At 70.4% G+C, this 57,671-nt stretch carries 36 protein-coding genes and 2 pseudogenes (2 of these 38 running past the window's edge); 31 read left to right on the forward strand and 7 right to left on the reverse strand.

Annotated features, from left to right (window positions below):
* The 10 genes from RZR99_RS02520 to RZR99_RS02565 form a co-directional block, all read left to right on the forward strand.
* On the forward strand, positions 1–571 hold the end of the coding sequence (locus RZR99_RS02520) for a PrkA family serine protein kinase (protein WP_323118163.1). The gene continues 1,352 nt to the left of window position 1, outside the view; only the last 571 of its 1,923 coding nucleotides appear in the window; its start codon lies off the left edge, out of view; its stop codon occupies positions 569–571.
* A 125-nt stretch (positions 572–696) separates the two neighbouring features.
* Entirely contained in the window at positions 697–1,962 is a 1,266-nt protein-coding gene (locus RZR99_RS02525) for a YeaH/YhbH family protein (RefSeq protein WP_323118164.1), read from the forward strand.
* 5 nt (positions 1,963–1,967) lie between these two features.
* Complete coding sequence (locus RZR99_RS02530; RefSeq protein ID WP_323118165.1) at positions 1,968–3,650, forward strand: SpoVR family protein; 1,683 nt, start codon at positions 1,968–1,970, stop codon at positions 3,648–3,650.
* A gap of 254 nt (positions 3,651–3,904) precedes the next feature.
* Positions 3,905–5,209, forward strand: coding sequence for an MFS family transporter (locus RZR99_RS02535; RefSeq protein WP_323118166.1), 1,305 nt, complete (start codon positions 3,905–3,907; stop codon positions 5,207–5,209).
* Between the two features lie 200 nt (positions 5,210–5,409).
* The gene (locus RZR99_RS02540) at positions 5,410–6,441 is read left to right on the forward strand and encodes an ABC transporter substrate-binding protein (RefSeq protein WP_323118167.1); all 1,032 of its coding nucleotides are present in this window, start codon (positions 5,410–5,412) and stop codon (positions 6,439–6,441) included.
* Positions 6,442–6,629: 188 nt separating this feature from the next.
* On the forward strand, positions 6,630–7,466 hold the full coding sequence (locus RZR99_RS02545) for an ABC transporter ATP-binding protein (protein ID WP_323118168.1): 837 nt from the start codon (positions 6,630–6,632) through the stop codon (positions 7,464–7,466).
* Positions 7,463–8,344 carry an ABC transporter permease gene (locus RZR99_RS02550; RefSeq protein ID WP_323118169.1) on the forward strand — a complete coding sequence of 294 codons (882 nt, stop codon included), beginning with the start codon at positions 7,463–7,465 and terminating at the stop codon, positions 8,342–8,344. The genes RZR99_RS02545 and RZR99_RS02550 overlap by 4 nt, the downstream gene beginning before the upstream one ends.
* Before the next feature lie 181 nt (positions 8,345–8,525).
* Complete coding sequence (locus RZR99_RS02555) at positions 8,526–9,341, forward strand: ABC transporter substrate-binding protein (RefSeq protein ID WP_323118170.1); 816 nt, start codon at positions 8,526–8,528, stop codon at positions 9,339–9,341.
* A 109-nt stretch (positions 9,342–9,450) separates the two neighbouring features.
* A complete protein-coding gene (locus RZR99_RS02560) occupies positions 9,451–10,176 on the forward strand; it encodes an amino acid ABC transporter permease (RefSeq protein ID WP_323118171.1) in 726 nt (241 codons plus the stop codon).
* A 2-nt stretch (positions 10,177–10,178) separates the two neighbouring features.
* A complete protein-coding gene (locus tag RZR99_RS02565; RefSeq protein ID WP_323118172.1) occupies positions 10,179–10,919 on the forward strand; it encodes an amino acid ABC transporter permease in 741 nt (246 codons plus the stop codon).
* A gap of 114 nt (positions 10,920–11,033) precedes the next feature.
* Here RZR99_RS02565 and RZR99_RS02570 read toward each other — a convergent pair whose 3' ends face one another.
* From RZR99_RS02570 to RZR99_RS02585, 4 genes are all read right to left on the reverse strand, one after another.
* Entirely contained in the window at positions 11,034–11,687 is a 654-nt protein-coding gene (locus tag RZR99_RS02570; RefSeq protein ID WP_323118173.1) for a phosphoribosyltransferase, read from the reverse strand.
* 134 nt (positions 11,688–11,821) lie between these two features.
* Positions 11,822–12,580: a YoaK family protein gene (locus tag RZR99_RS02575; RefSeq protein WP_323118174.1), complete on the reverse strand. Its 759-nt coding sequence runs from the start codon at positions 12,578–12,580 to the stop codon at positions 11,822–11,824.
* Positions 12,581–12,713: 133 nt separating this feature from the next.
* Positions 12,714–13,982 carry a M23 family metallopeptidase gene (locus tag RZR99_RS02580; RefSeq protein ID WP_407655393.1) on the reverse strand — a complete coding sequence of 423 codons (1,269 nt, stop codon included), beginning with the start codon at positions 13,980–13,982 and terminating at the stop codon, positions 12,714–12,716.
* A 313-nt stretch (positions 13,983–14,295) separates the two neighbouring features.
* Positions 14,296–14,931, reverse strand: coding sequence for a TetR family transcriptional regulator (locus RZR99_RS02585; protein ID WP_323118175.1), 636 nt, complete (start codon positions 14,929–14,931; stop codon positions 14,296–14,298).
* Positions 14,932–15,085: 154 nt separating this feature from the next.
* Between RZR99_RS02585 and RZR99_RS02590 the strand changes: the two genes are divergently transcribed.
* The 9 genes from RZR99_RS02590 (at position 15,086) to RZR99_RS02630 (ending at position 27,618) form a co-directional block, all read left to right on the forward strand.
* Complete coding sequence (locus tag RZR99_RS02590) at positions 15,086–16,279, forward strand: MexX/AxyX family multidrug efflux RND transporter periplasmic adaptor subunit (protein WP_323118176.1); 1,194 nt, start codon at positions 15,086–15,088, stop codon at positions 16,277–16,279.
* A gap of 13 nt (positions 16,280–16,292) precedes the next feature.
* On the forward strand, positions 16,293–19,427 hold the full coding sequence (locus RZR99_RS02595) for a multidrug efflux RND transporter permease subunit (protein ID WP_323118177.1): 3,135 nt from the start codon (positions 16,293–16,295) through the stop codon (positions 19,425–19,427).
* Positions 19,427–20,911, forward strand: a complete 1,485-nt coding sequence (locus RZR99_RS02600; RefSeq protein ID WP_323118178.1) for an efflux transporter outer membrane subunit — start codon at positions 19,427–19,429, stop codon at positions 20,909–20,911. The genes RZR99_RS02595 and RZR99_RS02600 overlap by 1 nt, the downstream gene beginning before the upstream one ends.
* 124 nt (positions 20,912–21,035) lie before the next feature.
* Positions 21,036–21,932, forward strand: coding sequence for an alpha/beta hydrolase (locus RZR99_RS02605; RefSeq protein WP_323118179.1), 897 nt, complete (start codon positions 21,036–21,038; stop codon positions 21,930–21,932).
* A gap of 333 nt (positions 21,933–22,265) precedes the next feature.
* On the forward strand, positions 22,266–22,514 hold the full coding sequence (locus tag RZR99_RS02610; protein WP_323118180.1) for a hypothetical protein: 249 nt from the start codon (positions 22,266–22,268) through the stop codon (positions 22,512–22,514).
* A gap of 242 nt (positions 22,515–22,756) precedes the next feature.
* Complete coding sequence (locus RZR99_RS02615) at positions 22,757–23,269, forward strand: fimbrial protein (protein ID WP_323118181.1); 513 nt, start codon at positions 22,757–22,759, stop codon at positions 23,267–23,269.
* An 84-nt stretch (positions 23,270–23,353) separates the two neighbouring features.
* A complete protein-coding gene (locus RZR99_RS02620) occupies positions 23,354–25,825 on the forward strand; it encodes a fimbria/pilus outer membrane usher protein (protein ID WP_323118182.1) in 2,472 nt (823 codons plus the stop codon).
* A 27-nt stretch (positions 25,826–25,852) separates the two neighbouring features.
* Positions 25,853–26,593, forward strand: a complete 741-nt coding sequence (locus tag RZR99_RS02625) for a fimbrial biogenesis chaperone (RefSeq protein ID WP_323118326.1) — start codon at positions 25,853–25,855, stop codon at positions 26,591–26,593.
* Positions 26,590–27,618, forward strand: a complete 1,029-nt coding sequence (locus tag RZR99_RS02630; protein ID WP_323118183.1) for a fimbrial protein — start codon at positions 26,590–26,592, stop codon at positions 27,616–27,618. The genes RZR99_RS02625 and RZR99_RS02630 overlap by 4 nt, the downstream gene beginning before the upstream one ends.
* Before the next feature lie 296 nt (positions 27,619–27,914).
* On the opposite strand, the gene RZR99_RS02635 is transcribed toward RZR99_RS02630, so the two are convergent.
* Positions 27,915–28,901 (reverse strand): S1/P1 nuclease, encoded by a 987-nt coding sequence (locus RZR99_RS02635; RefSeq protein WP_323118184.1) that lies wholly within the window; start codon positions 28,899–28,901, stop codon positions 27,915–27,917.
* A 587-nt stretch (positions 28,902–29,488) separates the two neighbouring features.
* On the opposite strand from RZR99_RS02635, the gene RZR99_RS02640 reads away from it, so the two are divergent.
* The 7 genes from RZR99_RS02640 (at position 29,489) to RZR99_RS02670 (ending at position 36,406) form a co-directional block, all read left to right on the forward strand.
* Positions 29,489–30,172 (forward strand): RNA polymerase factor sigma-70, encoded by a 684-nt coding sequence (locus RZR99_RS02640; RefSeq protein ID WP_323118185.1) that lies wholly within the window; start codon positions 29,489–29,491, stop codon positions 30,170–30,172.
* Positions 30,173–30,280: 108 nt separating this feature from the next.
* Positions 30,281–30,535 carry an MbtH family protein gene (locus RZR99_RS02645; protein ID WP_323118186.1) on the forward strand — a complete coding sequence of 85 codons (255 nt, stop codon included), beginning with the start codon at positions 30,281–30,283 and terminating at the stop codon, positions 30,533–30,535.
* A 54-nt stretch (positions 30,536–30,589) separates the two neighbouring features.
* The gene (locus RZR99_RS02650; RefSeq protein WP_323118187.1) at positions 30,590–31,606 is read left to right on the forward strand and encodes a TauD/TfdA family dioxygenase; all 1,017 of its coding nucleotides are present in this window, start codon (positions 30,590–30,592) and stop codon (positions 31,604–31,606) included.
* 9 nt (positions 31,607–31,615) lie between these two features.
* Positions 31,616–32,455 (forward strand): ABC transporter ATP-binding protein, encoded by an 840-nt coding sequence (locus RZR99_RS02655; RefSeq protein WP_323118327.1) that lies wholly within the window; start codon positions 31,616–31,618, stop codon positions 32,453–32,455.
* On the forward strand, positions 32,452–34,560 hold the full coding sequence (fhuB, locus tag RZR99_RS02660; protein ID WP_323118188.1) for a Fe(3+)-hydroxamate ABC transporter permease FhuB: 2,109 nt from the start codon (positions 32,452–32,454) through the stop codon (positions 34,558–34,560). The genes RZR99_RS02655 and fhuB overlap by 4 nt, the downstream gene beginning before the upstream one ends.
* Positions 34,557–35,366, forward strand: a complete 810-nt coding sequence (fhuF, locus tag RZR99_RS02665; protein WP_323118189.1) for a siderophore-iron reductase FhuF — start codon at positions 34,557–34,559, stop codon at positions 35,364–35,366. The genes fhuB and fhuF overlap by 4 nt, the downstream gene beginning before the upstream one ends.
* A 53-nt stretch (positions 35,367–35,419) precedes the next feature.
* Positions 35,420–36,406 carry an ABC transporter substrate-binding protein gene (locus RZR99_RS02670; RefSeq protein ID WP_323118328.1) on the forward strand — a complete coding sequence of 329 codons (987 nt, stop codon included), beginning with the start codon at positions 35,420–35,422 and terminating at the stop codon, positions 36,404–36,406.
* Positions 36,407–36,437: 31 nt separating this feature from the next.
* Here the strand turns inward: RZR99_RS02670 and RZR99_RS33270 are convergent.
* Positions 36,438–36,809: pseudogene (locus RZR99_RS33270) on the reverse strand (SDR family oxidoreductase); the annotation flags it as partial.
* 121 nt (positions 36,810–36,930) lie between these two features.
* The gene (locus tag RZR99_RS02675) at positions 36,931–38,679 is read right to left on the reverse strand and encodes a cyclic peptide export ABC transporter (RefSeq protein ID WP_323118190.1); all 1,749 of its coding nucleotides are present in this window, start codon (positions 38,677–38,679) and stop codon (positions 36,931–36,933) included.
* A 224-nt stretch (positions 38,680–38,903) separates the two neighbouring features.
* Here RZR99_RS02675 and RZR99_RS02680 point away from each other — a divergent pair, with 224 nt between their 5' ends.
* The 5 genes and pseudogenes from RZR99_RS02680 to RZR99_RS02700 form a co-directional block, all read left to right on the forward strand.
* Positions 38,904–48,605 carry a non-ribosomal peptide synthetase gene (locus RZR99_RS02680; RefSeq protein ID WP_323118191.1) on the forward strand — a complete coding sequence of 3,234 codons (9,702 nt, stop codon included), beginning with the start codon at positions 38,904–38,906 and terminating at the stop codon, positions 48,603–48,605.
* Between the two features lie 10 nt (positions 48,606–48,615).
* A pseudogene (locus tag RZR99_RS02685) lies at positions 48,616–53,758 on the forward strand (amino acid adenylation domain-containing protein).
* On the forward strand, positions 53,748–54,791 hold the full coding sequence (locus tag RZR99_RS02690; protein WP_323118192.1) for a GNAT family N-acetyltransferase: 1,044 nt from the start codon (positions 53,748–53,750) through the stop codon (positions 54,789–54,791). Before RZR99_RS02685 ends, RZR99_RS02690 begins: the two are co-directional and overlap by 11 nt.
* A gap of 32 nt (positions 54,792–54,823) precedes the next feature.
* Positions 54,824–56,203, forward strand: coding sequence for a lysine N(6)-hydroxylase/L-ornithine N(5)-oxygenase family protein (locus tag RZR99_RS02695; protein WP_323118193.1), 1,380 nt, complete (start codon positions 54,824–54,826; stop codon positions 56,201–56,203).
* Positions 56,204–56,252: 49 nt separating this feature from the next.
* Positions 56,253–57,671, forward strand: the 5' portion of a protein-coding gene (locus RZR99_RS02700; RefSeq protein ID WP_323118194.1) for a TonB-dependent siderophore receptor. Its footprint extends 804 nt past the window's final position; the window shows 1,419 of its 2,223 coding nt (coding positions 1–1,419); its start codon is at positions 56,253–56,255; its stop codon lies beyond the right edge, outside the window.

Genomic DNA, 57,671 nt, shown 5'->3' on the forward strand with positions numbered 1-57,671 from the left:
ACGCGAGCAGTTCCCGCCCGAGATCGAACAGAAGTACCTGTCGTTCGTGAAGGACGTGCTGGCGTCGCGCTACGCGGAATTCATCGGCAAGGAGATCCAGACCGCGTACCTGGAATCGTATTCGGAGTACGGGCAGAACATCTTCGACCGCTACGTCACGTACGCCGATTTCTGGATCCAGGATCAGGAGTTCCGCGATCACGATACCGGCGAGAGCTTCGATCGCGCATCGCTCAACGCCGAACTGGAGAAGATCGAGAAGCCCGCCGGCATCAGCAACCCGAAGGATTTCCGCAACGAGATCGTGAATTTCGTGTTGCGCGCGCGGGCGGCCAACGCCGGGAAGAATCCGGCGTGGGTGAGCTACGAGAAGCTGCGGGTCGTGATCGAGAAGAAGATGTTCTCGAATACCGAAGAACTGTTGCCGGTCATTTCGTTCAACGCGAAGGGCTCGGCGGAGGAGCAACGCAAGCATGAGGACTTTGTGAACCGGATGGTCGCGAAGGGCTATACGCCGAAGCAGGTGCGGCTCCTGTGCGACTGGTATCTGCGCGTGCGCAAGTCGTCATGACCCGCACGCTGCAATGCCCGCGCGGCGGCGCCGCGCGGGCACCCTGCGAGGCGCCGCCCGCATGACGAGTCAACGCATGTGCGGCGCGCGTCCCGGCATATGGACATTCGAGCGGGAGACCGGGAGTGCTTCATCAAATCATCGACCGCAGGCTGGCCGGCAAGAATAAGAGCATTGCAAACCGCGAACGCTTCCTGCGTCGCGTCAAGAACTATATTCGTCGCGCGGTTTCGGACGCCGTGCGCGACCGCAGCATCAAGGACATTCAGAGTACGCAGAGCATCACCATTCCCCGCAAGGACATCGCGGAGCCGTCGTTCCGGCATGGCCCGGGCGGGCGGCGCGAAATCGTCCACCCCGGCAATTCCGACTACATCCGCGGCGACAAGATCCCGCGTCCGCCCGGCGGATCGGGCGGCGGCGGCAGCCAGGCGAGCAACGAAGGCGAAGGGCAGGACGACTTCGTGTTCGAGCTGAGCCGCGAAGAGTTCATGCAGTACTTCTTCGACGATCTGGAGCTGCCGCGCCTCGTCAAGACCCACCTGCTGACGGTGCCGAGCTGGAAGAGCGTGCGCGCGGGCTGGGCGGCGGAAGGCACGCCGAACAACATCGACGTCGTGCGCTCGCTGCGCAGCGCGCTCGGCCGGCGCATCGCGCTCGGCTCGCCGCTCGTCAACGCGCTGCGCGAACTCGAGGCGAAGCTCGAAGCGCTCGAGAACGATCCGGCCGACCGCCGCGAAGAGATCGAGGCGCTCGAGGCGGAAATCCATCACCTGAGGGGACGCATCTGGCGGATTCCGTTCATCGATCCGTTCGATCTGCGCTACATCAACCGCGTGAAGCAGCCGCAACCGTCGAGCCAGGCGGTGATGTTCTGCCTGATGGACGTGTCCGGCTCGATGGACGAACAGCGCAAGGATCTGTCGAAGCGCTTCTTCATCCTGCTGTACCTGTTCCTGAAACGCAACTACGAGCGGATCGAGGTGGTGTTCATCCGTCACCACACGCGGGCCGAGGAGGTCGACGAGGACACGTTCTTTCATTCGACCGAAAGCGGCGGCACGGTGGTGTCGAGCGCGCTCGAACTGATGCGCAAGGTGATGGACGAGCGCTACTCGCCGACCGAATGGAACATCTACGGCGCGCAGGCGTCCGACGGCGACAACTGGACCGACGATTCGCCGAAGTGCCGCAAGATCCTGGAAGAGGATATCCTCACCAAGACGCGCTACTTCGCTTACATCCAGGTGACGCAGGAAGAGCAGAACCTGTGGCTGGAATACGCGCAACTGGCGTTGTCGCAACCGCATCTCGCGATGAAGAAGGTGGAATCGGCGGCCGACATCTATCCCGTGTTTCGCGAATTGTTCGAAAAGCACGTGGAGACGTAACGCCTATGACCACCCGGCATCTGCATAACGAAGCGCGCGGGTACCAACCGCGCCGCCAGGGCGCCGACGCATCGGAGCCGGCCGCCGGCGAAGCCGGCGGTCCGTCGGCCGACGCGCCCGCGCCGCCCCCAGAAGCGCCCGCGAGCGGGCCGAAGGAAGCGCGCATGAACGTTGCCGACCGCAAACCGCTGCCGTGTCCGTCCGACTGGACGTTCGAACTGATCGAGGAATACGACACCCACATCGCGCAAGTCGCGGAGCAGTACGAGCTCGACATCTACCCGATCCAGCTCGAACTGATCAGCGCCGAGCAGATGATGGACGCGTATGCGTCGGTCGGGATGCCCGTCAACTATCGCCACTGGTCGTTCGGCAAGCATTTCCTGTCCACCGAGAAGAGCTACCGGCGCGGGCAGATGGGGCTCGCGTACGAGATCGTCATCAACTCGAATCCGTGCATCGCGTACCTGATGGAAGAGAACACGATGACGATGCAGGCGCTCGTCATCGCGCACGCGGCGTACGGCCACAATTCGTTCTTCAAGGGCAACTACCTGTTTCGGCTGTGGACCGACGCGCATGCGATCGTCGACTACCTGGTCTATGCGAAGAACTACGTCGCCGAATGCGAGGAGCGTCACGGGCTCGACCGGGTCGAGGAACTGCTCGATTCGTGCCACGCGCTGATGAACTACGGCGTCGACCGCTACAAGCGCCCGCAAAAGCCGTCGCTGTCGAAGGAAGCGGCGCTGCGGCGCGAGCGCGAGGCGTACCTGCAGTCGCAGGTCAACGAGCTGTGGCGCACGCTGCCGGGCAAGAAGCTGGAGCTGGCGGAGGAACTGGACGGCCGCTATCCGCCGGAGCCGCAGGAGAACCTGCTGTACTTCGCGGAGAAGAACGCGCCGCTGCTCGAGCCGTGGGAGCGCGAGGTGATCCGCATCGTGCGCAAGATCGGCCAGTATTTCTACCCGCAGCGCCAGACCCAGGTGATGAACGAGGGTTGGGCGACGTTCTGGCATTACACGCTGCTCAACACGCTGTACAACCAGGGCAAGCTGGAAGACGGCTTCATGATGGAGTTCCTCCATTCGCACAGCAACGTGATCTACCAGCCGCCCGTCACGAAGCCGTACTACAGCGGCATCAACCCGTATGCGCTCGGCTTCTCGATGATGAGCGACATCCGCCGGATCTGCGAGGCGCCGACGGAGGAGGACCGCCGCTGGTTCCCCGAACTGGCGGGCAGCCCGTGGCTGCCGGCGCTGCATTACGCGATGCGCAACTTCAAGGACGAAAGCTTCATCGCGCAGTATCTGTCGCCGAGCCTGATTCGCGAAATGCGGCTCTTCTCGGTGCTGGACGACGACATGCGCGATTCGCTCGAAGTCTCGGCGATCCATGACGACAGCGGCTACCAGTCCGTGCGCCAGTCGCTGTCCCGCCAGTACGACATCCACCACCGCGAGCCGAACATCCAGGTGTGGGCGGTCAACACGCGGGGCGACCGCAGCCTGACCCTGCGCCATTTCATGACCGACAACCGGCATCTGTCGAACGACAGCGAGGAAGTCCTGAAGCACATGGCCCGGCTGTGGCAGTTCGACGTGTTCCTGGAGAGCGTCGACGAGACCGGCACGGTGCGCAAGCGCTACGAATGCCGCTATACCGCGCCCGAAGTCCGGCTCTGACGCGGTGACGGTCGCGCGGCCGCCTTCATCAAGCTTGCATGAAACGCCAGCCCTTGGGCTGGCGTTTTCGTCTGGAGACCGGTCCGGGCAAGAATTTATTTCCGCATCGGGGCGTTCCCGGACAGCCCTCCAGCTTACATTTGGCTAAAATCGCCGGGCGCGAGGGAGTGGAACCGGTATCACTTCCCGCATTCCGGACCGCGGCGGCTCATCGGCCGCGATGCCATCAAAGAACTACAAGGAACAGACCATCCATGAACGTCCAGACCGACCAGACCGCTCTGGCTCCGCACGACACCCGACGCCGCGTGATGGCGATCGTCGGCGCGTCGTCGGGCAACCTCGTCGAGTGGTTCGACTTTTACATCTACTCGTTCTGCTCGCTGTATTTCGCGCCGGCGTTCTTCCCGAGCGGCAACACGACGACGCAGTTGATGAGCACGGCCGGGGTGTTCGCGGCCGGCTTCCTGATGCGGCCGATCGGCGGCTGGCTGTTCGGCCGCATCGCCGACCGGCACGGGCGCCGCGCCGCGATGATGATCTCGGTGCTGATGATGTGCGGCGGCTCGCTGGTGATCGCGGTGCTGCCCACCTATGCGCAGATCGGCGCGATCGCGCCGTTCCTGCTGCTTGTCGCCCGGCTGTTCCAGGGGCTGTCGGTCGGCGGCGAATACGGCACCAGCGCGACCTACATGAGTGAAGTCGCGCTGAAGGGCCGCCGCGGCTTCTTCGCGTCGTTCCAGTACGTGACCCTGATCGGCGGCCAGCTGTGCGCGCTGCTGGTGCTGGTGATCCTGCAGCAGACGCTGTCGACGGAGGAACTGCGGGCATGGGGCTGGCGCATTCCGTTCGTGGTCGGCGCGTTCGCCGCGCTGATTTCGCTGTACCTGCGCAAGTCGCTCGACGAAACCTCGACGAGCGAATCGCGCAAGGCGAAGGACGCGGGCACGATCCGCGGCGTGTGGCAGCACAAGGGCGCGTTCCTGACGGTGGTCGGCTTCACCGCGGGCGGCTCGCTGATCTTCTACACGTTCACGACCTACATGCAGAAGTACCTCGTCAACACCGCCGGCATGCACGTGAAAACGGCCAGCAGCGTGATGACGGCCGCGCTGTTCGTCTACATGCTGATGCAGCCGCTGTTCGGCGCGCTGTCCGACAAGATCGGCCGGCGGATGTCGATGCTTCTGTTCGGGTCGTTCGCGGTGATCGGCACGGTGCCGCTGATGCACGCGCTGAAGGACGTGTCGAACCCGTATGCGGCGTTCGGCCTGATCATCGTCGCGCTCGCGATCGTCAGCTTCTACACGTCGATCAGCGGCCTGATCAAGGCGGAGATGTTCCCGCCGGAAGTGCGGGCGATGGGCGTCGGCCTGTCGTACGCGGTCGCCAACGCGATCTTCGGCGGCTCGGCGGAGTATGTCGCGCTGTGGTTCAAGGCGGCCGGCAGCGAATCGACGTTCTACTGGTATGTGACCGCGCTGTGCGCCGTCTCGCTGATCGTGTCGTACAAGATGCGCGATCCGAGCAAGGACGGCTACCTGCGTCACGAGCCGTGATTCCGGCCTGACCCCGGCGCGGCAACCGGCCGCACGCGGCGCTTCGTCTCACGGCGAAGCGCCGTTTTTTATGCGCGCGCGCCGTCCGGGGCGCGGTCCTTATCGCGGCAGCGGATAAGCGTTGCCGATATGCTTCGTTGACCCGGTTTCGCGCGCTCTCTAGATTCGACCGCTGGTTTTCGCGGAGATCGGGAGCAAGCATGGCACGCAGGTCATTCATCGGGCGACGTTCGATCGCGGTTGCGCTCGCGGCGGCACTGGCCGCGGTCACGTTCGGCGCGGCGCCGGCGGCGCGCGCCGAAGGGCGGATTCGCATCGCCGAACAGTTCGGCATCGTCTATCTGCTGCTCAACGTCGCGCGCGATCAGCGGCTGATCGAGCAGGAAGGGCGCAAGGAGGGGCTCGAGATCCAGGTCGAGTGGGCGAAGCTGTCGGGCGGCGCGGCGATCAACGACGCGCTGCTGTCCGGCTCGGTCGACATCGCGGGGGCCGGGGTCGGCCCGCTGCTGACGATCTGGGACCGCACGCGGGGCAAGCAGAACGTGAAGGGCGTCGCGTCCCTCGGCAGCTTGCCGTACTACCTGGTCAGCAACAATCCGCGCATCAGGACGATCGCCGATTTCACCGACCGCGACCGTATCGCGTTGCCGGCGGTCACGGTGTCGGTGCAGTCGCGGGTGCTGCAGTACGCGGCCGCGCAGCGCTGGGGCGAGCGCGACTACAACCGGCTCGACCGGCTGACCCAGGCGATACCGCACCCGGACGCGGCGGCGGCGATCATCGCGGGCGGCACCGAGATCACCGGGCATTTCGGCAATCCGCCGTTCCAGGAGCAGGAACTGGCGGGCAACCCGAACGCGCATGTCGTGCTCAGCTCCTACGACGTGCTGGGCGGCCCCAGTTCCGCCACGGTGCTGTACGCGACCGAGAAATTCCGCGACGAGAATCCGCGCACCTATCGCGCGTTCGTCGCCGCGCTCGCGGCGGCCGCCCGCTACGTGCAGGCGAATCCGGACGGCGCGGTCGACGCCTATCTGCGCGTGAACCAGGCGAAGACCGACCGCGCGCTGCTGCTCGGCATCGTCAGGAACCCGGCTGTGCAGTTCGGGATCGCGCCGCAAAACACCTTCAAGCTGGCGCAGTTCATGTACCGGATCGGCGCGATCCGCACCGAGCCGAAATCGTGGCGAGACTATTTTTTCGCGGATCCGGCGACCGCGCAGGGAAGCTGAGCGATGCGCGCGGCCGTCATCCCGGCGGACGCGATAACGATATCGGAAATGCTTCGTTGTGCGCAGGGGTCCGGCGCCTTAATCTGAACCCGTAGTTCGTGTGACACCTCCTTGACTGGGATTCTCGCCCGCTTTCGAAGCGGGCTTTTTTTTGGACGATCCCGGCGGGGACCCATGGAGTGGAATCGATGGCAGCCGATCCGTTAAGACGGGTTTCCGGCGGGACGGAATACGCCGCGCCCCGGCCGGCCGAGAGCGACAGGTTGCTCAGGGTCGACCGGGTCTCGCTCGAATACGGTAGCGGCGCGCGGCGGGTGCGGGCAACCCAGGACGTGAGCTTCGACGTGTACGGCGCCGACCGCTTCGTGCTGCTCGGCCCGTCCGGCTGCGGCAAATCCACCTTGCTCAAGGCGATCGCCGGGTTCGTCGCGCCCGTGTCGGGCACCATCGCGCTCGCGGGCGAACCGGTGCGCGGGCCGGGCGCCGATCGCATCGTCGTGTTCCAGGAGTTCGACCAGCTGCCGCCGTGGAAGACGGTGCTGGAAAACGTCGCGTTCGCGCTGCGGATCGCGAAGCGGCTGCCGCGCGACGAGGCCGCCCGCCGCGCCGGCGCGGCGCTAGAGAAGGTCGGCCTGAGCGGCTTCGCCGACGCGTATCCGCATACCCTGTCGGGCGGCATGAAGCAGCGGGTCGCGATCGCCCGCGCGCTGGCGATGGAGCCGCGCGTGCTGCTGATGGACGAGCCGTTCGCGGCGCTCGACGCGCTGACGCGCCGGCGGATGCAGCAGGAACTGCTGCAGCTGTGGGACGACGCGCGTTTCACGCTGCTGTTCGTCACCCATTCGATCGACGAGGCGCTGGTGGTCGGCAATCGGATCCTGCTGCTGTCGCCGCATCCCGGACGCGTTCGCGCGGAACTCAACAGCCACCATTTCAACGAGGACAGCGTCGGGCGAGCGGATTTTCAGCGCGCGGCCGAGCGGATTCACCGCCTGCTGTTCGACGACACGGGAGCGCCCGCATGACCTTGCCCTCGATGCCGCCCGTGCGGGCCGAATACGAAATCGCACTGGCGCCGCTCGTGCCCGACGAACCCGCGCCGGCCGCGCATCGGCGGCCGCTCGCCGGGCGCCTGAGCGATCGAGGCTGGCTGCGCAAGGCGTTGATCGCGCTCGTGCTGATCGGCGTGTGGGAGACCGTGGCGCGGCGGGTCGACAACGACCTGCTGCTGCCGACGTTCGGCGCGACGGCGCGCGCGTTCGTCGACGGCATCGCGAGCGGCGAGCTGATCGGCAAGACCGCGGTGTCGTTCTCGGTGCTGTTGCGCGGCTATGCGCTCGGCGTGGCGTGCGCGTTCGTGCTGACGGCGCTCGCGGCGTCGACGCGAATCGGCCGGGATCTGCTGACGATGCTGACCGCGATGTTCAATCCGCTGCCGTCGATCGCGCTGTTGCCGCTCGCGCTGCTGTGGTTCGGTCTCGGCACCGGCAGCCTGCTGTTCGTGCTGGTGCACGCGGTGCTCTGGCCGCTTGCGCTGAATACGTTCGCGGGCTTCGGCGCGGTGCCCGCCACGCTGCGCATGGTCGGCCGCAACTATGGACTGACCGGCGTGCGGCAGGTGGTCGCGATCCTGATTCCCGCCGCGCTGCCGGCGATCCTCGCGGGGCTGCGGGTCGGCTGGGCCTTCGCGTGGCGCACGCTGATCGCCGCCGAGCTGGTGTTCGGCGCGAGTGCGGGCGGCGGCGGCCTCGGCTGGTACATCTTCCAGAATCGCAACGAGCTGTATACCGACCGCGTGTTCGCCGGACTCGCGGCGGTGATCGTGATCGGCCTGATCGTCGAGCACGGCGTGTTCGACACGCTGGAGCGGCTGACCGTCCGGCGCTGGGGCGTGCAGCATTGACGGCGCCGCGTCCGGGGCGCCCAGGCGAAATAGCAGAAAAGCTGCTGACGACAGCAGCATTTGTTGGTTCGAAAACGGTGCATGCACTGATACGGTGACGGCCTCGCAGCGTCTTTTCGCTGCGTCGACAAATCAGCCGGATCGCGCGTGGTGCGCGCCGGTATAACAAGAGGTCGTATCAATGAAACTCAAGACACTCGCTACCTGGCTCATCGGCTTTTCTCTCGCGGCCGCGCACGTCGCGGCCCAGGCGGACCGCCTCGACGACATCAAGAAAGCGGGCGTGCTGCGCGTCGCCACGTTCGACAGCAATCCGCCCTTCGGCTATGTCGATCCGAAGTCGAACCGCATCGTCGGTCTCGACGTCGACTACGCGAAGGCGCTCGCCGACAAGCTCGGCGTCAAGCTGCAGCTGCAGCCGACCAATCCCGCGAACCGCATTCCGTTCCTGACCTCCGGCAAGGTCGACCTGGTGCTCGCGAACTTCACGATTACCGACGAGCGTGCGAAGCAGGTCGATTTCAGCATTCCGTATTTCTCGTCGGGCCAGCAGTTCCTCGCGAAGAAGGGCGCGCTGAAATCGGCCGATCAGCTGAACAGCCTGCGCATCGGCGCGGACAAGGGCACGACGAACGAGATCACGCTGCGCGACAAGTATCCGCAGGCGACCATCGTCGCCTACGACGACACGCCGTTCGCGTTCGCGGCACTGCGGGCCGGCAACGTGCAGGCAATCACGCAGGACGGTCCGAAGCTGATCGGCCTGCTCGCGAACGTGCCGGACAAGCAGAACTACGAGATTCCCGCGTTCACGATCTCGAACGACTACATGGGTGTCGGCGCGCCGAAGGGCGAAACGCGTCTCGTCGCGTTCGTCAACGACACGCTGAAGGGCCTCGAGGCGAACGGGCGGGCGAACCAGATCTACAACAGCTGGTTCGGCCCGTCCACGAAGACGCCGCTCACGCGGATCTTCAAGATCGGCGACAAGACCTGATCCGGGTCGCGTGCCGTCACGCGGCGAAGGCGCACGACGCCTTCGCCGCTCTCGCATGCCGGCCCGAGGGCCGGCATTGCGCTTCATTCGTGCGACAGGTCGATCGAAGATGGAAGGCTGGCTGGCTCCGAAGTATCTGATGTGGTTGTGGCAGGGCTTCCTGCTGACGCTGGGGCTCGCGGCGGCGGCCGCGCTCGCCGCGACGCTCGCGGGCTTCGCGCTCGCGATCGCGCGTCATGCGCGCGCGGGCTGGCTGCGCCGCGCCGCGAGCGCGTACATCGTCGCGTTCCGCAACACGCCGTTGATCGTGCAGCTGCTGTTCTGGTATTTCGGCGTCGCCGCGCTACTGCCGGAGCCCGTGATCGGGTGGCTGAATGCGCGGCATGCGCTGAGCGTCGGCGGATTCGCGCTGCACTGGCCGTCATTCGAATTCATCGCGGGCTGGGTGGGGTTGAGCCTCTACACCACGGCGTTCGTCGCGGAGGAGTTCCAGGCCGGTCTGCGCGGTGTACCCGTCGGGCAATACCATGCATCGGCCGCGCTGGGGCTCACGCCGCTGCAGGCGTTCCGCTTCGTCGTGCTGCCGCAGGCGGTGCGTATCGCGCTACCGCCGCTGTTCGGGCAATACATGAATCTGATCAAGAATTCGTCGCTGACGATGGCGATCGGCGTCGCCGAGCTGTCGTATGCATCGCGGCAGGTCGAGACCGAAACCTTCCGGACCTTCGCCGCGTTCGGCATCGCGACCGTGCTGTACATCGGTGCGATCGCCGTCGTCGAAGCGTTCGCGCACTGGGCCGCGCACCGGCGCGAGCGGACTTTCGCGGGACGCTGACGATGGATCCCTCGCTGTTCCTCGACAATCTGCCGTACCTGCTGGTCGGCGCGTTTCCCGACGGCCCGCTGGGCGGCGCGGCGCTGTCGCTCGCGCTGGCCGTCGCGTCGGCGCTTGCGTCCGCGCTGCTCGGCGTGCTGGGCGGCGTCGCGCTCGCGCTGTGGCGCGGCTGGCCGCGCGCGGTGCTGCTGATCGTGATCGGTTTTTTTCGCGCGATTCCGGTGCTGATGCTGATCTTCTGGACCTATTTCCTGCTGCCGGTGCTGCTGCATGCCGACGTGCCGGGGCTGGCGGCGGTGGTCTGCGCGCTGTCGCTGATCGGTGGCGCGTATCTCGCGCACTCGGTGCACGCCGGGATTCGCGCGGCGGGCGCGGGGCAGTGGCAGGCGGGCCTGTCGCTCGGGCTCACGCGCGGGCAGACCGTGCGCTACGTGCTGCTGCCGCAGGCGGTGCGGATCATGACGCCGTCGTTCGTCAACCAGTGGGTGTCGCTTGTCAAGGACACGTCGCTGGCCTATATCGTCGGCGTGCCGGAGCTGTCGTTCGTCGCGACGCAGATCAACAACCGGCTGATGGTCTATCCGGCACAGATTTTCCTGTTCGTCGGCGTGATCTACCTGATCCTGTGCACGGCGCTCGATCGCATCGCGACCTGGCTGCTGACTCGCAGCCGGCGCGCGCGTTCGCACGGCGAGCCGCAGCCCGGCGGGGTGCGCCCGGCTTCGAGCGGCGAGCCGGGCTAGGTTGTTTCACGGCCGGATGAGACGGCCGTGCGCCGGTCGAATCGTCGGGCGGTACCGCGATGCGTGACGATCCGGGCCGGGCGCGCGAACCGGTGCGCGTGTCGGCGCGCCGCGCTACTGCGCGATGCGCCGCGCTTCGTCGAGACAGGCGCGGACCACGGTGTCATCTACTTCGCGGAAATCCTCGTAGTACTGTCCGACGCTGAAAAAGAGCGACGGCGCGCGCAGGCAGACGAACGCGTCGATCGGTTCGGCGTCGAATTCCTGCGCGGCGCCGGCCGGCGCGACGGGCACCGCGACGACGAGCATCGCGGGCCGTTGCGCGCGAATCGCGCGCAGCGCGGCTTTCAGCGATGCGCCGGTGGCCATGCCGTCGTCGACCACGATCACGGTGCGCGCGGCAAGATCGAGCGGCGGCTCGCCCGCGCGATAGCGCGCCTCGCGGCGCGTCAGTTCGTCGCGCTCCGCGTTCAGCACCTGGGTGAAATGCGCGTCCGACACCCGTTCCGCCGCGACCACGCCGCGTTCGACGACAAGCACGCCGTTCGCCGCGATCGCGCCCATCGCGAGTTCGCGATGACCCGGCACGCCGAGCTTGCGCACGACACAGATGTCAAACGGCAGGCCGCGCGCCCTGGCGACCTCCCAACCGACCGGCACGCCGCCGCGCGGCAGCGCGAGCACGACGGCGCGGCCCGCGAGCACGCGTTCGGGCAGTGCCTGCGCGAGTTGCCGTCCGGCGTCGAGGCGGTTCTTGAAAACGTGCATCGTCGTGAATGCGTGACGGACCCTCGGCGGGTCCGCCATCCGGCTGTCAAGGACGTTTTCAGTGTAGGTGCGGGACCGCCGCGATGCCAGCCGGTCCGGTGTTGCGATGCGCGGGCCGCGTCACGTCCATCCCGTCAGCGCAGCCGGAAGCGGCCGCGCAGATCGTCGGCCAGCGGCACGGCCGCGAGCACGGCGAGTATCGCGGCGAGCGGGATCGTCGACGCATAGCCGAACCGCTTGAAGCCGATCGCTCCCAGGATGCCGCCGACGAAGAACATGCCGAGCATCACCGACAGCACCCGCAGGCGCGGCAGGTTCGCCGCCACGGGCGGCAGCGTGGCCGCGCTCGCCGCGCGCTTCGGATAGCACAGCTTGCCCAGTTCGATGCCGATGTCGGTGACCATGCCGGTCACGTGGGTGGTGCGGATCTCCGCGTTGGAGAGCTTCGTGATCATCGCGTTCTGCAAACCCATGATGAAGCACAGCAGGATCACGGTGAGCGGCGCGAACAGCGGGCGGTGCGCGGCGAGCTGGCTGCCGAGCAGCCCGAACGCGAGCAGCAGCGCCGCTTCGACGAGAAGGGGCGACGCATACTGGCTCTGCAGCCCGCGCCGGCGGCCCCAGTTGACGAGGATCGCGGACGACGCGGCGCCGGTTGCGAACGACAACAGCGCGGCGACGCCCGACAGCACCAGCACGAGGTCGCCCAGCGCGGCGTTGTCGGCGATCGCCGACACGATGCCGCTCATGTGCGACGTGTATTGATGGACCGCGAGGAAGCCGCCCGCGTTGGCGGCGCCCGCGACGAACGCGAGCGAGAAGCCGAGGTGGCGATTGCCGCTGAGGCTGCGGTCCTTGCCGGCAAGGCTGCGGAAATAATGCGAGGGCGCCATCGGGTCGTTCCATCCTTGACGAACGCGCCGCCGGGGGGCGGCAACCGGTTGCGCCGCGCGATGCGACAGGCGCGCGGCGCAAGCCGATGATCATAGCGAAGCGCGGGCGGCTCCACCAGTCCGCGCGCCGAGGTCAGGACGCCGTGTAATGCGTATTGAAGATCGCCCGAAGCGTCGATTCGTCGCGCGCGAAATCGGCCCACAGCGGCGGATCGATCTGCGCGAAGCCGAGCGGCTGCGCGGCGATCGACGCCAGTGCCAGGCGGGTTTCGCCCAACTGATGCCGGAACGCGGTCATCTGCATGCCGGACAGCGTGTTTTGCGCCTGAGCGAGCGTGACGAGCGGATCGACCGGCTGGTCGGCGATCCGCACCTCGAAATGCAGGTGCGGACCCGTGGCGGCGCCCGTCGAGCCGACCGAGCCGAGCCGTTGCCCCTGCGCGAGATCCTGGCCGGTTTTCAGGCCCGGCGCGAATGCCGACAGATGCGCGTAGTAGGTCGAGTAGCCGCCCGGATGATCGACGACCACGTACTTGCCGTAGCCGCCCGGATCGGTGCCGACGAACGATACGACGCCGTTTGCCGCGGCATTGACGCGCGTGCCGCGCGGCGCGGCGAGATCGACGCCGGTATGCACCTGGCGCAGATGCGATAGCGGATGGATGCGTTCGCCGAAGTACGAGCTGATGCGGGTGCTGATGACGGGCATCGTGAAGGCGGCGCCCTCGAGCGGACTGCCGTCGAACGCGTAGTACGCGCCTTGCGCGTCGCCGGGCGGCTTGAACCAGAGCGCGCCGAACGCGCGGCCCGCGACGCGCAGCTCGATGGCCGTCACGCGCGGCTTGCCCGATGCGGTGTCGAACGCGATGCGGTAGCGGTCGCCGGGCTGCGCGGGCGCGCGCATCTTCACCTTGCCGGAGATCAGGTCGCCGATCTGGATCCGCACTTCGGGCGGCAGGTCGACGTGGTTCAGCGTGTCGGCGAGCGTGCGGTCGATGTCGCCCGCGCGCAGGCCCGGATCGGCGGGCGCGGCGTCGGGCGTCAGCGCGAACATCGCGCCGCCGTACCCGAGCAGGTCGTTGCGATGCGCGGTGAGCGTCGCGAACAGGCCCGGCGGCGCGGTGCGGTCCGCCACCAGTTGCGCAAGCTCGTTCGACACGAACTGCTGCGCGCTCGGGAACGGCGTATCGGCGAGCACGCGCTGCGGCGTGCTCGCCGCGCGGTCGAGCGCGGCCGCCGGTGGTTTCGAGACGGCCGGCAGCGCGGCCGCGAGCCCGAGCGCGAGCAACGCGCCGAACGCGCCCGCGGCGGGCCAGGGCCGACGGATCGGACGGGCGCGCGGCGCGGCGGCGCCGGCACGGATCGGGGCGGCGGGGACGGGCAATTCAGTAGGCTTGGCCAAAAGGGGTCCACATCCTTGAAAAGACGAATTCGGGCGAAAAAGGGTGTGGGCAAGCAGGCTGCGCGCGACGGCGGCGGCTTCGCGCACCGGCGGCACAGAGGCGTTCAACGAAGCGGGACGCGATCGGATCGGACCTGTTTCGCGCCGTTCGGCCCATCAACGCGGACGAGGTCCGCTCCGAACGGCGATCCATCTTGGGCGGGTAAAAACCAGCGGGGGAGAATCGACGCTAGTAGAAGTGACCCGGCGACCGCGCCGGTTGTTCCTCGAACTAGTTCGAATATATAAAAGGGGCAGAGCCGTGCGGCGCTGCTCAGACGGCGCGCCGCCGTAGCGCGGGCGAGCCGTGCAGGGTATCGATGCCGGCGTCGAGCATCGCCTCGGCGTCGGTCCAGCGGTCGCCGCGCAGCCGCGTGGTCCAGATCATCGAGCCGAAGATCCCTTCGAGCAGCGACAGGAAATAAACGCCCGCGAGGTGGATGTCGACGGCCGCGTCGAGGTCGCCCGCTGCGACGGCGCGCCGCAGCAGCGCCTTGGCGATCCGCAGCGTCTGCATTTCGTACAGCGTGCGCCGGCGCAGCAGCGGCGCGTTCTCGTCGCTCTGCTCGCATTTCATGTAGAGGATTTCGAGCACGCGCTGCATCGAGCCCGGCTCGCCGCATTGCTGCAGATAGTGGGAGGCGGCGAGGCGCAGCGTGACGAGCGCGGGCCGCTCGTCGCCCAGCTCGAAACCCTCCGCCGCACGCGAGAACGCGCGGTCGCACATCGCGAGGCATACCTCGATCTTGTTCTTGTAGTGCCCGTAGACCGCGCCGCGCGACATGCCGGCTGCCTCCGCGAGATCGGCCATCGCGGTCTGCGCCACGCCCTTGTCGAGCAGCACCAGTTCCGCCGCGTCGAGGATGCGGTTTCTGGTGTTCAGCGATTCTTCCCTGGTTTTACGGGCCATATCGAACCTCTCCCTTACGATTTGCTGTCGTTTTCTAGCGACACGCAGACAAGCAGCTACAAAACGACACTTTATTCAATCAGTCATGACTGATTATAATCGCTCGCTCTGAACGGCCCGCATTGTACGGGCTGAGTCGATGTTGAGGATTCTCATGAAAAATAAACGTGCTGTCGTGCGCCCCCCGTTGTTGCTGATCCTCGCCGCGGTCCTGTTCGCCGCCGGCTGCGGCAAGCGCGATGGCGGCGAGGCGGCGGCACAGCCGCGCCCGGCCACCGTCGTCACCGTGCACACGGCGCCCGTCCCGCTGTCGGTCGAGCTGCCGGGCCGGCTCGAGGCTTACCGGCAGGCCGAGGTGCGCGCGCGGGTCGCGGGCATCGTGACCGCGCGCCCCTACCAGGAAGGCCAGGAGGTGAAGGCGGGCGCGGTGCTGTTCCGGATCGATCCCGCGCCGCTCCAGGCGGCGCGCGACGCCGCCGAGGGCGCGCTCGCGAAGGCGCAGGCGGCGCTGCTCGCGGCCGCCGACAAGCGCCGCCGCTACGACGATCTGGTGCGCGACCGCGCGGTCAGCGAGCGGGACCAGACCGAGGCGGTGGCGGACGAACGCCAGGCGCGCGCGGCGGTGACGTCGGCGCAGGCGGATCTGGCGCGCGCGAAGCTGCAGCTCGGCTATGCGACCGTCACCGCGCCGATCGACGGCCGCGCCCGCCGCGCGCTCGTCACCGAGGGCGCGCTGGTCGGCCAGGATCAGGCGACCCCGCTCACGACCGTCGAGCAGCTCGACCCGATCTACGTGAACTTCTCGCAGCCCGCCGCCGATGTCGACGCGCTGCGGCACGCCGTGCGCAGCGGCCGCGCGGCCGGGATCGCGCAGCAGGACATCGAGGTGACGCTGCTGCGCGCCGACGGCACGCCGTATTCGCACAAAGGCAAGCTGCTGTTCGCGGATCTCGCGGTCGATCCGGCCACCGACACGGTGGCGATGCGCGCGCTGTTCCCGAATCCGGACCGCGACCTGCTGCCGGGCGCCTATGTGCGCATCGCGCTCGATCGCGCGATCGAGCGCAACGCGATTCTCGTGCCGCGCGACGCCGTGCTGCGCAGCGCCGACCACGCGGCAGTGAAGGTCGTCGGCCAAGACGGCAAGATCCGCGACGTCACGGTCGAGACCGCGCAGATGAAGGGCGCCGAATGGCTGATCACGCGCGGGCTGCAAGGCGGCGAACGCGTGGTGGTCGACAACGCGGCCCAGTTCGAGGCCGGCGCCGCCGTGAAGGCGGTCGAGCGCGGCGCGGCGGCCCCGGCCGGCGCTTCCGCGGCGCATGCCGCCGCTCCAGGCAACACCTAATCAGACGCACACCATGGCTCGTTTCTTTATCGATCGCCCCGTCTTCGCGTGGGTGATCTCGCTGTTCATCATGATGGGCGGCCTGTTCGCGATCCGTTCGCTGCCGATTGCGCAGTACCCGGACATCGCGCCGCCCGTCGTCAGTATCTATGCGGCCTATCCGGGCGCGTCGGCGCAGGTCGTCGAGGAGTCGGTCACGGCCGTGATCGAGCGCGAAATGAATGGCGCGCCCGGTCTGCTGTATACATCCGCGACCAGCAGCGCCGGTTCGGCGTCGCTCACGCTCACCTTCAAGCAGGGCGTGAACGCGGATCTGGCGGCGGTCGAGGTGCAGAACCGCCTGAAGACCGTCGAGGCGCGGCTGCCGGAACCGGTGCGGCGCGACGGCATCCAGGTCGAGAAGGCGGCGGACAACATCCAGCTCGTCGTGTCGCTCACCTCGGAAGACGGCCGCATGGGCGCGGTGCCGCTCGGCGAATACGCATCCGCGAACGTCGTGCAGGCGCTGCGCCGCGTCGAGGGCGTCGGCAAGGTGCAGTTCTGGGGCGCCGAGTACGCGATGCGGATCTGGCCGGACCCGGTGAAGCTGGCCGGGCTCGACCTGAGCGCGTCCGACATCGCGTCGGCCGTGCGCGCGCATAACGCGCGCGTGACGATCGGCGACATCGGCCGCAGCGCGGTGCCCGACAGCGCGCCGATCGCGGCCACGGTACTCGCCGACGCGCCGCTGCGCACGCCCGAGGATTTCGGCGCGATCACGCTGCGCAGCCGCGCCGACGGTTCGGCGCTGTTCCTGCGCGACGTCGCGCGGATCGAGTTCGGCGGCAACGACTACAACTATCCGTCCTACGTGAACGGCAAGACCGCGACCGGGATGGGGATCAAGCTCGCGCCGGGCTCCAACGCGGTCGCGACCGAGAAGCGCGTGCGCGCGACGATGGACGACCTGTCGAAGTATTTTCCGCCGGGCGTCAAGTATCAGATTCCGTACGAGACCTCGTCGTTCGTCCGGGTATCGATGCAGAAGGTCGTGACGACGCTGATCGAGGCGGGCGTGCTGGTGTTCGCGGTGATGTTCCTGTTCATGCAGAACTTCCGCGCGACGCTGATCCCGACGCTGGTGGTGCCGGTCGCGCTGCTCGGCACGTTCGGCGTGATGTACGCGGCGGGCTTCTCGATCAACGTGCTCACCATGTTCGGCATGGTGCTCGCGATCGGCATCCTGGTCGACGACGCGATCGTCGTCGTCGAGAACGTCGAACGGCTGATGGTCGAGGAGAAGCTGTCGCCGTACGACGCCACCGTGAAGGCGATGGGCCAGATCAGCGGCGCGATCATCGGCATCACGGTCGTGCTGACCTCGGTGTTCGTGCCGATGGCGTTCTTCGGCGGCGCGGTGGGCAACATCTACCGCCAGTTCGCGATGGCGCTCGCGGTGTCGATCGGCTTCTCCGCGTTCCTCGCGCTGTCGCTCACGCCCGCGCTGTGCGCGACGCTGCTGAAGCCCGTATCCGGCGAGCACCACGAGAAGCAGGGCTTCTTCGGCTGGTTCAACCGCTTCGTCGCGCGTTCGACCGACCGCTACTCGCGGCGTGTCGGTCAGCTGTTGGCGAAACCGCTGCGCTGGCTCGCGGTGTACGGCGGGCTGACGGCGGCGGCGGTGCTGATGATGACGCAGCTGCCGACCGCGTTCCTGCCCGACGAGGACCAGGGCAACTTCATGGTGATGGTGATCCGCCCGCAAGGCACGCCGCTCGCCGAGACGATGCAGAGCGTGAAGCAGGTCGAGCAGTACGTGCGCGGCGAGGAGCCCGCCGCGTACACGTTCGCGCTCGGCGGGTACAACCTGTACGGCGAGGGCCCGAACGGCGGGATGATCTTCGTCACGCTGAAGAACTGGAAGGAGCGCAAGCGCGCGCACGATCAGGTGCAGGCGATCGTCGCGCGGATCAACGCGCGCTTCGCGGACACGCCGAACACGATGGTGTTCGCGATGAATTCGCCGGCGCTGCCGGATCTCGGTTCGACGGGCGGTTTCGACTTCCGGTTGCAGGATCGCAGCGGGATCGGCTACACGGCGCTCGTCGCCGCGCGCGAAAAGCTGCTCGCCGACGGCCACAAGAACCCGGTGCTGACCGACCTGATGTTCGCCGGCACGCAGGAGGCGCCTCAGCTGAAGCTCGACATCGATCGCGTGAAGGCGTCGGCGCTCGGCGTGTCGATGGACGAGATCAACACGACGCTCGCGGTGATGTTCGGCTCCGACTACATCGGCGACTTCATGCACGGCACCCAGGTGCGGCGCGTGATCGTACAGGCGGACGGCCGCCACCGGATCGACCCGGACGACGTGCAGAAGCTGCGCGTGCGCAATGCGAAGGGCGGGATGGTGCCGCTGTCGGCGTTCGCGACGATGCACTGGACCATGGGCCCGCCGCAGCTGACCCGCTACAACGGCTATCCGTCGTTCACGATCAACGGTTCGTCGGCGCACGGCCACAGCAGCGGCGAGGCGATGGCGGCGCTCGAGCAGATCGCGGCGCGGCTGCCGGGCGGCGTAGGCTTTGCGTGGTCGGGCCAGTCGTTCGAGGAGCGGCTGTCGGGCGCGCAGGCGCCGATGCTGTTCGCGCTGTCGGTGCTGGTGGTGTTCCTCGCGCTCGCGGCGCTGTACGAAAGCTGGTCGATCCCGTTCGCGGTGATGCTGGTGGTGCCGCTCGGCGTGATCGGCGCGGTGCTGGGCGTCACGCTGCGCGGGATGCCGAACGATATCTATTTCAAGGTGGGACTGATCGCGACGATCGGCTTGTCCGCGAAGAACGCGATCCTGATCGTCGAGGTGGCGAAGGATCTGTACGCGCAGGGCATGTCGCTCGGCGACGCGGCGCGCGAAGCCGCGCGGCTGCGGCTGCGCCCGATCGTGATGACGTCGCTCGCCTTCGGCGTCGGCGTGCTGCCGCTCGCGTTCGCGTCCGGTGCGGCGTCGGGCGCGCAGACGGCGATCGGCACCGGGGTGCTGGGCGGCGTGATCACCGCGACGGTGTTCGCGATTTTCCTGGTTCCGCTGTTTTTCGTGGTCGTCGGCCGCGTGTTCCATGTCGGCCCGCGCCGGCGCGGCAACACGCCGGCGGCCGCGATGGAGACGAAGTGATGAAACACGGGTACAGCGGCGCAGGCCGCCTCCCCATTCGCCGTGCGGCGCCGGGCTGGGCCGCCGTGTTCGCGGCCGCGCTGCTGGCGGGTTGCACGCTCGCGCCGCGCTACGAACGGCCGGCCGCGCCGGTGCCGGCGTCCTACATGACGTCGCCCGGCGCGGCGGCGACGGCCTCGCCGGACGCCGCCGCGCCGGCGCGCGATGCGCTGCTCGACGACTGGCGCGGCTATTTCACCGAGCCGTCGTTGCGGACGCTGATCGACGCGGCGCTCGCGAACAACCGCGACCTGCGCGTCGCCACCCTGCGGGTGCAGGAAGCGCGCGGGCTGTACGGCATCGCGCGCGCCGACCGGCTGCCGTCGGTCGACGGCAACCTCGGCTACGAGCGCACCCGGCAATACGATCCGGTGGTGCGCGAAAGCGCGGTGAACAGCCTGTACCGCGCCGGGGTGGGCGTGAGCGCGTTCGAGCTGGATCTGTTCGGCCGCGTGAAGAGCCTGTCGGACGCGGCGCTTGCCGAGTACTTCGCTACGGAGGAAGCGCAGCGCGCGGCGCGGATCAGCCTGATCGCGGGCGTGGCGTCGGCCTATGTGGCCGAGCGCGCGCTCGTCGACCAGCTGACGCTCGCGAACCGGACGCTGGAGGCCCGCGAACGAAGCTATGCGCTCACTCAGCGCCGCTACGCGGCGGGCACCAGCACGGCGATCGAGCTGCGCACGGCGGAGATGCTGGTGGCATCGGCGCGCGCGTCGCAGGCGGCGATCGCGCGCGAGCACACCGGCGCCGTGAGCGCGCTGCAACTGCTTACCGGCGACTTCACGCAGACCGTGCCGGCCGGCGCGCCCGCGCTCGACGAATTCGCGGTGGCGCCGGTCGCGGCGGGGCTGTCGTCCGACCTGCTGGCGCGGCGGCCGGACATCCGTCAGGCCGAGGCGCGCCTGATCGCGGCCAACGCCAACATCGGCGCGGCGCGCGCCGCGTTCTTCCCGCGCGTCACGCTGACCACCGACATCGGTTCGGTCAGCGACACCTTCGCGAACCTGTTCTCGGGCGGGACGGGCGTGTGGTCGTTCGCGCCGCGGCTCACGCTGCCGATTTTCGCGGGAGGCCGCAATCGCGCGAACCTCGACGTCGCGCAGGCGCGCAAGCACATCGCGGTCGCCGAGTACGAGAAGTCGATCCAGACCGCGTTCCGCGAGGTGGCCGACGCGCTCGCCGCGCGCGACCAGATCGACGCGCAGCTCGCCGCGCAGAAAGCGGTCTACGGCGCCGACGCCGAGCGGCTGAGGCTGGCCGAGCGGCGCTACGGCGGTGGGGTGGCGAGCTATCTGGAACTGCTCGACGCGCAGCGCAGCACGTTCGAATCGGGTCAGGAACTGATCCGCCTGAAGCAACTGCGGCTGACCAACGCGATCACGCTGTACCGCGCGCTGGGCGGCGGGTGGTCGCGCGCAGAATGCGCGGAGACCGGCTGCGCGTGACGCGCGGCCGGCGCGGAGCCGCGTAACGAGCCGACGCTTGTTCGTTAAATTGGGTAATGTATCGCGCGTCATCGGATTAGTACGATGGCGTGTTGATCGATCAATTCATCGGACGGGCACGAGCATGTCGGCTTCAATCTGGAATCGGCGGGCGGCGGCGGGGGTGCTGTGCGCCGCGCTGTCGGCGGGATTCGTGACGGGCGTGCGCGCCCAGCAGGCGCAGGCGGGCGACCCCGTGCCGGAGATGCCCGCCGGTTCGGCGGCGCTCACGGCCGGTATCGACGGCGCGACGCTGCCGGTGTTCACTTACCGGCCCGAATCATGCGCGCCGAAGATGCTGATGCTGGTATTCCACGGTGTCGCGCGCAACGCCGCCGACTATCGCGATCATGCGAAGCCGCTCGCGGACCGGGTCTGCGCGATCGTCATCGCCCCGCAATTCGACCAGGAACACTATCCGCGCGATGCCTATCAATACGGCGGCGTGCAGACGGGCGGCGCGCGGACCGTCGACCTGGTGCCGCGCCTGGCCGACTGGGGCCGGCGCGCGGCGGGGATGCCGGCGCTGCCGCTGGTGCTGATCGGACACTCGGCGGGCGCACAGTTCGTCGACCGGGTCGCCGCCTATTCGCAATCGGGCGCAGCGCGGATCGTGATCGCGAATCCGTCGACGTGGGTGATGGCGCGCCGCACGGACGACGTGCCGTTCGGCTTCGGCGCGTACGGCTCGTCGAGCAGGCAGGAAGCGGCGCTGCGCGCGTATCTGCAGCAGCCGATCACGGTTTTGCTCGGCACGGACGACGTGCACGCGCATCATCTCGCGCGCGGCAAGGAGGCGATGGCGCAGGGGCCGAACCGTTTCGCGCGCGGGCTCAATGCGTTCCATACCGCGCAGGCGACGGCGCGCAGCAAGGGCTGGGCGTTCGAGTGGCGGCTGCTGGAAGTGCCGGGGGTCGGACACGATGCCGCCGGGATGTTCGCGTCGCCGGAAGCGGAGCGGGCTGTCGCGGGGGTGCGCTAGCAACAGGGATCGACGCGAACCGGCGCGGAATGCGCCGACGGCTGTCACGGACAGCCGTTTTTTTTGCGCCGGATTTTTTCGATGCGCTTCAACGCGCGCAAACGGTTGCTTCCCCGCGAAGCTTGACCGGACAAGGCTATCCAGCCGGCTCCAAGCTTGCGTCGATGATGCAATGGCACGGCGAGGACGGCGCTTCGCCGCGCACGCTCCGGGCCGATCGCGCGATCGGCCCGGCCTCGCGGGGCGCCAACCAGTGCGCGATCGCGCACTGGTTGGCGCCCCGCGAGGCCGGGCCGATCGCGCGAACGGCCCGTCCTCGCTGGAAGCAAACGTGTGCGCGATCGCGCACTGGTTGGCGCCCCGCGAGGCCGGGCCGATCGCGCGATCGGCCCGTCCTCGCTGGAAGCAAACGATTGCGCGATCGCGCACGACCGCGGCGCAATGTCGCGCTCGTTGCAAGCTGACAACGCTTACAGCTTGCGTCAGTTAAAAAAATATTTCCTGACGGTCGTCGCGTCGCGCGATCGTCTGTCCCCCGTTCCTGAAGTCATTCGTATGAAACTCCAATGCCGTTGCCGGTAAAGGATTTAAAGCATATTGATCGGTAATCCTGAGGAGTTTTAAAAGCCCGATTCAACCATGTCGAATGGCCGGATTTCACTGCGAATCTTTCGATTGTTATTCAATATTTTGACAATGCTTTACAGAATACTTTCGTACTTGTCCGAATAATGCAGGGGTCGCGACGGATAGGGAGCGGTCTTGCGCTGCTGTTCGCGTCTGACATTCCATCAACTTAATTTGCAATCCTTACGGAATCGGCTATGAAAAAAGCACTTCTGTCCGCCGCTGTCTGCGCAGCGATGTCCACCTCGGCATTCGCTGCCGGCACCGGCACCATCAACTTCACGGGCGAGATCGTGGCGGGCGCGTGCGGTATCGACGCGGGTTCGCTGGACCAAACCGTGCGTCTCGGCTTCGTGCCGACCAACAAGTTCAAGGCAGCCGGCGACAAGTCGACCCCGCAGAACTTCGACATCAAGCTGACCGACTGCGACACCAGCATCGCGAAGAACGCGTACTTCAAGTTCACGGGCACGTCGAACTCGATCCAGCCGAAGCTGCTCGCGACGGTCGGTTCGGCGACCAACGTCGGCATCCGCCTGCAAGCGTCGTCGGGCGAATACCTCGACAACGGTGCGGAGCAGAAGGGCCCGGTCGTGCTGAGCAACGGCACGAACGTCGCGCGCTTCGCCGCGATGTACGAAGCGACGGCAGCCGGCGTCACGCCGGGTACGGCCGACGGCGTGGCGAACTTCACGGTTCGCTACCAGTAAGCCTGCGTCACGCGGGAAGGGCATCACGCCCTTCCTGTCTTTCCCTTTCTCGAGATTTCCCTCCCCGTTTTCGGTAGCGTCGGCGTGCGAATCAGATATTCCTCCCTTTGTGTCTCCGTGCTGATCGTCGGCAGTCAGGCCCAGGCGACGGAATTCAATTCGTCGTTCCTCAGCATCGACGGGTCGAACAACGTCGACCTGTCGCAGTTCTCGCAAGCGGACTTCACGCTGCCGGGATCGTACCTGCTCGACGTGCAGGTCAACGACCTGTTCTACGGGCTGCAATCCGTCGATTTCGTCGCCGACGGCGAGTCGGCCGGCGGCCGGCCGTGCCTGCGCCCGGACCTGGTCGCGCAATTCGGCCTCAAGCCGTCGCTCGTCAAGGACATGCCGCGTTTTCACGGCGGCCAGTGCGCGGACCTGAGCGCGGTCGAAGGCGTGACGATCCGCTACATGAAAGGCGAGGGCCGGCTCAAGATCACGATTCCGCAGGCGGCGCTCGAATACACCGATGCGTACTACCTGCCGCCCGAACGCTGGAGCGAAGGCATCGACGGCGCGATGCTCGACTATCGCGTGATCGCGAACGCGAACCGCACGCTCGGCAACGGCGCGCAACAGAACAACTCGGTCCAGGCGTATGGGACGGTCGGCGCGAACTGGGGCGCGTGGCGTTTCCGCGGCGACTACCAGGCGCAGACCAATGCAGGACGCTCCGCGTACGCGGAGCGGAATTTCCGTTTCAGCCAGCTGTACGCGTATCGCGCGCTGCCGTCGCTGCAGTCGACGGTGTCGTTCGGCGAGATCTACGTCAGCTCGGACATCTTCGACACGCTGTCGATGTCGGGCGCGGCGATCCGCAGCGACGACCGGATGCTGCCGCCGTCGATGCGCGGCTATGCGCCGCTGATCACGGGCGTCGCGCGCACGAGCGCGACCGTGAAGGTGATGCAGCAGGGCCGCGTGCTGTACATGACGAAGGTTTCGCCCGGCGCGTTCGCGCTGCAGAACATCAACACCAGCGTACAGGGCACGCTCGACGTGATCGTCGAGGAAGAGGACGGCACCACCCAGCGTTTCCAGGTGACCACCGCGTCGGTGCCGTTTCTCGCGCGCGAAGGCCAGCTGCGCTACAAGGCCGCGGTCGGCAAGCCGCGCCTGTTCGGCGGCGCGGGCATCACGCCGTGGTTCGGCTTCGCGGAAGCCGCCTATGGCTTGCCGTTCGACGTGACGGTCTACGGCGGCCTGATCGCCGCGTCCGGCTACACGTCGCTCGCGCTCGGCCTCGGCCGGGATTTCGGCAGCTTCGGCGCGCTGTCGGCGGACGTCACCCACGCGCGCGCGACGCTGTGGTGGAACGGCCAGACCCGCAACGGCAACTCGTATCGGGTCAACTATTCGAAGCACTTCGACGCGCTCGACGCGGACGTGCGCTTCGCCGGCTATCGGTTCTCCGATCGCAACTACACGAATTTCCAGCAGTTCGCGGGCGACCCGACGGCGTACGGCCTCGCGAACAGCAAGCAGCGCTATTCGGCGATGCTGTCGAAGCGCTTCGGCGACACGTCGAGCTACCTCTCGTACGACCAGACGACCTACTGGTCGCGGCCGTCCGACCAGCGTATCGGCGTGACGCTGACCCGCGCGTTCTCGTTCAGCGGGCTGCGCAGCGTGAGCGTGAGCCTGTCGGCGTTCCGCACGCAGGGCGCGGCCGGCAACGGCAACCAGTTTTCCGTGACGGCGACGCTGCCGCTCGGCGAGCGCCAGACCCTCACGTCGAGCGTGACGACCGGCATGGGCAGCACCAGCGTGAACGCCGGCTATATCTACGACGACCTGCAGGGCCGCTCGTACCAGCTGTACGGCGGCACGACGGACGGCCGCGCGTCGGGGAACGCGAGCTTCCGCCAACGCACCTCGTCGTACCAGCTGATCGCGCAGGCGGCCACGGTCGCGAACGCGTACGTATCGGCGTCGCTCGAGGTCGACGGCTCGTTCGTCGCGACCCGGCACGGCGTGGCGGCGCACGCGAACGGCAACGCGGGCGATACCCGTCTGCTGGTGTCGACCGACGGCGTGCCCGACGTGCCGCTGTCCGGCTCGTTCACGCGCTCGAACCGGCAGGGCTATGCGGTGCTCGACAGCATTTCGCCGTACAACGTGTACGACGCGACGGTGAACGTCGAGAAGCTGCCGCTCGAAACGCAGGTCACGAATCCGATCCAGCGGATGGTGCTGACGGACGGCGCGATCGGCTTCGTGAAGTTCAACGCCGCGCGCGGCCGCAACCTGTTCCTGACGCTGACGGAACCGGGCGGCAAGGATGTGCCGTTCGGCGCATCGGTGCAGGATGCGGACAACGGCAAGGAACTCGGCATCGTGGGCGAGCAGGGCGCGGCCTACCTGACCCAGGTTCAGCCGAAGTCGAAGATCGTCGTGCGCGCCGGCTCGCGGACGATCTGCACGCTCGACGTCGTGCCGGACCAGCTGCAACTCGAAGGCACGCCGATCCCGGTCGTCTGCCAACCCGGAGGCGAGCCGCAGGCGGCCCGCTGATCGAACCGATTGATGAATTGAATGGCGATGAAACCCATGTTCTCCACTTTTTCCCCGGCTGTCCGCGCGTGCGCGGCGGCCCTGCTGCTGACGACGGCCGCCGCGCACGCGGCGATCGTGCCCGACCGCACCCGCGTGATCTTCAACGAGGGCGAGCAGGCCGCGATCGTGACGATCACGAACAAGAGCGACAAGTATCCGTACCTGGTCCAGTCGTGGCTCGAGGACGAGCACGGCCAGAAGATCACGACGCCGCTGATGGTGGTGCCGCCGCTGCAGCGCGTCGAGCCGAACGAGCGCAACGTGCTGCGGGTCGCGCGGATGCCGGGCGCGTCGCTGCCGACCGATCGCGAGACGGTGTTCTATCTGAACATCCGCGAGGTGCCGCCGAAGACCGACACGCCGAACGCGCTGCAGATCGCGCTGCACACGCAGATGAAGCTGTTCTACCGTCCGGCGGGCGTGCAGCCGGCGCGCGACGCGGATCCGACCTTGCCGATGACGCTGAAGGTCGACGCGGCCGCGCAGAAGCTGGTGTTCGACAATCCGACGCCGTACCACGTGACCGTCGTCGAGCTGGCCGCCGGCGCGCAGAAGGCGGCCGTGCCGCTCGATCCGGTGATGGTCGCGCCGATGAGCCGCAGCGAGGTGCCGTTCAAGGCGGCGACGCCGTCGACGCTGTACGTGACGCACGTCGACGACTACGGCGGCCAGGTGGTGGTCGAGTACGCCTGTGATTCGGGCACGTGCCGGAGCGTGAAGCGATGAGCGGCGCGCGACGATCCGCGGGCGGCGCGCGGCTGCCGCTCTGGCTGCGCTGGTGCGCGGCCGCGCTGCTGCTCGCGCTGGTGCAGCCCGCGTGGGCCGTGCGCTGTATCGCGGACGGCGGCGCGACGTCGCTGACGGAGCCGATCGGCAACGTCGCGTCGTATCCGACCGACGCGCCGGACGGCTACGTGATCTGGATCTCGGCGCCGCGCACGACCAGCGGCTATTGCTACAAGGATCTCGGCGGCAGCAACCTCACGTTCGAGGATCCGATCTCGTTCTACGCGAACCCCGAGCGGGTGAATCCCGCCGCATGGGGGCTCGAGATCGGGATCCGCTACAACGGCAGCGACTACTTCGGCGCGGGCAGCCAGCCGGGCACCGGCGTGCCGACCGGCTACGTGGTGCCGGTCTGTTCGTCGCGCGACTTCAACAGCCCGGGAGGCTGCCAGAAGGTGCCGATCAGCATCACGTACCAGGTCGTGGTCCGCAAGAAGGGATCGTGGGTGAGGCCGCCGTCCGACATTTACGCGGTGTTCCAGTTCGACGGCAAGCTGGGGCTCAACGGGATCAATCCGAGCTTCCGCTACAAGCTGAGCGGCCTGCAGAACCTGAAGCCGACGCCGTGCCTGATCGACGTGACCGTCACGCCGGAGCCCGGCATCGTCAAGTTCGGGCAGATCCAGGCATCCGGCAACGGCTTTTCGCCGGCGGTGCCGCGCAAGCAGTTCAGTCTCGCGCTGAACAAACGCTGCAGCATCGCGGTGCGGGTGGACGGTTATTTCGAAACCTCGAACACGGTGCGCAACGGCTTGCTGATTCCGGCCAGCGACAGCAATTTCGGCATCGGCATCGAGGACAAGAACGGCAATGCGATCCCGTTCAACCAGCAGTTCGTGCTCACGCAGTTTCCGGCCAACGTGACGTATCAGAGCATCGTGTTCGACGCCGTGCTGAAGGCTTTCGGTCCGCCGAAGACCGGACCGTTCAACGGCGTGGCGACGATCCGGCTGTTCATCTACTGAGCCAGCGGAGTCGATCGGAACGGCGCGCTTCGGATGAAGCGCGCCGTTCGTCGCTTGTTGTCGCGCGCGGTGAGCCGGGTTTCGCGAGTCCCGCCGGCAAAGGCGCGCCGGGCGTCAGCGCAGCGCCGCCGGCGCGGCAGCGAACCCGGCCGCGCGTGGCGCAAGCGGCGACGGGCCGTTCGTCACGCATGACGCGGCCTTCATCGGCGGCGGCGCGAAACCCGGCGCTGTCGCAGCCTTCGAGATGCGCCGCGTCGGCGGGCGGCGCGATGGCGTCGCCTGCCGACGCCGCTTTCCTACCGGCCGAAAGGCGACGCGAGCGACGCGGCCGACGCCGACGCGGCGGGTGCGCTCAGGTTCGCGTCGTTCAGCACTTTCGCGAGACGCACGCCGGCGCGCCGCAGTTGCAGCGACACATCGCTGGTGGCGGTGCTCACATAGCTGGCCGGCAGCGCGTAGGTGCCCTTGCTGTTCGGCGCGGGCAGCAGCCCGTAGGCATCGCTCTTCGCCACCTGGAACGCTTCGAGCGACCAGTCGCGCGGCGTCTGCGTCTGCCAGTTGGCCACGTCGCCCGGCGCGATCTGCTGGATCAGGCTCGCCGCGACGTCGGGCGCGCGGGTGCCGAGCTGCTGGACGAACGCCGTGTCCCAGTAGCTGTGCAGGTTGCCGGATGCGATGCCGCTTGCCGAGACCTTCTTGCTGTTGCCGCCGGAATCGTTGTCGTCGCTCGAGTGCAGCGGCTGATGCTCGTCGCCGACGAAGTGCAGCACGAACTGCAGCGCCATCAGCCGTTCCTGCGCCGAGGTGTCGGGCGCCTGCAGTTCCTGGGTGAACTGGTTGATCTTGTCCACCACGCAGGCCTGCGCCGGACCTTGCGAGGCCACCGTGTTGGCGGGCAGCGGCGGGTGCCCGAAGCAGGCGGCGTCGATGTCGCCGGTGCCGATTTCCGTATCGACGTAGTGCCAGTTGGCCGTATTCGAATGGCTGGTGCGATAGCGGTCGGCCCAGGTCGCCTCGCTGGCGATGTCGGTCTGGGTCAGGCCGCTGGTGTCGGTCGCGAGGATCGCGTTGACCGCCGCGCGGGTCTGGCTCGTCAGGTAGTGGTCGGCGATCGTCGCGACGATCTCGTGCCCTTCGTCGCCCCACGCGAACGCGCTCGACGCGACGGACAGGAACGTGGCGCCCAACAGCAGCTCGAGCGCGAGGCGGCGTCGCGCGGGCGTGTGCCGGATGCGCGGATTGACGCCCGACTGCACGGGTTGATTGCGGGAAGACAGGCCCATTGTTTTCTCTCGGTTGATATTGATAGGGATGTGGATGTCCCGACACGGACCGCTTCATCCTAACGTCACACGAATGAACGGCCTATGACAGATCGATCGGAATGCGAATGGACGGCGTGAAAGCGGAGCCCGCGAAACAGCGGCGCCGATTCTCGCGCGGATCGAAAAAATCCCGGGCAGCGGCAAGCGGAGCACGCCTGAAACCGCGCGATGGCGAAAACCGTTCGTGCCTCGGCCGGAGCATGGCGGCATGCGGGCATGCCGCCGGGTCGACTATCCGGTCGGTGCAGACGGGCGAGGCGCTGGCCGCGCGTCGCTCGCCCCGGTCACGCTCAGGCCCGCGCTGCCGAGGGCGCCGGATGGCCGCTCGCCGCCGCAGCGAAAGCGGGGCGGCTCGCCGACCCGGACGGCCGACTCAGAGACGCCGGCGCGCGCGCGCCCGCTGATCCGAATTTCGCCAAGCCTGTCCGCGCGTCCTCTTTTCGTACAAAACTATCAATTCTGTAAGGTTATTTCTAAATAGTATTGAGAACGATTCTCGTTTGCGTTAAATTGGCTGCTATCCCAGAAACTAGCGGAGCAGATTTATGGCGGAAGTGCTCGTTCGGCCGAAGTCCTCGACAGCGATCCCGCTGTCGGTCTTCCATTCCGACGTTTTGTTTCCGTCCGGTGCTCCGCCCGCGCGGGCCCGTGCTCGCGCGGCGGGGCGGGCGGAGCAGCGCGCGCAGGGCACGCTGCTCGACGTGCTGATCGCGAATCGCCCGATGCTCGTCAACATCGCGCGCGGCTTCGTCGGCTGCGCGAGCCGGGCGGAAGACGTCGTGCACGACGTGTTCATCAAGCTCGTCGATTTTCCGAACCAGGACGCGGTGCGCCAGCCGGTCGCCTACGTGGCGCGGATGGTGCGCAACGCGTCGATCGACGCGTGCCGCCGCCAGAGTCTCGAGAACACTTATCACGCCGACGAGGACGACGGCCTCGACGTGCCGTCGCCCGCGCCGTCGCCCGAAGCGGCGCTGCTCACCCGCGACGCGCTGCGCCGCGTCCAGGACGCGCTCGCGCAACTGCCCGCGCGCAGCCGCGCGGCCTTCGAAATGGTGCGGCTGCGCGAGGAAACGCTGCAAAGCGCCGCGCGGGCGCTGAACGTCTCGCAGACCCTCGTGCATTTCATGGTGCGCGACGCCGAACAGCATTGCGCCGACTGTCTCGATGCCTCCGAGCGCGGCGTCGACTGCCCGGTCTTTTGCAGCGGCCGCGCGCGGCGCCGGTAAAAAAGCGCGCCCGCGATCCGTCTATCCGGTACGGGCGGCGCGAATCGGCCCGCTCCGCCGGGCGCCGCGCCGCCGTTTCCCGAACGTTTTCCGACCCAGCTTCCGATCATGACGCAAACCCAGACTCCCTCCAGCTCCGCCGGCGACGCGGACGACCTCGTCTACACCGTCGTCGTCAACGACGAAGCGCAGTACTCGATCTGGCCGACGTTTCGCGACGTGCCGGCCGGCTGGCGCGAAGTCGGCGTCCGCGGCCCGAAGGCCGATTGCCTGGCGCACATCGAGGCCGTGTGGACCGACATGCGTCCGGCCAGCCTGCGCCGCCATCTCGACGGCGCCGCGCCGGACGCGCGCGCGTCGTAATTCCGCGCGTCCGGCCGCTCGCCGGGCGCGTCCGCTTCCGCAGGAGGATTTCGCATGACCTCGCTTTCCATGCCGACCGCCGCCGCGCGGCCGACGCTCGACGACCTGTCGATCGAGCCCGGCCTGCCGACGGTGGTGTCGCCGCGCGCGGGCGCGGACCTGTCGCTCGACGACGCCGCGCCGCTGTTGCGCGCGATCGTCGACGACACGCTCGAACGCTCGGGCGGCGTCCGCTTCACGGGCTTCCGGGTCGATTCGATCGAAGCCTTCCAGCAGTTCGCGGGCAGCTTCGGGCATCCGCTGATCGGCTATGAGTTCGCGTCGACGCCGCGCAGCCAGGTGGAAGGGGCGGTGTACACGTCGACCGAATACCCGCCGCACCGTTCGATCCCGCTGCACAACGAGCAGTCGTATACGCGCGAATGGCCGCTGCGGATCTGGTTCCACTGCGCGCTGGCCGCGCGCTCGGGCGGCGCGACGCCGATCGCCGACAGCCGCGCGATCCATCGCGCGCTCGATCCGGCGCTCGTCGCGCGCTTCGCGCAGCGCGAGCTGCGCTACGTGCGCAATTTCGGTCAGGGCCTCGACCTGCCGTGGCAGCAGGCGTTCGGCTCGGGCGACCCGCGCGTCGTCGAACGCATCTGCGCGGCGCGCGGCATCGCGTGCGAATGGCGCGACAGCGAAGACGGCGAACTGCTGCTGCGCACGGAAGAGCGCTGCCAGGCGGTGGCGCGCCATCCGCGCACGGGCGAGCGGGTGTGGTTCAACCAGGCGAACCTGTTCCACCTGTCCGCGCTCGACGAGGACATGCAGGAGGCGCTGATCGACGCGGTCGGTCTCGATAACGTGCCGCGCAACGTGTACTACGGCGACGGCGCGCCGCTCGAGGCGGACGCGCTCGCGGAAATCCGCGGCGTGCTCGACCAGCAGCGCATCGTGTTTCCGTGGCTCACGGGCGACGTGCTGATGCTCGACAACATGCTGACCGCGCACGCGCGCGATCCGTTCGAGGGACCGCGCAAGGTGGTGGTCGCGATGGCGCAAAGCTACAGCGAGGCAAAGGGCGCCTGACGGATGACGATGAAGATGAAGGCGGGGGCAGCGCTCGCGGCACGGGCGCTGACGGTCGGGTATCGCGATCACGTGGTGCTCGACCGGCTCGATCTGACGATCGGGGCGGGCCGGGTGACCGCGTTGTGCGGGCCGAACGGATGCGGGAAGAGCACCTTGTTGCGCACCCTCGCGGGGTTGCAGCCGGCGTTGTCCGGGCAGATCGAGATCGCCGGCGCGCCGCTCGGATCGTACCGGCGGCGCGCGCTGGCGCGCACGCTGACGATGCTCGCGCAGTTCAATCAGATTCCGGCCGGTCTCACCGTGCGCGAGCTGGTCGCGTACGGCCGCTATGCGCACGGCGGCTGGCTGCGCGGCCTCACGCGGGCCGATCGCGCGGCGATCGACGCGGCGCTCGACGCGAGCGGGCTCGCGGGCGACGCGGCCCGCGACGTCGCCGCGCTGTCGGGCGGCGAGCGGCAGCGCGCATGGATCGCGATGGCGCTCGCGCAGCAGGCGCCGATCGTCCTGCTCGACGAACCGACCACTTATCTCGACATTCATCACCAGCTCGACATCCTGAGCGAGCTGCGCCGGCTCAATCGCACGCGCGGCCTGACCATCGTCTGGGTGCTGCACGACCTGAACCAGGCCGCCGCGTACAGCGACGAGATCGTGCTGATGCGCGCGGGCCGGATCGTCGCGCAGGGCACGCCCGACGCGATGCTCGACCCGGCGCATCTGCACGACGCCTTCGGCGTGCCGATGCTCAAGATCCCGCATCCGCACACCGGCGCGCCGATGTGCGTGCCGGCCTACGAAGGCCTGCTCGCGGACGTGCGCGCGCCCGACGCCGGTCTCGCCGCATGACGACGCTCGCCACCCGCAAGCGCCTGCAGGGCCGGGCGGCGGCGCCGGAACGCTGGCGCGCGCCCGTGCGCGGCCGGGTCGGCGCGATCGCCGCCGCGCTGCTCGGCCTGATCGTCGCCACGGCGGCATGGCGGCTCGCGCCGGATCTGCGCGCGTGGCTCGCGGCCGCGCCCGGCACCGAGGCCGCGCAGCTCGCGCATCTGATGCTGTTCGATCTGAATGCCCCGAGGGTGCTCGCCGCGCTGGTCGCGGGCGGATGCCTCGCCGTCGCGGGCGCGCTGTTCCAGGCGCTCACCCGCAATCCGCTCGCGTCGCCCGATCTGCTCGGCATCACGGGCGGCGCGCAACTGGGCCTGCTCGCCGCGATGGTCGCGCCGTCGCTGGTCGGCGCGGCATCGGTGCCGCTGCTGTTCGGCTGCGGGCTCGCGGCGGCGGCTTGCGTGTCGGCCGCCGCGGGCGGCTGGCGCGCGACGCCGCTGCGGCTCGTGCTCGCGGGCAGCGTCTGCATGCTGCTGTTTTCCGCGCTGACGACGCTCTTGCTCGCGTACTTCGAGCAGACCGTGGTCGGCGCGTCGCTGTGGGCGAGCGGCAGCCTGTACCAGCCCGGCGCCGCGGGTCTCTCGACCGCGCTCGGCTGGCTGGCCGCGCCGCTCGTCGCGCTGCCGTTCGTGATCCGGCCGCTCGATCCGCTGTCGCTCGGCGACGACGCGGCGGCGGCGGCCGGCGTGCGGGTCGACGCGACCCGGCTGGCGGCGACGATCGTCGCGGTGGGATTCGCCAGCGTGGCCGTCAGCATCGCGGGACCGCTGTCGTATGTCGGCCTGATCGCGCCGAACCTGCTGCGCCAGATTCGCGGCGCGAAGGCGTCGAAGCTCGCCGCGCTGGTGCCGCTCGCCGCGCTCGCGGGCGGCGCGCTGGTGCTCGTCACCGACAGCGCGGTGCTCGCGCTCGATCTGGACGCGACGCTGTCGACCGGCGTCGCGATCGCCTTTGTCGGCACGCCGCTGATGCTCGCGATGATTCGGCGCGGCGCGGTTTGGTCAGGCGCGCTGCACGCAGGCTCGGAACGCGCGGCGGCGGGCGCCGGCACGCGGGCCGTGCGCGTGCTCGCCGCGCTGCCGCCTGTCGCGCTCGCGGCGTTGCTGCTGGCTGCGGGAGCGGCCGTGGTCGCGCTCGGCGCGTCGTCCGGTCCGACCTGGCTGGGGCCGTCGCGCTGGCTGGCGGTGCTCGCGCAGCGCGACGCGGTGGCGGCGCTGCTGCTCGACCTGCGCGTGCCGAGGCTGCTGTGCGCGCTGCTCGCGGGTGCGCTGCTCGCGGCGAGCGGGGTGCTGATGCAAAGTGTCGTGCGCAATCCGCTGGCGGGGCCGGAGGTGCTGGGCGTGACGCAGGGCGCGGGCTTGACGACGCTGGTTGCGCTGACGCTCTGGCCGCTCGCCGGCCACCTGCCGCTCGCGGGCGCGGCGCTGCTCGGCGGCGGCGTGACGCTCGCGCTGACGCTGCTGCTCAACCGGCGGCACCGCTATGCGCCGCTCGCGGTGGCGCTGACGGGCATCGTGATCGGCACGCTGTGGACCACGCTGTCGCAATGGCTGATCACGCAGCAAAGCGTCCAGCCCGCGCGCTTCGTCGTGTGGCTGGTCGGCGGCACCTATGGGCGCAGCTGGGGCGAAGTGGCGATGCTGCTGCCGTGGTGCGCGCTGGCGCTGCTGGTGTTCGCGCTGCTGGCGCGGCCGCTCGACCTGCTCGCGCTCGGCGACGATCAGGCCGCGGCGCTCGGGCTGCCGATCGGCGCGCTGCGGCCGCTGGTGCTGGCGGTCGCCACGCTCGCGGCCTGCGCGGCCGTCGCGGCGGTCGGGCCGGTCGGCTTCATCGGACTGATGGCGCCGCATCTCGCCGCGATGCTGGGCGCCCGCGCGCACGGCACGCGGCTATGGCTCGCGGCCGCGCTCGGCGCGCTGGTGCTCGCGGCCGCCGACGTCGCCGCGCGCACGCTGGTCGCGCCGCGCGAAATCCCGGCCGGCGTGCTGACCGCGCTGATCGGCGCGCCCTACCTGCTGGCGCTGCTGGTGATCCAGGCGCGCCGGGAGCGGCGGGGCGGCCGATGACGGCGGTACCGCCGCGATGCGTCGCCGCGACCGCGCCGGCGCGCTGTCTCGCGGGGCTCGCCCCCGCGCCGCTCGCGCCTTATCTCGAACAGGTGTGGCTCGGCACGCCCGATGTACCGCCCGACACGGCCGGCATCGCGCTCACCGCGCTCGTATCGCATCGCGCGGAGCTGCTCGACGCGATGCGGGCGCTGTACGGCGGCGACGCCGAGCTGCACGCGCGCGCGCTGCTGTCGCAATGGAGCAAGTACTACTTCGGACTGGCCGCACCGGCCGGCGTGCTGGCGGCCGCGCTGCTGGGCCGGCCGCTCGACCTGTCGCCGGACCGCGTGCGGCTCGTGTTGCGCGCGGGCATGCCGGCGGCGCTGTATCTCGATCCGGCCGCGCTGGGCGAACCCGACGACGATCCGGCACGCCGCTACGCGCCGCTCGTCGCGCACCTGGACGCGGTGATCGGCATGCTGGCCGGCATGACGCGAATCGCGCCGCGCGTGTTGTGGAGCAATGCGGGCAACCTGCTCGACTACCTGCTCGACCAGTGCGCGCAGCTGCCGGGCGGGGCGCGGGCGCCGGCCGATGCCGCGTGGCTGTTCGGGCCGCTCGGCGCCGACGGCGACGCCAATCCGCTGCGCACCCCGGTGCGCGTGCGGCAACCGCGCTCGGCGCTGCTGCCGAACCCGTTTCGCGCGCGCCGCGTGTGCTGCGTGCGCTATGAAATTCCAGGAGAAACGCAACTGTGCGCAAGCTGTCCGCTGCTGTTGACGATGGGCGACGACGCGCTCGCCTTGCAGGACGCGATCCGTTGAGCGGCGCGGCGCGCGCGTTCGGTGCCGCCTGCATCGTGTCCGTCGCGGCCGCGATGTCGATCGGCGCCGCGCGCGCCGAGGGGCCGGTGTCGCCGGTGGTCGCGGCGCTGGCCGCGCCCCCGTCCGCCGCGAACTGCGGGCCGCTCGCGGCCAATCCGACCGTGTCGCAGTTCAGCCGCGCGATGCCCGCGCGGCCGAAGCGGATCGTCGTGCTCGAATTCATGTTCGCCGAGGATCTGGCCGCGCTCGGCATCACGCCGGTCGGCGTCGTCGACGCCGCGTACTACGCGGGCTGGATCGGCTACGACGCGGCGCGTTTCGCCGGCGTGCCCGAAATGGGCACGCGCCAGGAGCCGAGCCTGGAGGCGATCGCCGCTGCGCGACCGGACCTGATCATCGGCGTCGGCTTCCGGCATGCACCGATCTTCGCCGCGCTGGACCGGATCGCGCCGACCGTGCTGTTCCAGTTCAGCCCCGACATCGACACGGCCGGCATGCCGGATACGCAGCTCGACTGGACGCGGCTCGTGTTCCGCACCATCGGCTGCCTCACGGGCCGCGTGGACGCGACCCGCGCGGTCGAGGCGAAGCTCGATGCGGGACTTGCGCGCGACGCGCGGCGGCTCGCGCAGGCCGGCCGCGCCGGCGCGCGGTTCGCGCTGCTGCAGGAGCTGGGCCTGCCGGACCGCTACTGGGCGTACACCGGCAACAGCACCGCGGCGGGCGTCGCCCGCGCGCTCGGCGTCGAGATCTGGCCGCCCCGGCCGACCCGCGAGGGGACGGCCTATGTGACGTCCGCCGATTTCCTGAAGCAGCCGGACCTCGCTGTCCTGTTCGTGACCACGTCGGGCGCGGACGTGCCGCTCGACACGAAGCTCGATTCGCCGGTCTGGCGTTTCGTGCCGAGCCGGCGCGCGGGGCGGGTGGCGCTCGTCGAGCCGAACATCTGGGGCTTCGGCGGGCCGATGTCGGCGCTGCGGCTCGCGGACATGATGACCGACAAGCTGCTGGCGCTGCCGGCGCCGCCCGCTCGACCCTGAGCAAATAGCGTCCGTCGTCGTCGACATGCGGGACTTCGGCGTTCATGCCGCCGTCGCGGAGGAGCAGGAGAACGGCCGCCGCGATTTCCTTCGAATGTCCGGCGCCGCCTCCGGGCAAACTCGCAGCCGCCGTTCGGAAAACCTCGGCGCGGCGCGCCGGACCTGAAGCATCGAAGCGCGGCGTATCGACGCGTCCGGGCGAAATCACGTTGACGCGGATCGGCCGACGCCCGAGGGCGAGCGCATGGGCTGATGGCCTGCGCTTCGGGCGCTGGCGCGATGGCCTGCCGAGGCGGATCGGACGGGCCCGGCGGTGCTCGAACGCGGGCGGCTGAGGTACGCGGCGATCGGCAGCGGTAAGCGGCGCGATCGCCGGAAATGGACCCCAGGCCGGTCGCCCGATGCCGGTCGCCCGATGCCGGTCGCCCGATGCGGCGACGCGGGTAGCGGTCTTGCCGCCATCCCGGCGAAGGACGTCCGGCGACGGTTGCCCGCGCCATCCGGCGCGGGCCGTCGCCCGGCCGTCAGCCGTTTGCGACGGCTTCCTGTTCGCGCGACTTGGCGTTCGGCGTGTCGCCCACGATCTGCCCGTTGTCGAGCTTCAGCACCCGGTCGGCGAGCGGGAAGTAGCGGTCGTCGTGGGTGATGACGACGACCGTCTTGCCGCGCGCGCGCAGCTCCGGCAGCAGTTGCTCGTAGAACACCGACTTGAACGCCGGGTCCTGGTCGGCCGCCCATTCGTCGAACAGATAGAACGGCCGGTCCTCCAGATACGCGACCACCAGCGCGAGCCGCTTGCGCTGGCCGGTCGACAGCGCGCGCGTCGAGAACGCGCCGTTCACCACCTGCACCTTGTGGTCGAGCGCGAGCTTCGCGACCAGCGCGTTCGCGCGGGCGTCCGCCTGCGCGCACGACGGATCGTTCGGATCGACGATGCCGAGCAGCGCGTCGAACAGGTGGAAATCGTTGAACACCGCGGTGAAGCGCTCGCGATACGCGACGCGCCCGGCCGCGCCGACCGGCTGGCCGTCGATCTCGATCACGCCTTCCTCGGGTTCGTAGAGCCCGGTCAGCACCTTCGCGAGCGTGGTCTTGCCGCTGCCGTTGCCGCCGACGACGAATACCAGCTCGCCCGGCCGGAAGCTCAGGTCGACCGGACCGATGCGGAACATCCGCTCGTCGCGCTCATGAAAATACGCGTGCGTGACGCCGCGCAGCGTCAGCGTGCCGAACGGCGCGTGCGACGCGCTTTCCGGCGGCGGGGGCGCCTGCCGTTCGAGGCCGCCGAACTCGGCGATCAGCTTCTCGATCCGGGCGAGCGACACGCGCGCGGCGTTGACGGTGGGCAGATTGTTCAGCAGGCCGTCGAGCGGCACCAGCATGAACAGGAACACGATCACGTAGCCGGCCGCGGCGGGCGCGTCGGCGCGCACGCCGAGCGACGGCCAGAACGTCGCCGCGCCGAGGAACACGTAGAACAGGAAGATGATCCAGCCGACGCCGACCGCATACGCGCTGAACGCGCGGCGGCGGTGGTCGCGGACTTCGCCGATCGCGGCGCCCAGCTGGCCGTCGACGAACTGGCGCGCGCGGGCCTGGTGCAGCTTCAGTTCCTTCGCGCCGGTGAACAGCGCGCCGAGATGCCCGAACAGCTTGTCCTGCGCGCGGCCGGCCGCTTCGAGCGACGCGATCGCGCGGGTGTCGCCCGTGTGGTAGCCGAGCGAGCCGAGCACGATCGCCGCGAGCGCGAGCAGGCACACCGGCCACGACAGCCACGCCAGGTAGCCGAGGCAGCCGAACACGATCGAGCCGTGCATCACGATGTTGGGCAGTGCGAAGAACAGCATCGACACGTTGGTCGCGTCGTCGGTCAGCACCGACTGCACGGGCGCGGCGCCGATCCGCTCGACGTCGCGCAGCTCCGCGCGGGCGACGCGCCGGGCGACGTGCTCGCGCAGCTGCGCCATCGTGTCCTGCGACAGCCGCGCGAACAGCACGCCCGACACGACCCGGGTGGCGAGCGCGATCACCGCGCACAGCGCGAAGCGCCACGCGAGCGAACTGTCGGCGGCCGACGGCTGCGACAGCGCGCGGTTGAGCGTCGCGACGAGCGTCACGCTCGCGATGCCGTTCAGCACGCAGGCGGTCAGCGCCAGCGCGAACGCGCCGCGCGAACGCCTGAGCAGCGCGAGGATCAGGCGCACGGCCGGCTGGGCGGGGCCGGCGGGATCGGGGGATGGCGGGGTGTCGTAACGCTCGGTGGCAGCGGTCATGGGATTCGGGTCGGGGAATGAGTCACGGAGAGCGGGGGCGGGATGCCCCTCCTGCCTGATAGACGGATGGCAGCCCGAAATATTTAGCGAATCGCGCCGCCGACGGGAGGATGTGCACAAAAAGGTAAAAAATCGCGTAAGCAATTCGTCAACTGAGTGGAAGCCGCACTGCCCGCGGCCCCGTGACTTGGCCGAAGCGGCCGGACCCGAAGGATTTCACGCTCATGACGAGTTTCCCGACTCCGTTGCATCACCGTATCCGCGCGCTGGCGCGCCTCAGCCCCGACGCGCCGGCGCTCGCCTCGTTCGCGCCGGCCGACACGCGGCTGTCGCGCGGCGAACTGGACGCCCGCGCCGCCCATCTTGCTGCGCAGCTGCGCGCGGCCGGCGTGACGGCCGAGGTGCGGGTCGGCGTGTGCGTCGAGCGCTCGTGCGAGCTGTTCGTCGCGCTGCTGGCGGTGCTGAAGGCGGGCGGCGCGTTCGTACCGCTCGACCCGCGCCATCCGGCGGCCCGGCTCGACTGGATCGCGCGGGACGCCGGCCTCACGCACGGCATCGTCGACCACTCGGCCGACGCGGCGATGCGCGCGCGCTTCGCGCGCTGCTTCACCGTGTCGAGCGACGACGCGACGCCGGATGCCGCCGGCTTCGACGAGGACGACGCGCCGGTCCATCCGCGCGCCGCCGCGTACATGATCTACACGTCCGGTTCGACCGGCACGCCGAAGGCGGTGGTGGTCGAGCACGGGCCGCTCGCCGCGCATTGCGACGCGCTGGCCGCGACGCTGCCGATCGCGCCGGCCGACCGGCTGCTGCATTTCGCGTCGGTGAACTTCGACGCCGCGCACGAATGCTGGCTCACGCCGCTGGCGGTCGGCGCGAGCGTGGTCGTCAGCGATCCGCCGCCGTTCGCGCCGGAGGCGGCGCGCGCGCTGATCGAGCGGGAGCGGGTGAGCGTCGCGGCGTTTCCGCCCGCCTATCTGCGCGAATTCGCCGCGGCGGCCGAACGCGCCGGCGTGCCCGCATCGCTGCGGGTGCTGGCGTTCGGCGGCGAGGCGCTGTCGCAGCAGGCGTTCGAGACGGTGCGTCGGGTGTTTCCGGCGGTGCGGCTCGTCAACGGCTACGGGCCGACCGAGGCGGTGATCTCGCCGATGCTGTGGCCGGTGGAGCCGGGCGTCGTGCCGGTGCTGTCGGACGGCGACGCGTATGCGTCGCTGCCGATCGGCCGTCCGATCGGGCCGCGCGTCGCGCGGATCGACGGCGCGCAGGCGCCCGGCGAGCCGGGCGAACTGCTGCTCGGCGGCGTGTGCGTCGCGCGCGGCTATCACGGCCGCCCGGCGTTGACGGCTGAGCGCTTCGTGCCCGATCCGGACGGCGCGCCGGGCGCGCGCCTCTACCGCAGCGGCGATCTGGCGCGCGAGCGCGCGGACGGCGCGTACGACTATCTCGGCCGGATCGACGACCAGGTGCAGATTCGCGGCGTCCGGGTGGAACCCGGCGAAATCGCCGCGTGCCTGCGTGCGCATCCGGCGGTGCGCGACGCCGCCGTGCTGGCCGACACGCACGACGGCCGTACCCGGCTGACGGCGTGCGTCGTGCTCGACGCGTCCGAGGCCGAGCCCGACGACGCGGCGCTGCAGGCCTATCTCGGCGCGCGCCTGCCCGACGCGTGGCAGCCGCACGCGTATGCGCGGATCGCGCGTCTGCCGTATTCGTTGAACGGCAAGCTCGACCGCGACGCGCTGCGGCAGATGGCCGCCGCGCTGGCCGCCGCGCCCGGCGCGGACTACGTTGCACCGGCGACGCCGACCGAGCGCCGGCTGGCCGACTGGTGGCAGCGCATCCTGAACGCGCGCGCGCCCATCGGCCGCGCCGACCGCCTGTTCGCGCGCGGCGGCGATTCGCTCGCCGCGATGCAGCTGCAGACGGCGATCCGCACCGATTGGCGCGTCGATCTGCGCCTCGACACGCTGTTCGGCGACCCGGCGCTCGAGGCGCTGGCCGCGCTGATCGACCGCAGCGACACCGGCGCGCAGGCGCCCGGCATCGTCGCGCGGCAGCGGCCGATGCCGACGGGCGCGGGCCGTGTCGACTGTCCGGCATCGTTCGCGCAGCAGCGTTTCTGGGTACTTGCGCGGACGCGCGACGCAGGCGCCGCCTATCACATCGCCGCGCATTGGGAGATCGCCGGCGCGCTGGACGCCGGGCTGCTGCAACGCGCGCTCGACTGCGTGATCGAGCGGCACGAGGCGTGGCGCACGACGCTCGTCGAAACCGACGACGGCATCGTGATGCAGCGAATTCATGCGGCGCTGCCGGTGCGCATCGCGCAGGCGGACCTGCGCGAGCTTGACGACGCCGCTCGCGCCACGCGCGCGGCCGATCTCGCCGAGCGTCACGCGGCGGCCGGCTTCGACCTGTCGGAGGGGCCGCTGCTGCGCGCGACGCTGGTGACGCTGACCGACGACACCTACCGGCTGATGCTGACCGCGCACCACGCGATCAGCGACGGCTGGAGCTCGCGCTGCGCGTTCGACGAGCTGGCGCAGGCCTATGCGGCGTTCGCGGCCGGCCGCGCGCCGTCGCTGCCCGCGTTGCCGATCCAGTACGCCGACTACGCGCAATGGCAGCGCGAGCGGCTGGCCGGCGGTGAGGGCGAGCGGCAGCTGGCCTACTGGCGCACCGCGCTGGCCGACGCGCCCGAGCCGCTCGCGCTGCCGTACGACCGTGCGCGGCCCGCCCGGCGCGATCATCGCGGCGGCCGCGCGACGCTGCCGCTGTCGCCCCGGGTGTCGGCCGACGTGCGCGCGCTCGCGCGGCGCGCGCAGGCGTCGCCGTTCGCGGTGTTGCTGGCCGCCTTCGATGCCTGGCTGTACCGCCTGACGGGCGCGACCGATGTCGCGGTCGCGGTGCCGGTCGCGCACCGCCAGCAGGCGGAGACCGCGCCGCTCGTCGGCCTGTTCCTCAATACGCTCGCGCTGCGCGCGCGGGTCGAGCCGCGCCGGCCGTTCAGCGCGCTGCTCGATGCGGTGCGCGCGGCGTCGCTCGACGCATTCGCGCACCAGGACGTGCCGTTCGATCAGGTGATCGACGCAGTGAAGCCGCCGGTGCGGCGCGGCGACGAATGGCTGCGGGTCAAGTTCGCGCAGCAGTTCGACGCGCAACGGCGCGCGCAGTTGCCGGGCGCCGTGGCGCTGGCGACCCCCGGCCCGGATCTCGCGGCCCGCTTCGATTTCGCGCTCGATTTCACCGATACCCCCGACGGCATCGCGCTGACGGCCGCCTACGCGCTCGACTGCATCGATCCCGAGACCGCCGACGCTTGGCTCGCGAGCTATGCCGCGCTGGTCGCGGACGCGGTGCGCGAGCCGGGCCGCCCGGTCGCGCTGCTCGACTGCGACGATAGGCCCGCGGCTCGCGCCGCGCGCGAGGGCCGCGCGCTGCCGCTCGCCGATCACGACGTCGTGGCGCTGTTCGTGCGGCATGCCGTCGAGACTCCGCACCGGATCGCGCTCGCCGATGCGGGCGGGTCGCTGACGTTCGCCGAACTGGATGCGGCATCGGACCGTGTCGCGCTCGCGCTGCAGCAGCGCGGCGCGGGCCCCGAGCAGCCGGTGCTGGTCTGCATCGAGCGCTCCGCGCGCTTCGCGCTCGCGCTGCTCGGCGTGCTGAAATCCGGCGCGTACGCGGTGCCGCTCGATCCCGCGCAGCCCGAGGAACGTCTCGCGGCGGCGGCCGACGCGTGCGGCGCGCAATGGGCGCTGGCCGTGCGCGAAGCCGGCGCGCCGGTGCTCGGCCGCGCGCAGGTGCTCGACGTGGACACGCTCGCGCATGACGCGGCGCTCGCGAACGCCGGCGCGCGCCGCGTGCCGCCCGCGCCGGACCAGGCCGCCTACCTGATCTTCACGTCGGGGTCGACCGGCACGCCGAAGGGCGTCGTCGTCTCGCATCGCGCGCTCGCCGACTATGTGCAGGGGATGCTCGACGAGCTGGCGTTCGCGCCCGGCGCGTCGATGGCGATGGTGTCGACCGTCGCGGCGGATCTCGGCCACACGACGCTGTTCGGCGCGCTGTGCGCGGGCCGCACGCTGCATCTGCTGCCGGCCGCGTGCGCGTTCGATCCGGACCGCTTCGCCGACGAGATGCGCACCCGCGAGGTCGGCGTGCTGAAAATCGTGCCGAGCCATCTGCACGCGCTGCTCGATGCGCAGCGGCCGGCCGACGTGCTGCCGGCGCATGCGCTCGTGACGGGCGGCGAAACCCTGTCGTGGGCGCTGGTCGAGCGGATCGCCGCGCTCAAGCCCGGCTGCCGCGTGATCAATCACTATGGCCCGACCGAGGCGACCGTCGGCGCGTTGAGCTGCGACACGTCCGCGCCCGCGCAGGCGGCGCTGCGCGCCGGCGCGTCCGCCACGCAGGGCGTGCCGCTCGGCCGGCCGCTGCCGAACGCGTACGCCTGCGTGCTGGATGCGACCGGCGCGAGCGTGCCGCCAGGCGCGATCGGCGAGCTGTATCTCGGCGGTCCCGGTGTCGCGCGCGGCTACCTGGGCCGCGCGGCCGCTACCGCCGAACGGTTCGTTCCGCATCCGGCCGCGGCCGGCGAACGCCTTTACCGCACCGGCGACCGGGTGCGGCTGCGCGCCGATCGCCGCCTCGAATTTCTCGGTCGCCTGGACGATCAGGTGAAGATCCGCGGCTACCGGGTCGAGCCGGGCGAGGTGAGCGCGGCGCTGCGCGCGCTCGACGGCGTGATCCAGGCGGAAACGCTCGCCCTCGAACTGGACGGACGGGTCCGGCTCGCGTCGTTCGCGACGCTGCGCGCCGGTGCGGGTCAGACCGATGCGACGCTGCGCGATGCGCTGGCGCTGCGTTTGCCCGACTACATGGTGCCGGCGCAGCTCGTTGTGCTCGACGCGCTGCCGGTGACGGCCAACGGCAAGCTCGACCGTGCCGCGCTGCGGACGCGGGCCGCGGCGCCCGCGCCGGCCGCAGCGGTCGGCGACGCGCCGCGCGGCGCGACCGAGACCACGCTCGCCGCCGTCTGGCAGGAGGTGCTGAAGGCCGCGCGGGTCGGCCGCGACGACGATTTCTTCGAACTGGGCGGCGATTCGATCCTCGTGCTCCAGGTGATTGCCCGCGCCCGCAAGCGCGGCGTGCGCTTCACGCCGAAGCAACTGTTCGACGGGCCGACCGTCGCGCAGCTCGCGAGCGTCGCGACGGCGATCGAAGCCGCCGCCGCGCCTGCGGCCGCGAAGACGAACCCGCCGACGGATGCCGGCGGCGCGCGGCTGACCCCGGCGCAGCTGCGCTTTTTCGATCTGGCGATCCCGAATCGCGGCCACTGGAACCAGTCGGTCGAATTCGACACGCGCGCGCCGTTCGATCTCGACGCGTTCGCGCGCGGGTTCGACGCGCTGCTCACGCAGCATGAGATTTTCAGCCAGCGCTTCGTCGCGGACGATGCGGGGTCCGGCTGGCGGATCGTCCGCGCGGACGCCCCGTTCGATGCGCTGCCGCTGGCCTCGGTCGCCGCGCGCGACGAAGCCGACGCGCTCGCGCAGTTCGACGCGCTGCAGTGCACACTCGACCTGACGCGCGGGCCGCTCGCGTGCGCGCTGGCGGCGGCGCTGCCGGACGGCGGCACCCGGCTGTATCTGGCGATCCACCACGCGATCGTCGACGGCGTGTCGTGGCGCGTGCTGCTCGACGATCTCGACGCCGCCTACCGCGCGGCGCTCGAGCGCCGCGCGGTGCGCCTGAGCGTGACCGGCGCGCGCGCGTCCGACTGGGCGGCGCGGCTCGCGCAAGCCGCGCGCGCGGCGGGCTCGCCCGGCGTGGACTCGCCCGGCGCGGCTTCGCCGTTCGCCGGCGAAGCCGCCTACTGGAGCGCGCTCGCGGCGCCGCATGCCGATCTGCCGCTCGACCGGCCGGACGCCGTCGCGTGCAATGCCGACGCGGCGGTCGTCGAGCAGGTGCTCGACACCGACCTGACCCGCGCGGTATTGACCGACGCGAATCTCGCGTACCGGACCCAGGCGGTCGATCTGCTGATCGCCGCGCTGGCTCATGCGCTCGGCGCCGGCGCCGGTCAGGCGTCGTGCCGGCTCGAACTCGAAGGCCACGGCCGCGAGGCGCTGTTCGACGACATCGACGTGAGCCGCACGCTCGGCTGGCTGACCAGCCACTATCCGGTCGAGCTGCCGGTGGCCGCGCGCGTCGCGGATACGCTCGCGGCCGTCAAGGACACGCTGCGCGCGGTGCCGAACAAGGGGCTCGGCTTCGGCGTGCTGCGCCATTACGGCGACGCGGCGCTGCGTCGGGCGCTGGCCGCCGTGCCGCGCCCGCGCGTGACGTTCAACTACCTGGGCCAGTTCGATGCGCCGCGCGACGCGGCGCTGACGCCGCGCTTCGGCGGCGTCGGGCGGGAACGCGATCCGGCCGGCCCGCTCGGCAACGCGCTCGCGATCCACGCGTATCTCGACGCGGACGGCGCGCGGACCCTGAAGCTGCACTGGGTCTATGGCGCGACGCAATTCGAACGCGCGACCGTCGATGCGCTCGCGCAGCGCTTCGCGGCGGCGCTCGCCGATCTGACGGCGGCCTGCGCGGCCCGCGTCGCGCGGCGCGGCGGCGGCGCGACGCCGGGCGATTACCCGCTCGCGCGCGCGGCGGGCTTCACGCAGCCCGCGCTCGATCGCCTGCCGCTCGATCTGCGCACGGTCGACGATGTCTATCCGCTCGCGCCGATGCAGCAGGCGATCCTGTTTCACGCGCTGCTCGCGCCGGACGCATCCACCTATGTGAACCAGCTGGTCGCCACGCTGCACGAACCGGACGTCGAGCGGCTGCGCGCGGCGTTCGAGGCGGCGGTGCCCCGGCACGACATCCTGCGCACCGGCTTCACGCCGGACGAGGCGGTGCCGATGCAGATCGTGCACCGGCATGCGCGGCTGCCGGTCGAGCTGCTCGACTGGCGAGATCTCGGCGACGCCGTCCCGCGGACGCTCGAATCGTGGCTCGCGGCCGACCGCGCGCGCGGCTTCGATCTCGGCGCGCCGCCGCTGATGCGGGTGACGCTGATCCGTGTTGCGGAACGGGAATGGCGGCTGGTCTGGACCCGCCATCACCTGCTGCTCGACGGCTGGAGCACCGCGCGGCTGTTCGCGGACGTGCTGCGCGACTACGCGCAGCCGCCGCGCGCGCAACCGTTCGCGCTGCCGGCGAAGGCGCGCTACCGCGATTTCATCGGCTGGTTGGCCGCGCGCGACGCCGGCGCGGCGCAGGCTTTCTGGCGCACACGGCTGGCCCGCCTCGACGCGCCGACCCGGGTCGCGCAGCGCGACGCCGATCCGCGCGCGCCGCAAGCGGCGGAGCACCGGACCTGGCGCGCGACGCTCGACGCCGGGATGCTGGCGCGCGTGACCGACACCGCCCGGCGTCTGCGCGTGACGGTCAATACGCTGGTGCAGGGCGCGTGGGCGCTCGCGCTGCAGCGCACGACCCATCAGCCGTCGGTCGCGTTCGGCGCGACCGTGGCGGGGCGCCCGGACGCGCTGCCCGATGTCGACACCGTGCTGGGTCTCTACATCAACACGCTGCCGGTGATCACCGCGCCGTTGCCGCAGCGGAGCGCCGCCGCGTGGCTGCGCGACCTGCAGCGCGACAACGCCGCCGCCGCCGAGCATGCGCATACGCCGCTGTCGGAAGTGCAGCGCTGGGCCGGACAGGGCGGCGCGCTGTTCGACACGCTGATGGTGTTCGAGAACTACCCGGTCGACGAGGCCTGGGCCGGCCGCGACGAACGGGCGCTGCGCATGCGCGATCTGCGCAACATCGAGGCGACCGATTTCGCGCTGACGCTGGTGATCGAGGCGGGCGCGGAACTGACGATCGACTACGGCTACGACGCGCTGCGTCTCGATGAGGGGCGCGTGGCCGGCCTGCACGGCGCGTTCGCCGCGTGCGTCGCCGCGCTGGCCGCGAACCCGGACGCGCCGCTCGGCACGATCTCGATCGCGACGGACGCCGAACGCGCCGCGCTCGCGCGCTGGAACGCGACGGAGCAGGTCTGGCCGGCGTCGCAGGCGCTGCCGCTGCACCGGCAGTTCGAACATGCCGCGCGGGCGACGCCCGACGCCGTCGCGCTCGAATTCGCCGGCCTGAACGGCGCGCCGACGTCGATGTGCTATCGCGAACTCGACGCGCACGCCGACCGCGTGGCCGGCGCGCTGCGGGCCGCCGGCGTCGCCGCCGACAGCGCGGTCGCGCTGTGCGTCGAGCGCTCGTTCGAGATGGTCGTCGCGCTGCTGGGCGTGCTGAAAGCCGGCGCGGCCTATCTGCCGATCGATCCGGACTACCCGGCCGAGCGGATCGGCTATCTGCTCGCCGACGCGCGACCGGCCGTCGTGCTGACGCAGGCGCATCTGCGCGCGCAGGTCGACGCCGCGCTCGGCGGCAGCGACCGCGCACGGGTGCTGACGGTCGACTCGCTGATGCGCGACGGCACGCCGCCGGCCGCGCCGCTCGAGGTCGCCGCCGGGCAGCTCGCGTACCTGATCTACACGTCGGGCTCGACCGGCAAGCCGAAGGGCGCGGGCAACACGCACGCGGCGCTGGCGAACCGGATCGCGTGGATGCAGCACGCGTATGGGCTGACGCGCGACGACGTCGTGCTGCACAAGACGCCGTTCGGCTTCGACGTGTCGGTCTGGGAATTCGTCTGGCCGCTCGCGACGGGCGCGACGCTCGCCATCGCGGCGCCGGGCGACCACCGCGATCCGGCCCGGCTGGTCGCCGCGATCGAAACCCATCGCGTGACGACTCTGCATTTCGTGCCGTCGATGCTCGCGGCGTTCGTCGCCCATCTCGACGATTTCCACGCGGCCGGGCGCTGCGCGAGCCTCACGCGGATCGTCGCGAGCGGCGAGGCGCTCGCGCCCGAGCTGGTCGCGCGCGTCGCCGCGCTGCTGCCGCACGCACGGCTCTACAACCTGTACGGCCCGACCGAAGCCGCGATCGACGTGTCGCACTGGTCCTGCTCCGCGCGGGACGGCGACGCGGCGTCGGTGCCGATCGGCGCGCCGATCGCGAACCTTCAGCTGCACGTGCTCGATACCGCGCTGCAGCCGGTGCCGGTCGGCGCGCTCGGCGAGCTGTACCTGGGCGGCGCGGGGCTCGCGCGCGGCTATCTCGGCCGGGCGGCGCTGACGGCGGAGCGTTTCGTGCCGGACCCGTTCGCGGCCGGCGCGCGGCTCTACCGGACCGGCGACCTGGCGCGGCGCCGCGCCGACGGCGCGCTCGATTATCTCGGCCGCCTCGACACGCAGGTGAAGCTGCGCGGCCAGCGGATCGAGCCGGGCGAGATCGAGGCGCTGCTGCGCGCCGCGCCCGGCGTTCACGACGCGGTCGTGATCGTGCGCGACGAGCAGCTGATCGGCTATCTCGCGCGCGGCGCGGACGGCGCGCTCGATCAGGCGGCGCTGTTCGGCGCGCTGCGCGCGCAACTGCCCGCCTACATGGTGCCCGCGCAGTTGATCGAGCTGGAGGCGCTGCCCGTCACGCCGAACGGCAAGTGCGACCGCGCCGCGCTGCCCGCGCCGGTGCGCGATGCGCGCGCGCTCGCCGCGCCCGCCACGCCGACCGAATGCGAGCTTGCCGCGATCTGGCGGCAGGTACTGCGGCTCGACGCGATCGGCCGCGACGACGATTTCTTCGCGCTGGGCGGCCATTCGCTGCTCGCGACGCAGGTCAACGCGCAGGCGAACCTGCGCTGGTCGCTGCTGCTGCCGCTGCGCACGCTGTTCGACGAACGCACGCTCGCGCGCTGCGCGGCGGTGATCGATCGCGCGCGCGCCGACGGTTCGCCGGGCGGCGCCGATGCCGCCGGCGCGATCGACGCGCTGCTTAACGAACTGGAAACCCAATGAGGATCGCCGGATGACCACCGCAAAACCGGACCTGATGTCGCTCGCCGCGCGTTTCGCGCAGTTGCCCGATGCGCAGCGCCAGGTCTTCCTGGACAAGCTCGGCGCGGCCGGCATCGATTTCCGCCTGCTGCCGATTCCGCCGCGCGCCGAACGGGCGGCGCAGGTGCCCGCATCGTTCGCGCAGACGCGCCTGTGGCTGCATGCGCGGATGATCGACGCGCCGGGCGCGTATCACATCACCGAGCGGATGCGGCTCGACGGCGCGCTCGACGCGCAGGCGCTGCGCCTGTCGTGCGATGCGCTGATCGCGCGCCACGAGGCGCTGCGCACCTGTTTCGCCGAACGCGCCGACGGCGTGTGGCAGCGGGTCGATCCGCCGTCGCGCTGCCCGTGGCGCCTGACCGATCTCGCCGGGATGCCGGCCGACCGGCGCGACGCGCGCGCGCTCGAGCTCGCGCATGCCGACGAAGCGCAGCCGTTCGATCTCGCGCACGGCCCGCTGATGCGCGCGCATCTGATCCGCTTCGATGCGACCACCCACTGGCTGGTGCTGACGACGCACCACATCGTGTCGGACGGCTGGTCGGCCGAGGTCGCGTTCGCGGAGCTGGCTTCCTTCTACCGCTCGTATGCGAAAAACGAGTCGGTGTCGCTCGCGCCGCTGCCGATCCAGTACGCGGATTACGCGCTGTGGCAGCGCCGCTGGCTCGACGCGGGCGAGCGCGACCGGCAGCTGGCGTTCTGGCGCGAGCGGCTCGATCCGGGCCGCGACGTCCTGATGCTGCCGGGCGCCGCGCCGCGCCCCGCGCAGCGCAGCGTGCGCGGCGCCCGGCATCTGTTCCGGATCGACGCGGCGCTGGCGGAGCGGGTGCGTTCGCTCGCGCAGGAACGGCGCGCGACACCGTTCGCGGTGCTGCTCGCGACGCTCAACGCGCTGCTCGCGCGCGCGTCGGGCGAACCGGCGATCCAGATCGGCGTGCCGTCCGCGAACCGCGAGCGGGGCGACACGGTCGGCCTGATCGGCTTCTTCGTCAACACGCTGACGCTGGCGACGCCGGTCGGCACGGCGGAGCCGTTCGCCGCGCTGGTCGACGCGACCCAGCGCGCGCTGATCGACGCGCAGGCGCATCAGGACGTGCCGTTCGAACAGGTGGTCGAGGCGCTGGGCGTGACGCGCAGCGCGAGCCATCATCCGCTGTTCCAGGTGATGGCTGCGTACGGCGCGCGCCGGCCGCTGCCGTCGTTCGCCGACGTGCGGCTGACCGAACTGCCGTCCGGCACGCCGTTCGCGAAATTCGATCTGACGCTCGACTTCGAGGCGCGCGACGACGGCGCGCTCGACGCGCGTCTCGTGTATGCATGCGACCTGTTCGACGCGGACGCGATCGAGCGGCTCGCGGCGCGCTTCGTCGAGCTGCTGTCGAGCGCGACGGCCGCGCCGGCGACGCGGGTCGGCGACCTGCAATGGCTGCCCGCCGCCGAGCGCGCGCAGCTCGACGCGTGGAACCGGCTGCCGGAGGGCGCGCCGGAGCCGTTCCGGCCGGTGCACGAACGCATCGCCGGGCATGCGCGCGCGCGGCCCGACGCACGCGGCGTCGCCGATACCGAGCGCGCCTATACGCGCGGCGAGGTCGATGCGCGCGCGACCCGGCTCGCGCAGCGGCTCGTCGCGGCAGGCGTCGGCCCGGAGAGCCGGGTCGGCGTCGCGCTCGCGCGCTCGGTCGATCTGCTGGTCGGCCTGATCGCCGTGCTGAAATCGGGCGGCGCGTTCGTGCCGCTCGACCCGGGCCATCCGCGCGAACGTCTCGCGCAGATCGTCGACGACGCGGGCATCGTCCACCTCGTCACCGAACGCGCGAGCGTGTCCGCGCTGCCAGTGGGCGACGCGATGCGGGTCTGGCCGATCGACGACGCGCGGCTGTTCGACGCCGACGACACGTCGGCCGTCGCGCTGCCCGCCGTCGCGCCGACCCAGGCCGCCTACGCGATCTATACGTCGGGCTCGACCGGCAAGCCGAAGGGCGTGATCGTCGATCACGAATCGTTCGCGCGGCACTGCGACGCGATCGCGCGCCGCTACGGCGCGACCGAGCAGGACGTGTTCCTGCTGTTTCAGTCGGTCAACTTCGACGGCGCGCACGAGGGCTGGTTCTCGCAGTACCTGTCGGGCGCGGCGGTCGCGGTGACGGCCGACACGCTGTGGCCGCCCGCGCAGACCTGCCGGCTGATGGTGCGCGAGGGCGTGACGATGACCTACGTGCCGCCCGGCTGCGCGACCCAGCTCGCCGAATGGGCGCTCGCGCACGGCGCGCCGCCGACGCTGCGCTCGCTGACCGTCGGCGGCGAGGCGACCTCGCGCGAGGCGTTCGCGCTGATGCGCCGCGCGTTCCCGAACGCGCGGATCGTCAACGGCTACGGGCCGACCGAAACCGTCATCACGCCGATGCTGTGGATGTTCAACCCGGGCGACGATCCGGCGCTGCTGGCCGACAGCGCGTATCTGCCGATCGGCACGCTGGTCGGCGCGCGCAGCGCGCACGTGCTCGACGCGCGCTTCAATCCGCTGCCCGTCGGGGTGATCGGCGAGCTGTACCTGGGCGGCGAGGGCGTCGGGCTCGCGCGCGGCTACCTCGATCGGCCGGCGCTGACCGCCGAGCGCTTCGTGCCCGATCCGTTCGGCCCGCCGGGCGCGCGGCTGTACCGGACGGGCGACCTGGTGAAGCGGCGCGCCGACGGCGTGTTCGATTTCATCGGCCGCGTCGATCACCAGGTGAAGCTGCGCGGCCTGCGCATCGAGCTGGGCGAGATCGAGGCGCAGCTCGCCGCGCACGACGACGTGCGCGAAGCGGTGGCGGTCGTCCACGGCCGGGGCGCGCAGGCCGCGCTGGTCGCCTATGTCGAACTGAGCGCCGACGCGCGCGAACGGACGTCGCACGTGGATGCGGCCGAACTCGACGCGCATCTGCGCGTGACGCTGCCCGATTACATGGTGCCCGCGCACATCGTCGTGCTCGACGCGCTGCCGCGCAACGCGAACAGCAAGGTCGACCGCGCGGCGCTGCCGGCGCCGGTGCGGGCCGAACGAACCTACGAAGCGCCGGCGGCCGGCGTCGAGACCGCGCTCGCGCAGATCTGGCGCGAGGTGCTGGGGGGAGAACGGGTCGGCCGCGCCGACCATTTCTTCGCGCTGGGCGGCCATTCGCTGGCCGCCGTGCGGGTCGCGACCCGGGTGGCCGAACAGCTTGGGCGCGACGTGCCGGTGCGCGCGCTGTTCGAGGCGCCGATCCTGACGCAGTACGCGCAGCGGGTGGCGCTCGCGCCGCGCGCCGAGACGGACGGGACGGCCTCCGGCGCGGCGGCGGACCCCGCGACGCTGGCGGATGCCGACGGCGCGCTGCCGCTGTCCGCCGCGCAGCACGGACTGTGGTTCCTGTGGCGCGCGCAGCCGGACAGCGCCGCCTACAACATTCCGGTCGCGCTGCGCGTGCGCGGTCCGCTCGATGTCGACGCGCTGCGCGACGCGCTGGCGCGGGCGGCCGCCCGGCATCCGGCGCTGCGCACCCGGCTGGTGGAACGCGCGGACGGCTTGCCGGGGCAGCGGATCGCGCCGCCGCAAGCGGTGGCGCTGCCGGTGGCGGACCTGACGACCGAAGCGTCGGACGCGGCGCGGCTGGCCCGCGCGAGCGCGCTGACCGACGCCGACGCGCTCGCGCCGTTCGACCTGCACGCCGACGCGCCGCTGTGGCGCGCGCGGCTCGCGCGGCTCGGCGACGACGACCACGTGCTGTCGCTGGTCGTCCACCACATCGTGTCGGACGGCGAGTCGATGGACCTGTGGCTCGACGAGATCCGCCGCGCCTACGTAGGGCTGACGACGGGGGCCGCGCACGCGCATCCGGCCACGCCGGCGTGGCCGGTGCTGCCGGCCGCCGCGCCGCGCGCGCGGCGCGGCGGCGGGCAGCCCCGGCCACGCCGGCGTGGCCGGGGCTGCCCGCCGCCGCGCCGCGCGCGCGGCGCGGCGGCGGGCAGCCCCGGCCACGCCGGCGTGGCCGGGGCTGCCCGCCGCCGCGCCGCGCGCGCGGCTCGGGTTCTGGCGCGGCGCGCTCGACGCGTCGCGTGCGCCGGCGCTGCCCGCGCCGGCAGCGGGCCGCGCCGAGCGGCCGGACTGGGCTGCGAGCCGGATCGCGTTCGAGCTGGACCCGACGCTGGCGCGGCAGGCGCGCGCGCTGGCGCTCGACGCGCACGCGACGCTGCCGATGCTGCTGCACGCCGCGCTCAACGCCGCGTTCTACCGGCTGACGGGCGCGCTCGACCAGCCGGTCGGCGTGCTGGCGTCGACCCGCGAACTGACGGGCGACGCGGCGCGCCATGCGCTCGGGCTGTTCATCAACGCGGTCGTCGTGCGCACCCGGCTCGGCGCCGCCGATACGCCCGCGACCCTGCTGCGCACGGTGCGCGACGCGGCGCTGGCCGCCTATGCGCACGCGGACGCGCCGTTCGCCGACGTGGTCGCCGCGCTGCGCGCGCCGCGCGCGGGGCTCGGCAATCCGCTGTTCCAGGTGATGTTCAACTATCTGCGGCCGTCGGGCGCCGCGTCGCGCGACTGGGCCGGACTGTCGGTCGACGCGTTCAACGACGTGCGGCACCGGGTCGTGTTCGACCTGGAGCTGGATGTCGTCGAGCATCCGGACGGTCGCATCACGGGCGCGTTTTCCTATGCGAACGAGCGGGTGGACGGCGGGTTCGTGGAGCGGCTCGCGGCCGACTACCTGGCGGCCGTGCAGCGCTTTGCCGACGCGCCGGACGCACCGCTCGGCGCGGCGCAGCCGTACCCGGCGCCCGCCGCCGCGCCGAGCGGGCAGCCGTCGGCCGAGGCCGGCGCCGACGCGGAAGCCGACATCGGCGCCGCGCAGCTTGCCGATGCGCTGCGGCACGTCTGGCACGACCGGTTCGACGGTCCGCCGGTTGCGTTGCACGACGATCTGTTCGACGCGGGCGCCAGCTCGTTCGACGTCGTGCGTTTCGTGGACGACGCGCGTTCGGCCGGCTTCGCGCTGGCGATCGCCGACGTGTTCGCCGCGCCGAGCTTTGCCGGGCTGGGCCGGCGGCTCGCGGCGGCGTCGATTGCGCTGGAGGTGCGTGATGCTGGCTGAAACCCGACCGTCCGAACTCGACGCGCGCCCGGTGTTCCGGCTCGCGCTGGCCGCGGGCATCACGGTCGAGCGCGACGGCGCGGAGATTCGCGTCGCGCAGGGCGAGGGTCTCGCGACCCAGCTGCTGCGCGCGCAGTTGACCGACGACGCGGCGCTGCGGCTGATCGCCTACAACCCGGCGGCCGAAATCGCCGATCAGCGGCGCGCGCTGCTGGCCGCGCTGTCGGCGGTGTTCGGCGGCACCCCGGAGCTGACAACCTGCCGGCTCGATCCGGCGGCGCTGCCGGGCGCCGCGCTCGACGCGCTGCGCGCGAGCGGCGTGCTCGCGGACGACGGCGTCTGCCTGCGCGACGGCTGGGCGCAGCAGGCCGATCTGTGGCTCGAGAACGCCGCCGGGCGCACCACGACCGCGCCGCTGTACCGGGTGACGGAGGGCTTGCGCCATCCGCGCCGCGCGCCGTGCGCGGCGGGGCCGCTCTATCGCCGCGACCTGCCGGTGGCGGAGGGCCGGCGCTTCACCTTGCGCGGGCTGCGCCTGAAGGATGATGCCGCGCGGATCGGCGGCTGGTTCGACGAACCGCGCGTGCGCGCCGGCTGGGGCGATACGGGCGCGCCGTCGCCGCGCGCCTATCTCGAACGGCAGCTCGACGATCCGCACGTCGCGCCGCTGGTCGGCTGCTTCGACGACGAGCCGTTCGCGTATGTCGAGGCGTGCTGGCTCAAGGAGGATCCGCTGTCGCCGCACCTGCAGCCGGGCGATTACGACCGCGGGCTGCGGATGCTGGTCGGCGAGCCGCGCTGGCGCGGCGCCGAGCACGTGGCGGCGTGGCTGCCGTCCGTCGTGCACTACCTGTTCCTCGACGACCCGCGCACGTCGGCCGTCGTCTGCGTGCCGAGCGCCGACCACGAGCGCCTGATCGGCTATCTCGCGCGCCACGGCTTCGCGCAGGTGCGTCATCTCGATCTGCCGCGCCGGCAGGCCGTGCTGATGCGCACTGTCCGCGAAGCATTTTTTTCGGGCCGGCACGTATGACGTGCGGCTGTCAACCGTTAAGGACCTGAGACATGCTTAGTGATTCCGTATTCGACCTGATCGGCGTCGGCTTCGGGCCGTCGAACCTCTCGCTCGCCGTGCGCCTCGCCGAACAGGCGGGCGGCGCGAACCTGGCGCACTGCTTCATCGAGCGGCAGCCCGAGTTCGGCTGGCATCGCGGCATGCTGCTCGACGATTGCCGGATGCAGATCTCGTTCCTGAAGGATCTCGTCACCATGCGCGATCCGACCAGCCGCTTCACCTTCATCAACTACCTGTTCGAACGCGGCCGGCTCGCCGATTTCGTCAACCTGAAGAACTTCTATCCGACCCGCGTCGAATTCCACGACTACCTGGGCTGGGTGGCCGCCGCGTTCGACGAGCGCGTGCAGTACGGCGAGACCGTGACCGCGATCGAGCCGGTCGCCGCGAGCGGCCAGCCCGGCGTGATCGACACGCTGCGCGTGACGTCGCGCGATGGGGAAGGGCGCGAATGGCAGCGCGTGACCCGCGCGCTGTCGGTCGGCGTGGGCGGGGCCGCGCAGGTGCCGGACGCGTTCAAGGCGCTCGGTCCGCATCACGTCGTGCATTCGTCGCAATACCTGACCCACATCGACCGGGTGATCGGCGCGCCGCAGGACGGCGCGCGCAAGCGGGTCGCGGTGATCGGCGCGGGACAGAGCGCGGCGGAAGTGTTCGTCGACCTGACGCGCCGCTTCGCGCACGTCGACGCGAGCCTCGTGATCCGCTCGGGCGCGCTCAAGCCCGCCGACGACAGCCCGTTCGTCAACGAGATCTTCAGCCCGGCGTTCACCGACGTCGTCTACGCGCAGCCGAAGGACGGCCGCCGCTCGCTGATCGAGCGCTTTCGCGACACCAACTATGCGGTCGTCGACCGGCCGCTGATCGAGCAGATCTACGAAATGCTCTATCTGCAGAACGTCGCCGACGATCCTCGCCACCGGCTGCTCGCGAACGCCGGCATCGAAGCGGTGCAGCGCACCGCCAACGGCCAGATCGAGCTGACGCTGCGCGACCGGCTGACGGGCCATGCGCGCGCGGAGCGCTTCGACGCGCTGGTGCTCGCGACCGGCTACCGCCGCGACACCCACCTGGCGCTGCTCGAAGGGCTCGCGCCGCACCTCGGCGACGCGCTCGCGCAAGGCGACGTCGCGCGCGACTACCGGCTCGCGACGCCGGCGGCGTTCAAGCCGCGCATCTACCTGCAAGGCTGCTGCGAAGACAGCCATGGTTTGTCCGACACGCTGCTGTCGGTTCTGGCGCTGCGCTCCGACGAGATCGCCGCGTCGCTCGCGGAACACGCGGGTCATGACGTACCGGGCCGGCCGACCAACCGGACCCAATCAAAAGAAATCGGGGCGAGCGGCGGCCGAGTGGCTGTCGCTCTTTGACAAAGGGGGCGGCCGACGAGGCCGCCCAAGCAACTTGGAGCAACAGAAGATGGAGTGGGCAACAGGCACGCGTCTGCGTGCGATCGCGGCCGCGGCAAGCGTGGCATTCTACGCAGCGGCAGCCAGCCACGCGCACGCGCAAGCGGCGCCGCCAGCAGGCGACACGCAACCGCCCGGCGGCACGACCCAGTCGGACGCCAAGCCGGGCAGTACCTTGCCCGCGATCGCCGTCAAGGCGGCGGCCGAGGGCGACGACACGGTCGGGCTCGTCGCGCGCCGCAGCCGGACGGGGACCAAGACCGATACGGCGCTCAACGAGATCCCGCAGACGATCAACGTCGTGACCGCGCAGCAGATGGAGATGACGGGCGCGACCGACATCAACCAGGCGTTCCGCTACATCCCCGGTTTTTCGAGCTACGGCACCGACAACCGCTCCGACTGGTACGCGGCGCTGCGCGGTTTCACGCCGACCGTGTTCGTCGACGGCCTGCAGGTGCCCAATACGCTGAACCTGTCGAGCTGGCGCGTCGATCCGTACATGATCGACACCATCAACGTGCTGCGCGGCCCGACCTCGGTGCTGTACGGCGCGGGAGACCCCGGCGCGATCGTCGACGTGCAGAGCAAGCTGGCCAACGGCGAGCGCATCCGCGAGGCCCAGGTGCAGATCGGCAACTACGCGCGCAAGCAGTTCTCGCTGGATGTCGGCGACAAGATCGACAAGGACGGCACGCTGTCGTACCGCTTCGTCGGCGTCGCCCGCGACGGCAATTCGCTGACCGGGCCGCACGCGGACCAGCGCGTCGCGATCGCGCCGTCGGTTCGCTGGCAGCCGAACGCGAGCACGTCGCTCACGGTGTCGGCCACCTACCTGCAGGACTGGGGCGACGCCGCCAGCAACTTCCTGCCCGCGCAGGGCACGGTGCTGCCGAATCCGAACGGCCCGATCTCGCCGGATTTGTATACGGGCATTCCGGGCTACTCCGACTACCGCAAGAAGCAGTGGTCGGTCGGCTATCAGTTCGAGCACAAGCTCGATCCGGTCTGGACCTTCCGCCAGAACACCAAGCTGATGCACCTGTCGCTCGACAATCGGGCGATCTGGGGCGGCGGCCTGGACGATTCCGATCCGACCCAGCGGACGCTCACGCGCTACGCGGGCCTGTTCCAGCTCAACTACAGCCGCTTCGACATCGACAACCAGGCGCAGGCGAAATTCCGCACCGGCCCGCTCGAACACACGCTGCTGTTCGGCTTCGAATACAACCGGCAGAGCACCACCGACAGCGAATGGAGCGCGCTCGCGCCGAGCCTGAACCTGTACAACCCGGTCTACACGCCGATCACGACCGCGATCTTCTCCGGGCCGAACTCGTACGGGCACGCCGACCTCAAGACGCGGATGAACGCGTTCGGCCTGTACGCGCAGGACCAGGTCAAGTGGCAGCGCTGGGTGCTGACGCTC

Origin of the sequence: Burkholderia alba, assembly GCF_034721475.1 — a bacterium.
Classification (GTDB): domain Bacteria; phylum Pseudomonadota; class Gammaproteobacteria; order Burkholderiales; family Burkholderiaceae; genus Burkholderia; species Burkholderia alba.

Coding starts and splice junctions, on each gene's coding strand:
- RZR99_RS02625 (WP_323118326.1), top strand. CDS start 25,853: ATGAAACCCATGTTCTCCACTTTTTCCCCGGCTGTCCGCGCGTGCGCG.
- RZR99_RS02695 (WP_323118193.1), top strand. CDS start 54,824: ATGCTTAGTGATTCCGTATTCGACCTGATCGGCGTCGGCTTCGGGCCG.
- RZR99_RS02595 (WP_323118177.1), top strand. CDS start 16,293: ATGGCTCGTTTCTTTATCGATCGCCCCGTCTTCGCGTGGGTGATCTCG.
- RZR99_RS02585 (WP_323118175.1), bottom strand. CDS start 14,931: ATGGCCCGTAAAACCAGGGAAGAATCGCTGAACACCAGAAACCGCATC.
- RZR99_RS02650 (WP_323118187.1), top strand. CDS start 30,590: ATGACCTCGCTTTCCATGCCGACCGCCGCCGCGCGGCCGACGCTCGAC.
- RZR99_RS02530 (WP_323118165.1), top strand. CDS start 1,968: ATGACCACCCGGCATCTGCATAACGAAGCGCGCGGGTACCAACCGCGC.
- RZR99_RS02655 (WP_323118327.1), top strand. CDS start 31,616: ATGAAGATGAAGGCGGGGGCAGCGCTCGCGGCACGGGCGCTGACGGTC.
- RZR99_RS02570 (WP_323118173.1), bottom strand. CDS start 11,687: ATGCACGTTTTCAAGAACCGCCTCGACGCCGGACGGCAACTCGCGCAG.
- RZR99_RS02680 (WP_323118191.1), top strand. CDS start 38,904: ATGACGAGTTTCCCGACTCCGTTGCATCACCGTATCCGCGCGCTGGCG.
- RZR99_RS02675 (WP_323118190.1), bottom strand. CDS start 38,679: ATGACCGCTGCCACCGAGCGTTACGACACCCCGCCATCCCCCGATCCC.
- RZR99_RS02645 (WP_323118186.1), top strand. CDS start 30,281: ATGACGCAAACCCAGACTCCCTCCAGCTCCGCCGGCGACGCGGACGAC.
- RZR99_RS02635 (WP_323118184.1), bottom strand. CDS start 28,901: ATGGGCCTGTCTTCCCGCAATCAACCCGTGCAGTCGGGCGTCAATCCG.
- fhuF (WP_323118189.1), top strand. CDS start 34,557: ATGACGGCGGTACCGCCGCGATGCGTCGCCGCGACCGCGCCGGCGCGC.
- RZR99_RS02600 (WP_323118178.1), top strand. CDS start 19,427: ATGAAACACGGGTACAGCGGCGCAGGCCGCCTCCCCATTCGCCGTGCG.
- RZR99_RS02670 (WP_323118328.1), top strand. CDS start 35,420: ATGTCGATCGGCGCCGCGCGCGCCGAGGGGCCGGTGTCGCCGGTGGTC.
- RZR99_RS02630 (WP_323118183.1), top strand. CDS start 26,590: ATGAGCGGCGCGCGACGATCCGCGGGCGGCGCGCGGCTGCCGCTCTGG.
- RZR99_RS02605 (WP_323118179.1), top strand. CDS start 21,036: ATGTCGGCTTCAATCTGGAATCGGCGGGCGGCGGCGGGGGTGCTGTGC.
- RZR99_RS02540 (WP_323118167.1), top strand. CDS start 5,410: ATGGCACGCAGGTCATTCATCGGGCGACGTTCGATCGCGGTTGCGCTC.
- RZR99_RS02590 (WP_323118176.1), top strand. CDS start 15,086: ATGAAAAATAAACGTGCTGTCGTGCGCCCCCCGTTGTTGCTGATCCTC.
- RZR99_RS02535 (WP_323118166.1), top strand. CDS start 3,905: ATGAACGTCCAGACCGACCAGACCGCTCTGGCTCCGCACGACACCCGA.
- RZR99_RS02550 (WP_323118169.1), top strand. CDS start 7,463: ATGACCTTGCCCTCGATGCCGCCCGTGCGGGCCGAATACGAAATCGCA.
- RZR99_RS02555 (WP_323118170.1), top strand. CDS start 8,526: ATGAAACTCAAGACACTCGCTACCTGGCTCATCGGCTTTTCTCTCGCG.
- RZR99_RS02690 (WP_323118192.1), top strand. CDS start 53,748: ATGCTGGCTGAAACCCGACCGTCCGAACTCGACGCGCGCCCGGTGTTC.
- RZR99_RS02575 (WP_323118174.1), bottom strand. CDS start 12,580: ATGGCGCCCTCGCATTATTTCCGCAGCCTTGCCGGCAAGGACCGCAGC.
- RZR99_RS02615 (WP_323118181.1), top strand. CDS start 22,757: ATGAAAAAAGCACTTCTGTCCGCCGCTGTCTGCGCAGCGATGTCCACC.
- RZR99_RS02565 (WP_323118172.1), top strand. CDS start 10,179: ATGGATCCCTCGCTGTTCCTCGACAATCTGCCGTACCTGCTGGTCGGC.
- RZR99_RS02560 (WP_323118171.1), top strand. CDS start 9,451: ATGGAAGGCTGGCTGGCTCCGAAGTATCTGATGTGGTTGTGGCAGGGC.
- fhuB (WP_323118188.1), top strand. CDS start 32,452: ATGACGACGCTCGCCACCCGCAAGCGCCTGCAGGGCCGGGCGGCGGCG.
- RZR99_RS02545 (WP_323118168.1), top strand. CDS start 6,630: ATGGCAGCCGATCCGTTAAGACGGGTTTCCGGCGGGACGGAATACGCC.
- RZR99_RS02640 (WP_323118185.1), top strand. CDS start 29,489: ATGGCGGAAGTGCTCGTTCGGCCGAAGTCCTCGACAGCGATCCCGCTG.